Genomic DNA, 57,671 nt, shown 5'->3' on the forward strand with positions numbered 1-57,671 from the left:
ATGGCGAGTTTCTCCAAAGCAGTATATTTTCCTCTAGACATGAAAAAGCTCCCCTCACAGTAGCAGGCTTTTTATTATTTCACCTGTCTACCGTATGGGGAGCATATCATTAATCGGCTGCCGTCTCTTAGTATTATTGAGCTATCGTACCCGATAGCTCAATGAATACTGTTTTTATTGTCAGGTATAACCTACATTAAACTCATTTCGAATCTTTTTGAAGCCCCAACTCAAACAACGACTTTTGAATCTCGAGATCTACTTTACTTTTCGATGTTGCAAAATATAAGGTTGACAAAGAGTTTGGTATCTTCTGTATGATAAAGGAATCAAAATCAATCGAGGTTTTGTAGATTCGCAACAGCTGTAACGAAGGCAGTTGATCCAGACCAGTCAAGGAAATTAAACCTTTGCAATTTAAGACCGAGATTTCCTCTAATTCCTTTAAAGGCTCATTAAAGTTGATCTGATTCAGCTGGATTTGATCTTCAATGAGAAGTTTCCGAAGCTTCTGGAATTTCGTTATGTTTTGCATGTTGCTAAATCCTCTAACTCTTACGATCTCTAACGTCTCGATTTCATTTTCTTCAATCTCCTCAACGCTTTCTCTTCCCCCTAGAATGAACTTAAGGGTTTTCAACTTCCCCAGCTTGTTAATAAAATGCACGGGCGTTTTGCTAATCGAATTTAAGGAGAGAAACTCGAGTTTGGCTAAATGTCCGATAGCATCCAGGTTCTTGACCTTACCACCTGCGATCAAAGTATGTAAACGGGCATAGCCTTTTAGATGTGCCAAATTCACGGTCTTTTTCTCAGAGAAAATCGCAAGCATGCAAAGGTTTTGGAGAGGTTCGGCTCTCAGGATCTCTGAATCTTCCAACTCGAATACGTTCAAATTCAAATAATACAAATTCTCAAGCTGGGTCAGGGCTTCGGTATTGTGCGCATGGACTAGACAATCAACATACAAAGTTTTGACGTTCGGAATCTGTAGAATAGTTTTGCAATCAAAAGATAAAGAGTAATGCCCATAAAAGCGTACTCCCAAGTTCTCGTCCCAACGGGCACATAATTCATCTAATTCGGGGAGCGTTGATCCGTAGAATGATGGATGAGAAAACTGTACGATGACATGTTTTCCTTGGCGCAATTCTTTCTCGATCTGATCACGGTCGAGTGTCGACGGATCATTGATTCGAATCTGTGTGTTCCAATTGACACCCAAAGCGGATTCCTCCTGATTTTATTGTAATTTATTATAGCATTACGAAATTAAAGGGAAAACAGCGATAAACCAGCTGTCTTTTCCTGATGTTTATTACGGTATCGTTACCGTTAGCTTAATGATTAATGCCGAGTCGCGACACCTTGATTAATCAAGCCAATGTATCTTTGCATTTGTAATTTCAAATAGCCGAGGTTCATCTCTTTCTTCTTCTTCTTCTTCTTCTTCATAATTCCATCCTGGCAATGCATCGTGAACATCTTTTACAAAGTCATATTCCTGACCGTCGATACCATTAGTAAATGTGATATTGTAGTGCCGAACTTTCCCCAAAACAATGGCAATTTGATATGTTGTAAATGTATTGGTTATCCCTCCGCCTCCAATAATCTCTTCTTCTAACTCATTAATAGAATTAAATTGTTTAATGAACATATCTTCATTGTGACCACAATAATCAAAAATCAAATAATCTCCTGTAATCATTTCATGTCCAGTTAACGGAATTTCTCTATCTCTAAAAATAAATACGGTTTCGTCAAGATTTAAAGGGTTTCGCAACTCTCTATTATAACTGCCAACTATATCCATTTTCTTATATAAATATGCAAGGGTCTGCTTCATATGTTTATCTGATTGTTTTTTTCCTTTTAGAAATGAGTGAATCGCAATTTGTATCGCAATATTACTCAATATATATTGATTCATTAATTATTATCCTTTCATGGGAGTTTCGTACAACGTCTTTTTATAATTTCATTCCTTTATCATCCCAAAGAACTGCTTCATTGTTTAGTGGAAAGATTTCCATTTTACTAAAGATACAAAGAGGGGAGGATCCGAGGGAGTTAAATTCCCCTGGTATCCTCCCGCTGCTTTAGTGTACATGTGTATCCTTTAACTTTCCATGAAACCGTTCCACTTCCTCACGGAGCCAGATCGTTCGCTCCCAGGAGTCGATGATGGCAAGCGCTTGTTGTGTGAGCCGCAGGGCTTCGGCATGATTGCCTTTGCGATGCAGCAATTGTGCCATTCCATATTGATAATAAATAAGCTCAATCTGATTGGCCTGCGGTTTGCTGTAAAATAATTGATCAAATGCGGCTTCCGCCTTTTCGTACTCACCGCGTTGAACGTAAGCTACCCCCAAATGGAAGTAGGCTTCTATCGTCTTTTCACCGCCGTATGATCTACTGATCTCGTTTGCCTGTTCATAACAAAGGATGGCATCGCTAAACTTACCGTTTAACAAATAAAGATCGCCCTGTATCAGCCATATGCGGTGTTTGATCAAGGGTGAGCAATTTGCATCGCGCGTTCCCTCGATAATTTCCGCAGCCTTCTCCAGTTGGCCTGTTTTTAAGTGAATTTTCGCTTTGAAGGTGAGTGCCAGCATTTTTAAATCTTGAACCTCCGGATCGGAGGGATCAAGGCTCTCCAGTATCTGCTTGCCGGCCTCGATTCGGCGCATTCCTTCATCCGGTAATCCGATTTCGATTAAAGCCCAGCCAACCGTATCGATTAAAAACAATGCGCTGAGCTTGCCGTTATTTAAGGATGAGGCAGCGCTTGCGGCTTTGAGCCCGTACGCAATCCGCATCGGGAGATTTACCCGGCTTAGAAAATGGCTTAGCCGCAGCATGATTTGAATCAGAAGCTCAGGCTGCCCGCCGTCGCTTACCCACTCCATAAGCTTGGCTATATTCGGCCATTCCCGTTTAACGCTTTCAAGATCGCGTCCCAGAAGGCAATTCCAATAAGGCGCCTCCGGCTTATCCCGTTTTAGATAAGTGTCTAAATAATTAATGTAGTATTGGCTCCACCGCTGTCTGGCTTCCGATTCAAACGCTTTGTTCTCGGACAAATATTGCTCTCCCCAAGCGAGTACGGTCCGATGAGCCCGATAATGCAAATGCCCGTCTGCTCTTTCCGTCTCGATCAGGGCACGGCCCCGCAATTGTTCCACAGCCAAAAAAAACCGCCGTCCATCGAAACCTGCCGCTGATCCCCAGCTCTCCTCCGAGGCCGGCCTGCCGAAGAAGCAGAGCACCTGCCACAAACGTTGGGCATCCTCGCTGCAGCGGTCCCAAGTGCGTCCGAACAAATATTCAAATAATGCCGTTAACGAATGGCCGGCATTACCCAGGTCCGCTATAAGCTGTCCGACTGGGATATCATCTTCCGCCATATGAGCGGTGCTAAGCGCGATTGCTTTCGGATTCCCGGCGGTCGCGTCAATGAGCTGCAGCCGGACTTCAGCAGAATCGGTCAACAGCCGTTCCAGCTGATCCTTCCGCCCAGGCCATTTACTTAACCGGATATGATGCTGCACCTCCGAAGCCATATATTCCAAAGCCTCCGTATGCAGCAGACCGCCTAATTGGATCGTAAAGATCTCTTTCCCTGCGAGCGCCTCGATTTGCTGCTGATTTTCCCTGGCTGTCAATAAAGCTTTGACGCCTTGCGGGAGATTGGCGATGAATTCACTTATTTCATATTCTGCTGTATCAATGCTGTCGATGACCAGAAGTACAGGCAGCTTGTCCGAGTACGAGGATAGAGCGTTTCGAACGACAAACCATTTCTCGTTGAGCGATTTGTCCAGAAGCTCTGCCCGCCCGAGTTGGTAAGCGATGGTATCGAGGAAATCGCCAAAACTTAACCTTTTTAAGTCTGCGCTTATCCAAATCACGCAAGCAACGGGCGGCCACTCCATGTCCTCCGAAGCCGCTTCGCCACGCGGCTCGCCCGCACACGCGTAGGCCGATTCAAGCGCAATCGTCGTTTTGCCCATACCGCCCCAGCCTGAGATTAAACATACGGGTGACGGTAAAGTCAGCCACTGCATAATATCTGCTAATTCATGCTTGCGGCCAACGAAGGAATCTGACCAACGCGTAGGTAAGTTGTGCAATACAGCAGGCTTCCGGGGAGGGGATATTCCACCGAACAGTCTGGCTATAACCGAATCAATCTCCTGATCCGATGGTGCTCCGAATTCATCATTTCTGAGTAGTTTCGCTTTCGATAGGCAGGACGCGACCCATACCGGCAGAGGGGGATCAATAACCGGAATCGAAGTCGTCCGAAGCAGCCCGGTGAACCAGCCGGTATCCATTTCGCTTTTCTCGACAATGAGCCAAACGATGCCGAACAGCTTGCCGTCCTCGATCCGGCTCGGTATATATTTCACGCCCATCTGACCCATCCAGCTCTTAACGGTGTTGGAGGAAATGCCAAGCTGATTGGCGATTTTATCGATATATGATTCTGAAGAGAATTGTCCTGAGGGGAGCGTTTCCCGTTTTTTTCTTTTTGTTTTATAGTCGGGATGCTGCTTCAATGCGGTAATACCGAGCGCCAATCGTTCTGCGAATCTTTCTTTATCCTCAAGCTCTGCCACTATTGTCGCACCTCCTGCTTAGGCATATCACTCTATTTTAGTGCAGCAATCGCTTCTCTGTATATAACCTGTAGTTGTACAGTACCGCTGTATGATTATACAGTTCAAATAGATAGATATCAAAAGTGGTCACTGCTTATAATTTGAGTAAGAAAAACCGATAGAATCAAAATGAATCCCCTTACATTATCCATTTAGGAGGTAAAGTGATCCGGCGAATAACCATAGTAAATTTTTATGAAAAGGAATGAACCAAGCAATGTTGAACCACAATTTAGCCGAAAAGGCGGGTGCTTCACATCACCAGAGCGAGGAGAGCGCTAACGAAAAGCTAAGTGTTTGGGAAAAAGCCGCTTATGGCAGCGGTGATCTGGCGATAAACTTTTATTGGTCAACCGTTATGACCTACATGCTCTTTTTCTATACGGATGTCGTCAAAATTCCAGCTGCTATTGTCGGCACAATGTTTTTAATTGTTCGTATTTTGGATGGCTTCGTAGATCTAAGTATGGGTGTCATTATCGATCGTACACAAACCCGTTGGGGCAAGCTTCGTCCGTTTATTTTGTTCGGCGCCCTTCCGATGGCTGTCGTTGGTGTCTTGTGTTTCTCTTCACCGGATTTCGGTATGACGGGTAAAGTTATTTATGCCTACTTTACTTATATCGCCATAATGGTCATGATGTCCTTTATCGGAACGCCTTACGGCGCGTTGACATCTGCCATGACGCAAAATCCGTTGGAGCGCGTTAACTTGTCTTCCTATCGAATCGTGGGTTCAATGATCGGCGGCATTATCGTATCCGTCATGACACCCCTTATCATTCAGCAATTTTGGCCTAATGATATGTCAGTAGGATACCGAAATACGATGATCATTTATTCCATATTCGCTCTCGTTTTTTATATGATCTGCTTTGCCGGAACGAAAGAACGCGTCGCTGCGCAAGAAGCGGTCAAGCTTCCTTTAAGACAGTCCCTGAAGATCATATTCACGAACAAACCTTTGATGCTGATTACTTTTATCTATTTGGTTTTTCAAGCGGCCTATGGGATCAAGGCTTCCGTATCGATTTATTATGTTAATTACAACATGAACAAAACCGAGTTCTTATCAATTTATATGCTGCTCATATTCGGGAGTAATTTGTTAGGTACATTAATAGCTCCGAAATTTTCAAAATGGTTTGAGAAAAAATATGCCATTATTATTGGATTGGCAGGAACCGTAATAAGCGGAATCGCTTTATATCTCACGGATTACTCCAACGTCCCAATGATCCTCCTTTGGACGGTCGTCGGCGGCCTGATCGGCGGAATTCCCGCAGCGGTAATATGGGGCGCGCTGCCGGACACTGTAGAATATTCGGAGTGGAAAAACGGGTACCGGACAGAAGGTCTCATTTATGGCATATTCAGCTTTGGACAAAAGTTGTCAATTGCCATATCGGGCGCCTTGTCGGGTTATATATTGCAAGTATCCGGTTATGTTCCGGATGCCATACAATCATCATCCGCTTTGAACGGCATAGCGCTGCTGCTTTGCTTATTGCCGGCCGGGCTTTGTGCAATGGGAATAATAGCTTCCTTGTTTTACAATCTTGATTCAAAAAGGTTTTCGACTATTGTTATGGAATTAAAAGGGCAACAACATCTGCAAAGAAGCAAGAGAATTAATAACATTAAATTAGTGAAGAGGGGACTTGATCAAGATGTCGATTAATCAACTGCCACAAACGATGAAAGCAGCAGTCATGCACAATACGCGGGAAATAACAATTGAACAATACCCCGTTCCGCAAATCGGTCCGGACGAGGTTTTGATAAAAGTGATGGCAGTCGGGATTTGCGGATCCGATTTGCATTATTATTCCCATGGACGAATCGGCAAGTACGTGGTCGACAAACCGTTTATTCTAGGTCATGAATGCGCCGGGGACATTGCGGCGATCGGTTCGAATGTGCAGCGTTTTCAAGTAGGCGACCGCGTAGCGGTGGAACCGGGCGTAACCTGCGGACGCTGCGACGCGTGCAAGGAAGGCCGGTATAATCTTTGTCCGGATGTTGAGTTTTTGGCGACGCCTCCGTTTGACGGCGCTTTTGTGCAGTACATTAAAATCCGTGAAGACTTCGTATTCGCCATTCCTGATGAGCTTTCCTATGAAGCAGCTGTATTAGTTGAGCCTTTCTCGGTTGGGATACATGCGGCTAACCGTACCGGTCTGCAGCCTGGATCCACCGTTGCCATAATGGGGATGGGGCCTGTCGGATTGATGGCTGTAGCAGCGGCTAAAGCTTACGGGGCGGCGGCTATTATCGTGACGGATCTCGAGCCGCTGCGGCTTGAGGCGGCCAAGCAGATGGGCGCCACTCACATTATTAACATCCGTGAACAGGACCCGCTGGAGGAAATTAAAAGGATTACAAGCGGCAAAGGCGTGGATGTCGCATGGGAAACAGCCGGCAATCCGAAGGCGCTGCAAGCTGCGCTTGGATCACTGCGTCGCGGCGGCAAGCTCGCGGTCGTAGGGCTGCCAGCCCAAGACGAAATTCCGTTGAATGTGCCTTTTATTGCAGATAACGAAGTCGATATTTACGGGATTTTCCGTTACGCCAATACGTATCCGAAAGGCATCAACTTCCTGTCTTCCGGCATAGTAGACGCAAACAAGCTGATCACCGACAAATTTGCGCTTGAACAAACGCAGGAAGCGATGGAGCGTGCGCTTAACCAGAAGAGCGAATGCTTGAAAATCATCGTTTATCCTAACGGCTTGCTTTAATCTGCTCGATTATCGAAGAAGGGTAGAGAGGAAAACATAATGAGTTTATTAGGTGCAATTGAAGGCGGAGGCACAAAATTTGTATGCGGAATAGGAACGCCGGACGGTCAAATCCTTGAGCGTACCTCCTTTCCGACAACGACGCCGGAAGAGACAATGGGAAGAGCGATAGCATTTTTCGAAAGTAAAGAAATTCATGCAATTGGGATCGGAACCTTTGGTCCAATTGATGTAAACCTGAAAAGCGAAAGCTATGGTTGTATAACGAATACACCTAAACCCTATTGGAGCGGCTTTAATGTCGTTAATTATTTGAAGCGGCACTTTGAGGTACCGGTCGGATTTGATACAGACGTCAATGCCGCGGCTTTAGGGGAAGCGATATGGGGAGCGGCAAAAGGTCTGAACAGCTGCCTGTACATGACTGTCGGAACCGGCATCGGTGCAGGTGCATTCATTGAAGGGCAGCTTGTACATGGCCTAACCCATCCGGAAATGGGACATATTATTGTCCGCCGTCATCCAGACGATACTTACGAGGGCGGCTGTCCGTTTCACAAAGACTGTCTGGAAGGGCTGGCCTCGGGGCCGGCGATCGAAAACCGGTGGAAAATGAAAGCCTTCGACCTGAAAGCAGCTCATTTCGCTTGGGAGCTCGAAGCCTTCTATCTGGCCCAAGCGCTGCTCAATTTCATTCTCATTCTTTCACCGGAGAAGATTATTATCGGCGGCGGCGTGATGAAGCAGACACAGCTATTTCCGCTTATCCAGCGGCAGCTGGACTCATTATTGAATGGATATATTCAACATCCAGCTTTAACCAAAGGTAATGCCAACTACATTGTACAGCCGTCACTTGGTGATAATGCCGGGCTTACCGGCGCGTTAGCCTTGGCTGACAGAGCTTTACAAGGCTAAGAAAATTTCTGTATTCCCGAATGGGTCTTTCTTGCTTATTTCTCAAACGGTCTTCATAATGAAGGAAACCTATACAACCGTTAAAAGAGGAATTCCGATGAAAGTAACGATTTACGATGTAGCCCGGGAGGCTGGCGTTTCGATCGCCGCGGTTTCCCAGGTTATCAACGGCAAGGGGAAAATCAGCGAGGAGCGCAGGAATGAAATTATGGAGGTCATGGCAAGGCTGAACTATCAGCCCAGCGTGATCGCCTCTGCGCTAACAGGCAAGAAGACGTACACGATCGGCCTGCTCGTACCTGATATCTCAAATCCGTTTTTTGCAGAAATTGCGCGCGCCGTGGAGGACCAAAGCCATCATCTCGGCTACAGCCTGTTCATATGCAGCACGGACAACAAGAAGGAGCGCGCGGAGCGTTATCTGGCTTTGATGCAGCAGAAGCGGGTAGATGGCATGATCATCGGGACAGGGATGGCGGACAAAAGCGCTTTGGCGCATTTGATGAAGAGGTCGGTGCCTATCGTGGCGATTGCCAGGGAGGCGAATCTCGGAACGAACACCGTCATCATCGACGATTATATCGGAGGCGGCATGGCGGCGAGTCATTTGCTGGAGAGGGATCATACCCGGGTCGGTCTGTTGACGGAAAATGATGAGGTCAGCAGCAGCCGGGAACGAGTCCGCGGATTCCGCGATGTGTGGTCGCAAGCCGGACTGGCCCTTGAAGAAAACATGATTCGTGCGTGCGGCAATGATCTGGTCCGGGACGGAAAGCTTCAAGCGGGAGAGCTGCTACGCCAGCCTCATTCCCCGTCGGCTTTATTTTGCTGCAATGATCTGCTCGCTATCGGCGCGCTGCAGGCCGTGAAAGAACGGGGCCTGCGGGTGCCCCAGGACGTATCGGTCATCGGCTTCGACAATACGATTTTGGCCGAGGTGACCGATCCGCCGCTCACTACGGTCGCACAGCCGACGGAAATGATGGGCAAGCTGGCAGTTGATTCATTGGTCCGAAGGCTTGAAGGGGAGCAAACGGATGACGAACGGGTCGTGCTGCGGCCGGAGCTCGTCATTCGTCAGTCTACTGCTAGAAACGGTTAGACGATTATGCGCAGATGTGCAGAAAAAAAGGGTTGGACAGAGACGATAAGTTCTCTGACCGGCTCTTTTTTTGTATTTGGATGAGATTTTTTGGGATGCGCTTTCAAGTAGAACCGAAGTGTGAAATAAAAAGATTGCCGGTTATTTGTTTATGGTGTATATTGATGTTAATTAAGCGCTTTACCTTGCTAGGTTAAGCGCTATACTAACTAATGGGAGGGCAACAAATGGATAAGATACGGCTAACGATGGCACAGGCGCTGCTGCGGTTTCTGGACAATCAATATGTATCCGTTGATGGCGTGGAAACCAAATTCGTGCAGGGCTTGATGGGCATTTTCGGCCACGGCAACGTAACGGGGATCGGCGAGGCGCTGGAGAGAAGCCCGGGAAGCCTGACGTTCATTCAAGGTAAGAACGAGCAAGGGATGGTCCATGCTGCAACCGCTTTCGCCAAGCAGAAAAACCGCCTTCAAATCTATGCTTGCACGTCCTCCATCGGGCCAGGCGCTTTAAATATGATAACGGCTGCGGCTACCGCCACAGTCAACCGGATTCCGGTTTTGCTGCTTCCCGGAGATAATTTTGCTACGAGGCAGCCGGATCCCGTGCTGCAGCAGCTCGAAGTCGTCTCCGATTATACGATATCGGCTGTCGATGCGTTCAAGCCTGTGAGTAAATACTGGGACCGGATTGTACGACCGGAACAGCTGATGCAGGCGGCCATTCAGGCGATGCGGGTATTGACCGATCCGGCGGAGACCGGCGCGGTCACGCTTGCGCTGCCGCAGGATGTTCAGGCGGAAGCATTTGATTATCCCGTTTCCTTTTTTGAGAAAAAGGTGCATTTCATCGACCGCCGTCAACCGGCTCCGGAATCGCTGCAGCGGGCGGTCGAATTAATCAAGAAGAAACGCAGACCGCTTATTGTTGCGGGAGGCGGCGTGCTCTACTCCAGCGCGATGAAGGAGCTGGCTGCATTCGCCGAAGCATTCGGTATTCCAGTCGCTGAGACGCAGGCGGGAAAAAGCTCGCTTCCTTGGAATCATCCGTTAAACGCAGGCGCAATCGGCGTCACGGGCACGCTCGCTGCCAACCGACTCGCCGCTGATGCCGATCTGATTATTGGTGTCGGGACCCGGTATTCCGATTTTACGACCTCTTCCAAATCCGCTTTCCGCAACGAGGAGGTCCAGTTCGTTAACTTAAACGTCAGCACCTTTGATTCGGCGAAGCTGGACGCCTTTGCCGTCACTTGCGACGCGAAAGCCGGCTTACAGGCGCTTCAACAATCGCTTAATGCCGCTAATTATCGCGCTGGTTATGAGCCTGCTGAAATCGCCGGATTAAAGGAGCAATGGGATGCGGAAGTTGACCGTTTGTACGCAGCCGAGCATAAAGACGGGCTGGCGCAGACGAGAGCGCTCGGCGTTATCAATGAAACGCTTGGTGAATCCGACATCATCCTTTGTGCTGCGGGAAGCCTGCCGGGCGACCTGCACCGGGTCTGGCGGTCTGTAGAGCCGAAAACCTACCATATGGAATACGGGTTTTCGTGCATGGGCTATGAGGTTAGCGGAGCGTTCGGAGCGGCGCTTGCGGAGCCGGATAAGAACGTCTATGCCATTCTAGGCGACGGCAGCTATTTGATGCTTCATTCGGAATTGATTACGAGCATTCAAGAGGGCCGCAAAATTACGGTGCTTCTGCTCGACAATCATGGCTATCAGTGCATTCATAACCTGCAGCGGGGACACGGCAGCGACGGCTTCGGCAATGAGTTCCGGTTCCGCTCCGAGACGACCGGCCGGCTCTCGGGCGGCTATATACCGATCGATTTCTCGGCGCACGCGCGCAGCATGGGCGCAGCTGCCTACAAAGCAAGCACGGCGGAAGAACTGAGAGATGCGCTGCGAAAGGCCAGGAACGAGACGGGCACGACGTTAATCGAAATTCCGGTCGTTCCGGGTACAAACACGGGAGGTTACGAATCCTGGTGGAACGTAGGCGTCCCTGAAGTTTCAGTCAGCGGGAAGGTAGTCGCGGCGCATAAGGACATGAAGCGGAATATCGACGCGGTACAACTCATCTAAACGCCAAAAAAGAAGGAGAAATCATCGATGATTAGATTCCCTTTCAAGCTCGGCATTCACCCGATCAACTGGGTGGGCGAGGACGTGAAAGAGCACGGCGAGAACACAACGTTCGAGCAAATCGTGAATGAAATTGAGGCGCTCGGGCTGACCGGAACCGAGATGGGGCGCAAGTATCCGGAGAGTCAAGCGGTGCTGAAGCAAGAGCTGTCGAAGCGTGGAATCAACCTCGTCTCGCAATGGAAGACGGTATTGTTCTCCGACCCCGTCTACCGGGACGCGGAGCTCGAAGCATACCGCGAGCATGCGCGCTTTCTGAAGGAGATGGGCAGCACCGTTATCAGCACATGCGAGGGCGGGGGCTCGCTGCACTTCGATGCGCGGCGCACGCCGAATGAGAAGGAGGTGCTGCGGTTGGATGAAGCAGGCTGGAATAGTCTGGCCGAGGGACTGAACGCAGCCGGCGCGATTGCGAAGGAATACGGCCTGAAGCTGACGTATCATCATCATGGCGGAACGGTCATCGAAAGCGCTGAGGAAATTGACCGCCTAATGGAGCTGACGGACCCTGCGCTTGTCTATCTGCTGTTCGATACGGGGCATGCCTATTACGGCGGGGCTGATCCGCTTAACGTCCTGCGCAAGCATTACGATAGAATCGCCTATGTTCATCTGAAGGATATCCGCCAAGAAGTGCTGGACCGGTCGCGTGCCGAACGGGCTGATTTCGTTACCTGCATCCGCAATGGGGTGTTTACCGTTCCCGGTGACGGAAACATCGATTTTAAGCCGGTGATCGATGAGCTGTTAAAACGGGGATACGACGGATGGGCGATGCTCGAGGGGGAGCAGGATCCAGCTGAGCATCCCGCCTACGAATACGCCAAGCAATCATTAACCTATTTAAATTCTCTCATTACATCGTGAAGGAGGCATTAACATGAAACATGTGACTTTTCCGGCTCATAAACCGATCGACTTTGTTGCGATCGGTCGCCTGTGCATTGATTTGAACGCCAATGAAATAAATCGTCCGATGGAAGAGACGATGACCTTTACCAAATATGTAGGCGGCTCGCCGGCGAATATCGCTATCGGGATGTCGCGCCTCGGATTGAAGACAGCTTTTATCGGCAAAATCGCTAACGATCAGATGGGACGCTTTATCGAAGGCTATCTGCAGCGCGAAGGCATCGATACGTCAAGCGTCGCGGTCGACGGCACGGGCGCGGTAACGGGGCTTGCTTTTACCGAAATTAAGAGTCCTTCGGACTGCAGCATTCTTATGTACCGCGATAACGTCGCGGATCTGCTGCTGAGGCCGGAAGAGGTGAGCGAGGAGATTGTCGCACAGGCAAAGCTGCTGCTCATATCCGGCACGGCGCTGGCGCAAAGCCCGTCGAGGGAAGCGGTATTCCAAGCGCTCGACTTTGCGAAGAAGCACGGGACAATCATCGCATTTGATCTTGATTACCGTCCGTATACGTGGAAATCGGCTGAAGAGACAGCCGTTAATTACAACCTGGCTGCCGAGAAGTGCGACATTCTGATTGGAACGCGGGAAGAGTTTAATCAGATGGAAATTTTTGATGGCAATGCAGAGCATGACGACCGGGTCACTGCTTCCAAGTGGTTTAATTACGGGGCTAAGATTGCCATTATCAAGCACGGCAAGGAAGGCTCGATCGCTTATGCGAAGGACGGGTCGGAGCACCGTGCGAAGAGCTACCCGGCGAAGGTCATTAAGACGTTCGGAGCGGGAGATTCCTATGCGGCAGGGTTTCTGTACGGCATTATGCAGGGCTGGACATTAGAGAAAAGTATGGAATTCGGCAGCGCCGCAGCGTGCGTAGTTATCTCGAGTCACAGCTGCTCCGACGCCATGCCGACGACAAAGCAAGTATACGACTATATCGAACGCTGCGAACGCGGTGAAATCACAGTCTGATAAGCCGAAAGGGGAACGACAGGATGGCTAAAATATTAAAAAATTGGATCGGCGGCGAATGGGTGGATGCTTCAACCTCTGTAACGGAGCCGGTTGTTAATCCGGCGACGGAAGAGACGCTCGCGCATGTTCCTTTATCTACGCAAGAGGATGTTGACAAGGCTGCCCGGGCAGCAAAGGCAGCTTTCCAAAGCTGGAGCCGGACGCCGGTTCCGAAGCGCGCGCGCGTGCTGTTTAAATATCAGCAGCTGCTGGTCGAGCATTGGGAGGAGCTGGCACAGCTTATTACGAAGGAGAACGGCAAGAGCTATAGCGAGGCATACGGCGAGGTGCTTCGCGGCATCGAGTGCGTGGAGTTCGCGGCAGGCGCCCCTAATTTGATGATGGGCAAGCAGCTTCCGGACATTGCTTCCCATATAGAGTCGGGCATGTACCGGTATCCGATCGGCGTCATCGCCGGCATTACCCCGTTTAATTTTCCGATGATGGTTCCGTGCTGGATGTTCCCGCTTGCAATTGCATGCGGCAACACCTTCGTATTGAAGCCGTCGGAGCGCACGCCGCTGCTGGCGGAGCGGCTTGCCGAGCTGTTCGCGGAAGCGGGCTTGCCGGCTGGCGTACTGAACATCGTGCACGGAGCCCGCGACGTTGTTAACGGCATTTTGGAGCACAAAGATATTCAAGCGGTCTCGTTCGTCGGCTCGCAGCCGGTTGCCGAATACGTGTACAAGACGGCATCTGCGAACGGCAAACGCGTGCAGGCGCTGGCTGGAGCCAAAAACCACTCCATCGTTCTGCCGGATGCTGATCTGGATTTGACGGTCAAAGAGATTATCAATGCTTCCTTCGGCTCGGCCGGAGAGCGCTGTATGGCTTGCTCCGTCGTTGTGGCGGTTGGAGAAGTCGGCGATACGCTCGTGAACAAACTGACGGATGCGGCGAACCGGATTACGATCGGCAACGGCATGGAGGAGAATATTTTCCTCGGTCCGGTTATACGCGGCGCACATAAGGACAGAACGCTGCATTACATCGAGACGGGAGAAAACGAAGGCGCCTTGCTCGTCCGCGACGGACGCAAAGATGCGGCAATCGATGGAAAAGGCTACTTCGTGGGTCCAACTATCTTCGATAATGTCGAGTGCGGCATGAAAATTTGGGAGGATGAGATTTTCGCTCCGGTTCTGGCTATCGTGCGAGTTGCGACATTGGAGGATGCGATCGAACTGGCTAACCGTTCTGAATTCGCTAACGGAGCTTGCCTCTTCACGAAGAACGGCAGCAGCGTCCGGCAATTCCGCGAGACGATCGATGCCGGTATGCTCGGCATTAATCTCGGGGTACCCGCGCCGATGGCTTTCTTCCCGTTCTCGGGCTGGAAAAAATCGTTCTACGGCGATCTTCATGCAAACGGAACCGATGGAGTCGAGTTCTATACGCGTAAAAAAATGGTGACTGCCCGGTGGTAACACTCGGTTCAACGAAGGAGAAAGCGGGAGGGATAAGGCAATGGCTAACAAAATAACGATCGGAATTATTGGGGCGGGCAGAATCGGCAAGATCCACGCCGACAATCTGCTCAGACTGCCGCAGGTGGAAATTTCTGCGGTCAGCGATCTGTTCGCGGGACCGGAGCTGGAGGAGTGGGCGGCCAAGCGGGGAATCGCCAAAGTAACGAAGGACAGCTCTGAAATTATAAATGATCCGGCGATAGACGCTGTCTTCATCTGTTCGTCGACCGATACGCATGTTCCGCTCATCAAGCAGGCTGCCAAGGCAGGCAAGCATGTGTTTTGCGAGAAGCCGCTCAGCATGGATATCAACCGGACGGAAGAAGCGGTAGCAGCTGCTGCGGAAGCGGGCATTAAGCTGCAGATCGGTTTCAACCGCAGGTTCGATCATAACTTTAAACGGGTGCGCGAGCATGTGCTGACGGGTACGGTCGGTAATCCGCACATTGTGAAGATTACCTCCCGTGATCCGAATCCGCCGCATGAGGATTACATTCGGGTGTCCGGCGGCATTTTTATGGATATGATGATCCATGATTTCGACTTGGCCCGTTTCCTGACAGGGAGCGAGGTAACGGAGGTGTACGCGCAAGGCGGCGTACTCATCGATCCCGTCTTCAGCAAGTACGGGGATGTGGATACCGCGATTGTCACCCTGCGCTTCGAGAACGGAGCAATAGGCGTCATCGACAACAGCCGGCAAGCGGCTTACGGCTATGATCAGCGGGTGGAAGTGTTCGGCTCCAAGGGCAGCGTGGCAGTTAGCAACGACCATCCAAATACAGCAGAGGTCAGTACGGCGGAAGGGATCCTGAGGGACAAACCGCTTCACTTCTTCCTTGAACGGTACAATGGGGCTTATATAGAGGAAACGGCGCAATTCATCGATTGCATCGCGAATGGACTGCCGCTGCCAGTCACCGGCGATGATGGCGTGAAGGCGGAGCGGATCGCTTTGGCAGCGAAGCTTTCCAGCCGGCTAGGGCAGCCGGTTAAGATCAGCGAAGCGGCAGAGCTGCAGCGGCAGACGGAAGGGACGGGAAGTCATGTCTAAGTTGATCGTTAAGCCTGAGATGAGCCCGGATCAAGACGGGATCGTACTGTCCGTCACACCGGAATCCGCGGGCTGGAAATACGTTGGCTTCGAGGTCGCTAAGCTTGAGGCGGGACAGACGTTTAAGCGCGATACCGGGAATCTCGAATATTGTCTGGTGCTGCTCTCCGGCATTGCGGATGTATCGACGCAGCAAGCGGAGTGGACGAATGTCGGCGGGCGGATGAGCGTATTCGAGAAGAAGCCTCCCTATTCGGTCTACGTACCGAACGAAGATCACTTTGAAGTGAAAGCATTAACCGAAGTCGAGCTGGCGATTTGCAGCGCTCCCGGCAGCGGGAGCTTTAAGGCCCGGCTAATCGCGCCTACGGAAGCCGCCATGGAAACTCGCGGCTACGGAAATCTGGAGAGACAGATTTACAACATTCTCCCGGAGAGCGAGCCTGCGGACAGTCTGCTGGTCGTCGAGGTGTATACGCCGGAGGGCCACTGGTCGAGCTATCCGCCTCATAAGCATGACCGGGACGCCATGCCCGAGGAGTCGCTGCTGGAGGAGACGTATTACTACAAAATCCAACCGGAGCAGGGTTTTGCCGTGCAGCGGGTCTATACGGACGACCGCACGCTCGATGAGACCGTTGTCGTAAAGAACGGCGAGACTGTGCTCGTGCCGAAAGGTTATCATCCGGTGTCCGCGCCGCCTGGCTACGAAGTGTATTATTTGAATGTGATGGCCGGACCAACCCGTGCCTGGAAGTTCGTCAACGACGCGGAGCATGCCTGGATCATGACGAAACCAAGCGAGAGAGTCTAGCGCTTGAACCGTAACAGGACTCAAGACCGTGAATAACGATAGAAAGCGGTGAATGGGATGGGGGCTCGCGCCTCCACCCATGATCCATCGAACGATAGATAAAAAGCCTGTGTACTGCAAGTACTGAACGTCTGTTTTCGGCAGCCAATGACCGGAACGGTTATTCATTCGCTGGAGCTCCTCACTATCCTCCCTCTCCACCATCGCCTCTGCCCGTACACCCGTTTTTCTCATTTTCCTCTTTTGAGACCGATTCTGTTGAATTTCCAAACCATGATTGTGCAAAAAATACAAAAGAAAGGTCGCAATTTCCATTGTAATCCACCGAACGGTATTGATAAAATAAGCAGGCGTATGACAAAATAACGCGTAAGCGCTTTCAGTTATGGCGGACAGCAATTTTCGTTTGAATTGGAGATGAAAAAATGAGTAAGACTTGGTATTACCGTCTGCTGTTTTCTTATATGCCAGTTTTCTTTCTAATGATTTCATTTTTGTTTTTCATCTTTTTTCAAATTTTAACGGAGCGTGCCCAGCAGGATACGTCTCATATTTATACGAGCGTGAACAATCAAATATTGCAAAGCGTCGAGCAGCCGCTAAAGTCAATTGATCATATGATGGTGACGATACAGACTCGTAACAGCAATTCTGCCGATTTCAATATGCTGGATTTCTTCGATCAGGAAGGCCGGCCGTCAGCCTATTTTACGTATCAAATGAGGAAAGAATTTAACAACATGAAGCAGCTTAACCAAATTATCCATTCCGTCTATTTAGTGCGGGATCGTGACGGCTATGTGCTTAGCTCCAACACGGTATCGCCGCTCGAACAGTTTGCGGACCGCTCCTTTATCGAGGGGCTCATGCAGGACAACTATTCTTACCACTGGACGAACGAGCGTCTATTCAAGGAATTTCATGCCTCCAGGGAAGAACCTGTTGTATCGCTTGCCCGTAAATATATAACGAGCCGCGGCGAAAGCGGACTTATCGTTGTTAATGTGTGGGTAAGCGCGCTTGATGAGCTGGTATCGCAAAAAATCGATCAAACGTCGAGCTATGTTACGATTGCCGGAAAGGACGATAAGCCTATCTTTGCAGCGGAAAACAACGATTCCGCAAGCAGAACGGCGATTTCAACGATTCTTTCGGATTACACGGGCTGGACGTACGAGAGCGGTTTGCAGAACGGCAGCAGCTTTACGATTTTGCAGACCTTTTCAAATTTGTGGATCGTGCTTGCGGTCATCGTCGCTATTTTGGGGCTGCTCGCAATCGTCTATATGACGCACCGGAACTATAAGCCTCTCCGCGCGCTGATCACGAAGCTGGACAGAATATCGCAAACAGCGGGTGAGCAGGGCAGCGCTCAGCGTAATGAGTTTCATTACATTGAATCGACGGTTGATTCGCTTGTGCAGCGCTTCAATCTGTTCAAATCCCAGTCCGATATGAACATTGGATACCGCAAAAAATCGATATTCCTTGAGGTAATGAGCGGCTCAAGATCGCTTGCGAGCGGGGAATGGAACACGGAAATGGAGCACCATGGCTTCAAGGGGGGCTTCCGGAAGGCTGCCGTCATCGTGATCTCTATCGATAAATATTCAGATGTGCTGTCGCGGTATAGGGAGCAGGACATGATTTTATTCCGCTTTATCATTCAGAATATGTATGTGGAGCTTGTGCAGAAATACGGACTCCGCAGCTGGAGCGAATGGATGAACGATAAGGAAATGTGCGGCTTTATCTACGTGCAGGAAGAAAACCAGAACATGCTGATGGATAACATCCTCAAGCTGTCTGATAATGCGCTTCAATGGATAAGAGCTAATTTATCGTTCACGGTTACCTTCGGAATCGGGCAGCCAACCGATTCCGTCCCGATGCTGAAAGCTTCTTATAAGTCTGCTATTGAAGCGGTAAACTACAGGGTTGTATTAGGCAACAACCGGACGATCGGATATTGGGAGACGGAAACAGGCGCATCGTTCGAGCTGTATCATCATTTGGAGCAAATACGAAGCCTCATATACGCTTTCCGCTTGATGGAGCCGGAATGGAGGTCTAAGTATGGCGCGTTATTTGAACAATTTAAGCAAAATAAGCTGAAGCGGGACGATATTGTTAATCTGCTCAATTATTTCACCTTTTATTTATTCGAGCATGTGCATGGCACGATTCTGAACGATGAGATTACCGAGACAAACAAAGAGATAATGAAGGACGTTATCGACCAATTCGAGACGCTTGAGGACGTGCAGGAAGAAATTTTAGGAATCATGGAGAAGCTGGAATATGTGATCGCGGAGAAAGCGGGTAAAGGAGGCGCGGCCGAGATTGCCTACAAAATGAAGCAATACATCGATGAGAATGTTTTTAATCCCGACCTTTCGCTTATCCATCTCAGCCAGCAGTTCGATATTCCATCGAAAAATGTAAGCTCCTTATTCAAAGAGCAATTCGATATTAAATTTATCGATTTCCTCATTCATAGGAGGGTCGAGCTGGCGAAGCAGCTGCTGCAGGAGAAGGATGACAGCGTTCAGGAAATCGGGCGCTCGGTTGGCTATTTGAATCCGGTCTCGTTCAATCGCGTTTTTAAGCGGATCGTAGGGATGACGCCGGGCGATTACCGCAAAGAGAAGCTCGGTTAATCAAGGAAAAAGGTATATTATACAGTCGGATCGTGCCGTCAGGGCGCGATCCGATTTTTGTATATCGGCGGAATCTTGTAAATTGCCGGGCTATTCGTCTGTGGGGTATAGTTGCCCCAACAAACAAATCAATAGTCACAAGGAGGCGTTGCGAGATGTCCAATATGACTCATGTACCAGCCGCTGGCGGCCTGCAGGCGGAGCCGATCAGACGGACGATCCGGAGCGAAGCGCTGCGCAGGATGCGCAGGCACTGGCAGCTTTACATTCTTATTTTGCTGCCGCTGCTTTATTTCATTTTATTCAAATATGTACCGATTTTGGGCGTTCAGATCGCCTTCAAGGATCTAAGCCCGAAGCTGGGGATTTGGGGCAGCCCGTGGGTAGGCTTTAAGCATTTTGAAGCGTTTTTCAATCATCCGAGCTTCTGGATTCTGATCAAGAACACGCTCTTCCTTAGCTTGTACACGCTGGCGATCGGGTTTCCCGCACCGATTCTGCTCGCCCTTATGATGAATGAGCTGAAAAACGGCTTATTCAAACGTACGGTTCAAATGGTCACCTACGCGCCATACTTCATTTCGACCGTCGTCATGGTATCGATGATTCTGCTTTTTCTGGCACCGCGGATTGGCGTTATCGATCATATCCGGACAGCGCTGGGGTTTGAGTCCGTCAACTACATCGGCGATGCATCTATGTTCAAGACGATCTTCGTGTTATCTGACGTATGGCAATACATGGGGTACAGCGCCATCATTTATATCGCCGCGCTTGCAGGGGTTAATCCGCAGCTGTACGAAGCATCCAAGCTGGACGGCGCCAGCCGGCTGCAGAAAATCATTCACATCGATCTGCCGAGCATCATGCCGATTATGGTGCTGCTGCTAGTCTTGAATATGGGGCAATTGTTGAACATCGGCTTCGAGAAGGTATATTTGCTGCAAAATCCGTTGAACACCAGCTCTTCCGAGATTATCTCCACTTATGTGTATAAGGTAGGCCTGGTTCAAGCGAACTACAGCTTCTCGGCTGCTGTCGGGCTATTTAATTCATTGATTAACTTGATGTTGATACTGCTTGCCAACTTCGGGGCAAGACGCGCAACAGGATCGGGGTTGTTCTAATGATGGCGAAATCCAACGTAATCAAAGAACCGTTGTCGGACAAAATTTTGCTTACTTTCATTTACGTCATATTGTTCGCCATAATGATCGTTGTGCTTTACCCGCTTATTTATATCGTCAGCTCGTCATTCAGCTCTCCGCAGGCGGTCGTAGCCGGACGGGTATGGCTGTTCCCTGTAGAGCTTTCGCTTAAAGGATATACGGCAGTACTGAGCAACCCGCGTATTTGGTCAGGCTATTACAACTCGATCTTCTATATGTGCGCCGGTACGTTGATCAGCGTTTTTCTAACGTTTGCGCTCGCTTATCCATTATCGAAGCGCACCTTCTATGGCAGATCGCTCATTATGTATCTCATTATCGTGACGATGATCTTCAGCGGCGGTCTCATTCCGTACTACTTAACGGTTAAAAGCCTGGGAATGATCGATACGCGCTGGGCTTTGCTGCTGCCGCAGGCGATTGCGGTATGGCAGGTATTCATCGCCAAAACGTTCTTTCAGGAGACGATACCGGAGGAATTGAACGAAGCGGCGGATATCGACGGCTGCAGCGATCTCCGGTTCCTGTGGTCGATTGTGCTCCCGCTCTCGAAGCCGGTTGTCGCCGTGCTTGCGCTCATGTACGCCGTGACAGCCTGGAACGCTTATTTCGATGCGTTAATTTTTCTCAAGAACGTGAATTTGTATCCGCTCCAGCTGATTCTGCGTGAAATTCTGATCCAGAATTCCGTGGATAACTCGATGATGGTTGACGTTCGGACAATGGAAGCCAGACAAGGAATGAAGGATTTGCTAAAGTTCTCGCTGATCGTCGTTTCCAGTCTGCCGGTCCTTATCATATATCCATTTGTTCAGAAGCATTTCGTAAAGGGGGTCATGATCGGTTCTCTTAAAGGTTAAAATAGACAGATTATAATTGGAGAAATACCCAAGTAGTATCCATAACGATTCTGAAGGGGTGTCCGAATGAGAAGATCATGGAAATTAATGGCGGGTGTTGTTTTGGCTGCGGCGCTAATTGTGAGCGCTTGCTCGAAAAACGATAATTCGGCTGGACAAGGAACGAATGGAAGCGCTGAAGGCGGAGAGGCGCATGCACCGGTCCAATTGACCGCGTTCATCAATCAAACGCCTAACCTCGCGAGCTTGGACAACCCATTTACGAAACAGGTGGAACAGAAGGCGAATGTCAAGCTGGCATTTACAGTCGGGCCGCCAAACGATAACAATGATAAGCGCAATGTGCTCATGGCGAGCGGCGATTATCCGGAAATTTTTCTTAGCGGAAACTTCACGCCTGCCGAGCAGATGAAATTCGGCAAGCAAGGCGTGTTCTTGCCGCTTAATGATCTTATCGATAAATACGCACCGAATATTAAGGAAATTTTTGAAGAGCGCCCGGATTTGAAAACAGCGGTAACGTCCTCGGACGGCAACATTTACGGCATGCCGCAGGTGAACGAATGCTATCACTGCTGGTATGCGCAGAAGCTGTGGATCAACCAGAAGTGGCTCGACAAGCTCGGACTGGAAATGCCGGCAACAACGGAGGAATACGCCAATGTACTGCGCGCGTTCAAAACGAAGGATCCGAACGGAAACGGCATAGCGGACGAGGTTCCGCTCAGCGGCGCGCTTTACACTTGGCACGGTGACATTACAGGCTTTCTGATGAATCCGTTCATTTATAACAACGGTGACGGCCAATCGTATTCGTATCTCCGCGTCAAGGATGGACAAGTACAGCTTTCCGCTAACCAGCCCGAATGGAAAGACGGTCTTCGCTATCTGGCGTCGTTATACAAGGAGGGCTTAATTGATCCTCAGGCCTTCACGCAAAATCAGGAAGGACTGCAGCAGCTTGGCAACAACGCCGGCGATACGATTCTGGGTTCATTCGCGATTGGCCACGTCCAAATGGCGGTAGCCGCAACGGATGAACGCAACCTTGATTATGTCGCTGTTCCGCCGCTTAAAGGGCCTAACGGGGTACAGCTTTCCGGCTATTACAAATCGGTCGGCAACCAGGGCCGTTTTGTAATCACAGACAAAGCGGATGAAGAGCAGCAAATTGCGGCGATTAAGATGCTGGATTACCTTTGGACCGAGGAAGGGACTTGGGGACAAGTATTCTCGGTCGAAGGACATTCGTGGAGCAAAGCAAGCGCCGGTCAGCTTAATGTGAACGGCAAGCCTGCCAGCTATCAGGTTGACCCGTCTTACAGAAGCGAAACGGTTCATTCGGACGGCTGGGATCAAGCCGGTCCTGATTTTAGGCCGCGTGACCGCTTCGAATCGGAAGCCGTCTCCCAGGACATGCTGTCGCCTGAAGGGTACGAGCTGCGTCTGGTGACGGAGACGAAGAAATACGACGGCTTCGAGCCGAAAGAAAATGAAATGTTCCCGGTCGATATTTTCATCAGCGCCGAGGACGGGGAGAAATCCGCTCAATTCAAAGCGACGATTGAAGATTACGTGAAATCGAATATGCTGCAGTTCATTACCGGACACAAGGATATCGAGAAAGACTGGGACAGCTATGTGCAAGGCTTCGGCGGTCTGAAGCTGAATGATTATTTGAAAATTTTGCAAAGCGCATATGACGCCAACTTGAACAAAATGAAATAACGGGCATTACAGTGTGTAAAAGGCGGCCTGCGGCATTGCGCTGCAGGCCGTCATCTCAAAAGACGATCAGAATGAAGGAAGTGAGACAATGAGGAGCCAGGAGCGCTTGCGCATTCAAAATCCGATTTTGCCGGGCTTTAACCCGGACCCGTCCATTGTAAGAGTTGGCGATGATTATTATGTAGCGACTTCAACCTTTCAATGGTTTCCAGGCGTACAAATCCATCACTCGCGCGATCTTATTCATTGGCAGCTGCTTGCCCGTCCGTTGGACCGGTTAAGCCAGCTTAATATGGCCGGCAATCCGGATTCGGGGGGCGTATGGGCGCCATGCCTCACCTATAATGACGGCTTGTTTTATTTGGTCTACACGGATGTGAAAAGCCATGCAGGCGCTTATAAAGATACCCATAATTATGTCGTAACCGCTCCGGATATTAAGGGCCCATGGTCGGATCCCGTTTATTTAAACAGCAGCGGCTTCGATCCGTCGTTGTTCCATGATGACGACGGAAGGAAGTGGGTCGTCAATATGCAATGGGATTACCGCAAAGACCGGAATCCTTTCAACGGAATCTACTTGCGGGAATATTCCATAGAGAAGCGGCGGCTAATAGGTCCTTCCTATTTCATCTATCAAGGCTCTGAGCTGGGGCTAACGGAAGGGCCTCATTTATACAAGAAAGACGGTTATTATTATTTGATGGTTGCGGAAGGCGGAACAAGCTATGAGCACGCGGTAACGCTGGCGCGTTCCAAGACGCTTACCGGTCCGTATGAAACGGATCCCGGTGCGCCGATGCTTACCTCTCACCATAAGCCGGACTTGCTGCTGCAAAAAGCCGGGCATGCCAGCCTGGTGCATACCCAAAGCGACGAGTGGTACATCGTCCATTTATGCGGCCGGCCGCTCAATACGGAAGATAGACGATGCAATCTCGGCAGGGAAACGGCTATCCAGCGCTGCGTCTGGTCGGAGGATGGATGGCTGCGCCTCGCCGAGGGCGGAAACGACCCTCAGCATTCGGTGCAAGCCCCTGCGCTGCCGGAGCATCCGTTCCCGCAGCAAGCGGAAAGGGAAGATTTTGACGGAAACGAGCTCAGTATTCATTGGCAGTCCCTCCGCCAGCCTTTCTCGGAAGACTGGCTGTCGCTGACCGAGCGCCCCGGATATTTGCGCCTGAAAGGCATGGAGTCGCCGAATTCGCGCTTCCGGCACAGCCTGATCGGGCGGCGCCAGCAAGCGTTCCGGTGCGAGGCAGAGACGGCTGCCGAGTTCGAGCCGGAAACGTACCAGCAGATGGCCGGCTTAATCTACTATTACAATTCGCAAAACTATTATTATTTGCGCATCGGTTACGACGAAGAAGCAGGAACGAATCTTGCGGTTGTTGCGAACGATCATGGTATCTATTGCGAGCATACAGAGCCGCATATCCCGGTTCCTGCGGGGAAACGCGTTTATTTGCGTTTGCAATTAAACGACTGCGATTTGCAATTCTATTATTCATTGGATGGCAGAGAGTGGAGTGCGATAGGACCGGTTCTGGATGCGAGCAAAATATCCGACGAATACGCTACGCATTTGGTTGACGGTTATTTCACCGATTGGGGTTTCACGGGCGCCTTCATCGGATTATGCGCCCATGATTTGTCCGGCGGCCGCAAGCCGGCGGATTTCGACTACTTCCGCTATCAGGAAAAAGAGTGATTACGGGTGACTCCTATAGGCCCAAATTGCCCATCTTCATCCGGGTTATTTCAACCGGGTATTCAAGCAGGCCTACGGGATGTCGCCGGTGCAAATGCTGAAGATGCTAAGGCTTCGCAAGGCTGTTCAGCTTTTGGAGGAGCAGGGCAATACGCTGGAGTCGATCTCCGCTGTATGCGGTTTTGGAGATGCCGCTTATTTCAGCAAGGTGTTCAAGGAGAGTGTAGGTAAAACGCCGGGCGAATACCGAAAAAGCATCAGCACGGCAAAAGAAGGCTCCGTTTCGATGATTTCTAATCTTTGATCAAATTTTCGTTCGTCCCAAAGCGTCCATATTACAAACGAGGAGTGTGGAAAATGAAGCAGCGCATTTATATCGTAGGCGCCGGAGCCATTGCCGGATACCATGCCGAGGCCATCGCCCATTTATCGGAATCTGAAGCTGACCGTCCTTCGCTTTTTGTAACGGACGTGAATCATACGGCTTTAGCGGAGTTTGTCAAACGGTTCCCTTGGGCAACCCCGTTTGAGGATTTGATGTCGGTGCTGAGCGAGCCGGCTCAGGAGGACGATGTCGTCATTGTGGCGACACCGCCTTTGACGCATGCGGATATTTCATGCCGCGCGCTCCGTTCAGGCCGGCATGTTCTGTGCGAGAAGCCGCTTGCGATGAACAAGGAGGAGGCGGCGCTGATGCTCCAGGCGGCAGAGGAAGCGGGAAAACGGCTTGGCTGCTGCAGCTCCCGGTTCGCCGGCCTTCGGATCACCGAGGAGGTTAAAGCGATTCTCGGGCAAGGCGGGCTGGGGGAGGTTTATCAGGTTCAATGGGTTCAGCGGCGTAAAAGAGCCCGGACCGGCATCGAATACCAGCCGTCGAGCCGCTGGTTTCTGAACCGGTCGGTAAGCGGAGGCGGCACCTTGATGGATTGGGGACCTTACGACATCGCAAGCTTGACCGAAGTGCTCCAGCCCGTCAAGGTGGAGGTTCTTCATGCTTGGATGACAGATCCTAAGACGGAGCACCCGCTCGCCGCCGGGGTCTTGTCCGATGTGGAGCAGCATGTCGGAGCGACGATGAAGTTTCATTTGCCGGGCGGGAGCGTTGTGCCGGTTCATTACGAGCGCGCGGCTTGCTGCCACGGTGAAGAAAGAAGCGTGACGGAAATCGAGGGGACGGCGGGCGCACTGGAGTGGGATTGGCTTTGTCTGGATGGCGAAGGCGACCTGATTCGTCATTATGACGTTAACGGGGAGCCGGCTGTCAGCCGCGTCCGCGTGGCAAACGCACCGCTAGGGATGATGGATAAGCCGATCGTCTATTTCCTGCAAGCGGTTGCCGGACAAGCTTCCCCCGCAATCGTTAACGAGCAGGCCGTTTTCAACTTCAGCATTCTCTCCTCCATTTATGACTGCATCCGGACCGGAGAAGTACAAGCTGTCGCGTTGGAGGGGAGCCGGTGAAAAACGTTTATGCGATGGATACGTTTTTTTATCATAGTCTGGGCAATTATCCGTTCGATGTTCGATGCCAAATGCTGCGCGGGCTCGGCTATGACGCCGCATATTTAACCTTATGGGACGAGCAGGCCTGGAAGGATCTCGACCGGCTGCCGTTCGTGAAAGACGAGTATGGATTGGAGGTCGAGGCCGTCTATGCGGTGCTCGACCTCACGCAAGCGAAGGATCATCCGGAAGCGGCAAAAATCGCAGCGATGCTTGAGCGGCTGCAAGGCTGCAGCCGGCTTGAGCTTGCGCTTACGATGGGAGATTCCGGGTATGAGCCGTCGGACCCGGAAGGAGACCGTTTGGCGCTCGAATGGTTGACGTATTTACTGCCGATCGCACAGCGGAATAACATCCGAATCTCGCTCTACCACCATGTCTTCTTCTGGCTGGAGCGGTGGGAGGATGCGCTTAGGCTGGTTAAACAGCTTAATCATCCGCTGCTCGGGATGACTTTCAGCTCGTTCCATTGGTTCGCAATCGACGGAAAGCGCCTGAACGAGGCATTTTCCGCTTGCGCGCCGTATCTTCACGCGGTGAATATTTGCGGAAGCCGCAAGCAAGCGCCGACAGCAGGCCTGCCGGCTTCCATCGAATGCATTGACCAGGGCGAGCTGGACGTTTTTAGCTTCCTGGGCGCGTTGAAGAAGCATGGCTACGACGGAGCGATCGGATTTCAAGGCTACGGCATGGGGGGAGACGTGTACGGCAATCTGGAACGGAACAAGAAAACGTACGGTCTGATGAAGCAGCGGCTCGATAAGCATCCGGCCTGGAGCTCGCTATGAGCATTGGCCAAAGCTGCCGGCGGGAGAAGGGTATTATGCCTTGATCCTGTGTATTTTGTTTTACGACATGCTTTAAGATAAATTGCATTCCGCCATCCGCCATAGAGCGAATAGATGAAAAAAACAGCAGCCTACAGGAGACGCTTGTTCCTGAAAGCTGCTGTTTGTCGATGACAGGGAGGCTCATGATTTGCGCATGCCGCTCCAAGACAGGCGGCGTATATCGGAAGCGGTCCGGCCGGTCACCTGCTTTACCATGCGGGCAAAGTGATGCGATGTCTTGAAGCCGCAGCGATGGGCGATTTCGGTCACGTTCAGCCCGGTGCTGGTGAGCAGCTCCACCGCCCGGGAAATCCGGTAGTTCCATAGATAGGCGATTGGAGTTGACTGCTCATATTGTTTGAACAACCGCACCAGATGCTCGGGAGACAGCCCTGCCCGGTCCGCCAGCTCCGCAAGCGACAGATCCTCCATGTAATGCTCGAAAATAAAGGATAACACGGAATAGACGGCAGGGTGCTTCTCCTTTTGAAGGAGCACTCTCTTGGATTCGGTGGGATATAGATGGAGGGCGGCTAATCCGAGACTAACGACAGCCGGGTCCTCGAAAGGGGCATACCGCTGTACATTCAGCATGAGATCGAGCAGCCGGTTCATCTCCTCTGTGAGCGGCAGACACTCCGGAAGCTGTTCCAACGCAAGCCGTGTATGATCGGATATATGGTTCAAATGGACAGTGATCCAGCGGTGCCAGGTCTCTTCGGTTCTGGAGAAGGTGAAGGATTCCTCGCAGCCGGGCTTAAGCATAATGACGTGACCGGGACTAACGCTAATCATTCTTCCATCGACAGTGACATTCATCTCGCCGGTATAGAGCATGACGAGCTGAATATCCTGCTGGACGCGGGGACCAAAACGGCCTCCGGGCGGATATACGATGGAGCCGGCTGCAGCATGGGCTATATCTTCTTGGATCGAGAGAGTCAGCGGACTAATAGACAAAGGTTTCGCCCCCGGGAATCGAGTTGGCAATTAGGGTACACCATATCAATTAGGTATACAAAATTGCAATTTACAGCTATAGCTTCGGCAGTGTACGCTAAGTATGCCTGGATGAGGAATCGAGATCAATAATCGAAGGTAAATGTAACATGAATGCCTATTATAAGCAACATCAGGAGCGTGCCGTTTGATTGGTTCGATGCCGTTAACGGACACATTTATGACATCCGAAGCAGAGCTTCGATACGATGCTTCGATACGAAGGAGAGACTATCCGATGACTACCTATGACAGCTTCCAAAGCTATAGTTCTCCGACATACGGTACGATCTTCGCCGGCCATTTCAATGAGAACGATCAGTATGCGACCAGCCGCCCGGCGGGGATGTCCGACTGGCTGCTTACTTATACAGTTGAGGGAAACGGTTATTTCCGCACGCCCGCAGGCGAGAAAAGCTGCTCTGCGGGCGACGTCGCCTTATTGCGAAAAGGCGTTCCCCACCAATATGGAACGGCAGCGGGCGGCCGGTGGAATTTCATTTGGGCGCATTTTCCAGACTTGACCGAAACGAATTATTTGCCTGAGGAAGAGCTCCTCATTCAGCCTTTGGGAAACGCCCATTTGCAAAATCGAGTCTATTATGCGCTTAGGAATGTGCTTCAGGACTCCAGAGAACAACGCTCCTTCTGGCTGCCGCTATGCGAAAATGAAATTAGAGGGATATTGCTGCTAATGGCGGAACGCGGACGCAGGAAGGTTGATCCGCGGGTGGAGGAGTCTCTGCATTATTTATCCAGACATATGAAGGAAGCGATAAAAATCGCGGATATCGCGAAATCCGTAGGCCTTTCAAGCTCAAGACTGTCTCATTTGTTCAAAGCAGAGACGGGCACCACGCTAGTAGAGACGCTTAAAGTGATGCGGATTCGGCAGGCTGCCCTGCTTATCAAGCATTCAGGCCGGACGGCAGCCGAAGCAGCATTCGATGTCGGCTTTCAAAATTATAATCACTTCGCTTCGCTGTTCCGCGAGCAGATGGGGGCGAGCCCGAGGGAGTACCGCCGGATGGCGGAAGCGGGTGAAGGGAACTAAATCCAATAGATTGAGTTCCAGACAGGTTAACGTTTATAATAATACGAGAATATTCCAAAAGAAAAGGTGTCATTCATGAGTATATTAAACGTAGAACGACTAAGTCACGGCTTTGGAGACCGCGCGATCTTCAACGACGTATCCTTCCGCCTGCTTAAAGGCGAGCACATTGGACTCATCGGCGCTAACGGCGAGGGCAAGTCCACCTTCATGAACATCATTACGGGCAAGCTTCAGCCGGATGACGGCAAGGTTGAATGGTCCAAGCGGATGCGCGTCGGCTATCTCGATCAGCATGCGGTGCTCAGCAAAGGGCTGACCATGCGCGATGTCCTGAAGGGAGCCTTTCAATACTTGTTCGATATGGAACAAGAAATGAATGATATGTACGGAAGGATGGGCGATGTAACGCCGGAGGAACTCGAGCAGATGCTTGAGGATGTCGGTACGATTCAGGATACGCTGACGAGCCAGGATTTTTATCTGATCGATGCGAAGATCGAAGAAACCGCCCGCGGTCTGGGGCTTACCGATATTGGACTGGATAAGGACGTTAACGACCTTAGCGGTGGTCAGCGGACGAAGGTATTGCTGGCGAAGCTGCTGCTCGAAAAGCCGGACATTCTGCTCCTCGACGAGCCTACGAACTACCTCGATGAGCAGCATATCGAGTGGCTGAAGCGCTACCTGCAGGAGTATGAGAATGCGTTCATTCTCATTTCACACGATATCCCGTTCCTTAACAGCGTAATTAACCTGATCTATCATATGGAGAATCAAGAGTTAAACCGCTACGTTGGAGATTACGAGCATTTCCAGCAGGTTCACGAAATGAAAAAACAGCAGCTTGAATCCGCCTTTAAGCGGCAACAGCAGGAAATTGCGGATCTGAAAGATTTTGTAGCCCGGAATAAGGCGAGCGTTGCGACGCGGAATATGGCGATGTCCAGACAAAAGAAGCTCGATAAGATGGAAGTGATCGAGCTGGCTAAGGAGAAGCCGAAGCCGCAGTTCAACTTTAAGGACGGAAGAACTTCCGGCAAGCTGATATTCGAGACGAAGGAGCTCGTTATCGGTTATGACAGCCCCTTATCCAGACCGCTTGACCTCCGCATGGAACGCGGACAGAAGATTGCGCTTGTCGGCGCGAACGGAATCGGTAAAACGACGCTGCTGCGGAGCATTTTAGGCGAGATTCAGGCGTTGTCCGGCACTGTTCAGCGGGGAGAGCATCTGCAAATCGGCTATTTCCAACAAGAAATGAAGGAAACGAATTACAATACCTGCATCGAGGAAGTGTGGAAGGAATTCCCTTCTTTCACGCAGTTCGAGGTGCGCGCGGCACTGGCCAAGTGCGGGCTCACGACCAAGCATATCGAGAGCAAAATTGCCGTGCTCAGCGGCGGTGAGAAAGCTAAGGTTCGCCTTTGCAAGCTGATTAACAGCGAAACGAACCTGCTCGTGCTGGATGAGCCGACTAACCACTTGGATGTGGATGCTAAGGATGAGCTAAAGCGCGCCCTTAAGGCGTACAAAGGCAGCATCCTGCTTATTTCCCACGAACCGGAATTTTATCGCGATGTCGTTACGGATACATGGAATTGCGAATCATGGACGACGAAAGTATTTTAGACGGTAATCGGTAATGCTTTCAAAAGGGGTTGCCCTCAAGTGGTTTTTGCTACTTATGGGGCAGCCCTCTTTTCTTATTGGGAATCTCGGGAAAGGAGAAAGTCCAGAGATGCTAAAAATCGGTGATTTTTCAAAGTTGAGCCGCGTTTCTGTCAAAACGTTACGATTTTATGATGCTCTGGGACTGTTGAGACCGGTTGTCGTGGACGCGAACAACGGTTACCGCTACTATTCGGAAGAACAGCTTTTGACAATAAAGCGAATAGCCGCATTTAAAGATCAAGGTTTCACATTGGAGCAGATCATTCCCTTTATTGGGGAAAATATATCGCTAGAAGCAGTGAAAAACAAGCTGGCAGATAAACAAACAGAGCTCCACCGCACCATAGAAGAGGCAAAAAATCAGCTGAATGAAATCCAAGGAAGGCTTCAACGCGTCGAAGAATCCAATGCTTTTTATGCAGCGGCTCATTCCGTCACCATTCGCAGAGTAGATTCGCAGCTGGCAGCCTCTTTACGTTCATTAGTCCCTCTTGCACAACTCTGTCTGCTGCTTGACGAGGTCACGCAGTACGTCCGCTCATACGGCGAGGATCACGGAAGCTCATTGATAATATTAAGGCATGATCAGGATACAGAAACGAATCTGGTCGATATCGAGGTGGCCTTACCCATTCCGAACCCTATTCCCGGCAGCAACAGAGTGAAGGTCGGCTTTTTGCCCGGGTTTAAGACAGCGGCCTCCCTTGTGCATCATTGCGATCCCTATCGTACTTCTTGTTCTGCTTCTGCCGAGTTGGAGGCATGGATTTCATTTAACGGTTACGCACGGGACAATACTGCCCCAATCCGGGAAACCTATTTAACGTCAGATAAAGATATTTATGGAAAAATGCGTCTGGCAGAATTACTCATACCGGTTGAGCTTGTAAAATAGCAAGTATTTATAACATGTGCCATTCTGCTTACAGCAGCCCGGTACATGTTTTTTTCTGTGTAAAAAGTCAACTCGCTTGACTCTCCCCTATACAGGAGGGTGTAAAGTGAGGCTAAGTATAAATAAGGAGTGAAGAGACATGAAGAGACTGAATGGAAAAGCGGCATTAGTAACAGGTGGCAGCAGAGGAATCGGGGAAGGGATAGCGTTAAGGCTTGCGGAAGAGGGTGCGCTTGTAGCTGTACACTACGGCAATAACCAAGAAGCAGCGGCGAATGTTGTAAGGTCCATTGAAGAGAAAGGTGGTAAAGCTTTTGCAGTCGGCGCAAGGCTTGAATCCGTTGCTGGCGTGAAACAATTGATCCAATCTATAGAGGAGGAACTCACTCGAATTACCGGAGACAGCAGGTTCGATATTCTTATTAATAATGCCGGGATAGGGACCTCGAAGACATTGGAAGAGACGACAGAGGAAGCATTCGATGAAGTGTTTGCAGTTAACGTAAAAGCGCCTTTTTTTCTCGTTCAGCAAGCGCTGCCCCTGCTGCGTAACGAAGGGCGCATCATTAACATCTCATCCGGTGTGACTCGAATCGCATACCCGCATATCATGGCCTATAATCTTACCAAAGGAGCTATAAATACATTTACACTGCATCTTGCGCAATGGCTTGGACCTCGCGGAATCACGGTGAACGCCGTTCTTCCCGGAATTGTAGATACAGATGTGAATGCCTCTTGGCTGCATACGCCGGAAGGACAAAAGCTGGCGTCCGAAATGTCCGCCCTCGGAAGAGTTGGACAGCCTTCCGACATTGCGGATATTGTCGCTTTTTTATCCTCAACAGAAAGCCGCTGGGTAACCGGGCAATTAATCGACGCAACAGGCGGATCGCATTTATAAGATTATAATGGACACAGGCATACACCCCTTAGAATGATAAAAGCTGTTCCATTTGCGCTTTAGTTCCGGATTTGGCTAGCGGCGTATTGATGAGAAAGAGTGTAGACAACTAAGCATACAGATGCTAGGTTTAAGGCAGCTGGTTTAACCACAAGCTATTTAATGAGGCTTGTCTGATTGTTTGAATTTAATGACGAAAAGTAGGTTTTAAAGGATGACCCATACGAATAACGAGCCGCATATTTACCGTTTTAGCGAGGCGCCCATTTGGGAGCTGCAGCGTGAATATTTTGAAGAGCAGGGCATTAAGGCTTGGCAGAGCGGGGAAGTGCCGCATTATATTACGAATAATCCAGTCATTGCAGGAGCCTATGCGGAAATGATATTTGGATTTCTTCAGGATAGAGCGAGGCTGGGCCATAGCGCGGAACCGGTTACGATTCTTGAGCTTGGAGCGGGCCCGGGCCGATTAGCGCATCATGTGCTTAAGGAGCTGGGCGGACTGAATGATTATGCAGGTATGGCGCTTCCGCCATTTCGCTATGTAATGAGTGATTTGCCTGTCAAAAATATTACCTATTGGCAGCAGCATCCGAGCTTGCAGCCCTTCATCCTGCAGGGGGTATTGGATTTTGCCCAGTTCGATGCGGCGCAGGATACGGAACTGCATTTGACGCAGTCGGGCATCACAATACGGCCTGCCGACCTGAAGCAGCCGCTGCTCGTTATCGCGAATTACTTCTTTGACAGCATCCCGCAGGAATTGCTTTATGTGGATGAAGGGAAAATTTATGAGAGCAGGGTGTCCCTGCAGTTTCCGGATGAGGCTGATGCGCTTACCGCATCGGAAATGCTGGGGAAGGCCGTCCCCGAATATCACTATCGCAGAGCAGTCGAATACGAGCAGGAGTCGTATCCTTACCGTGACGTTATTGAGCTGTATAAGAATAAGCTTGAGGATTCGCATATTCTGTTTCCGGCGATTGGGCTGGACTGCTTAGAACGGCTCGGCTGGTTATCGCAGGAGGGTTTTGTCCTGCTCACGGCGGATAAAGGCGACCACCGGATAGAAAATTGGGAGTTCGCAGAACCGCCTAAGCTGATTCATCACGGAAGCTTTTCTTTAACGGCAAACTACCATGCGATTCAGCATGTTTTTGGGCAAAAGGGCGCATTGTCCTGCTTCACCGCGCATCACTATAAAAACTTGAATGTGGGCTGCATGCTTATGCTGCAAAGCCCGGCGGGCTACGTCAATACGCGCTTAGCCTACCGCCGGTTTGTCGAACGTTTTGGACCGGATGATTTTTTTAGCATGAAACTATGGTTTGACGAGCATTTGGAGGAAATGGCACTGTCCCAAATCCTTGCCTTTTGGCGGTTGAGCCGCTATGATGCGCAATTGTTCATTCAAAGCTCCAAGCACATTATGCTGCTGCTTGAAGATAGCGGCGAGGAGGAAATCGATGATCTCCGCCAAGGCATACATGCGATGTGGACAGGCTATTACAAGGTGGACGAGAAGTATGACATAGCACGCGACTGCGGTGTACTGCTTTTTCAGCTGGAGCAGTACGAAGATGCGCAGATTTTCTTCGAACGGTCGCTTTCGGCGTACGAGGCGACTGCCGATCTGCTGTATCAACTGGCGATCTGCTGCTGTGAGACGGGTAGTGAAGCGGCTGCGTCGGATTATGCGAATCGCGTGTTGGCGCTTGATCCTGAGCATGAGGGAGCGCTGGCGCTTATCACGCTTTTATAAAGTAAACGGGTTTCGATCCGGAGTTTTGCAGCTCGATCCATGCTCGACCTATATGTTGTTCCAAACGATCATCGCGCGAACAAGGACGTCTGATGGCAGGCACAGGCGGCCCATACCAGACATTGGCCAAGCTGTTCGGGGGCCAGGGTACGATCAACGTCAATTCCTGGTCGCCTGCAAGCGGGTATACGCGCCTGATTCGATTATGTAAAAAAGTGATATAGTTTCATTTCATAAAACTAAATCGCGCTCGGTGTGGGAGAACGGCGGATTAGTTCTATTTTGCAAACGTAATCGGTCCTTTTTAGAAGCTGCTCTCCCAATACGCTGTTTAATTGATCAAAATCAAACTAAATGGGCGCTATCGGATAACTAACTTCAAATAGATTCAACAAATCGAATTAAACTGTATTCGGCTCGATTTTCTATCCCGTTGAATTTCTAGTTAAATTTTGTGCTAGCAGCCAGTATTATCGGCTGCCTTTTCCCTGCTAACGGGCAGGATAACGTAAAAAAGGTGCGACATTTGCCTGTTTTTTTAAATATAGATAATGGGAGGTGTTGGTTTCTGTTTAAAAAAATTTCGTAGTCTTTGGCAGATTTGTATAATAGCAATCGAAAAGAAATCTAGCTGCCGATTCATGTTAAAATAGGTGTAGGTAAATTATGTATCTTAGCCACCAAGGAGGTTGTGTAATGGGAACAGACAATCCGGTAACGATAACAGTGGAAACGATCGTTCATTCTCCCATCGAAAGCGTGTGGGAATATTGGACAGATCCGAAGCATATCACGCAATGGAATAAGGCTTCCGATGACTGGCACACGCCATACGCCGAGAATGATCTGAAGGTCGGCGGTAAATTTCTCTCGAGAATGGAAGCCAAAGACGGCAGCTTTGGATTTGATTTCAGCGGAGTATACGACGAGGTGAGCATTAACGAGAGCATCTCTTATACGATCGCCGACGGTAGAAAAGTGAAGAATGTTTTTACACGCCAAGACAACGACACGAAAATCATCACATCGTTCGAAGCAGAAGAGACCAACACCGTCGAGATGCAACAAGCCGGGTGGCAGGCGATTTTAGACAATTTCAAAAAATATGTGAAAACGGCTAAAGAGGAATAAGAAACTTTCGCAGCCTTAGAAGCGCATGCCGACATCGGCATGCGCTTTGCTATGTACGCCCGGCATGAGTGTCATCTCTACGGTAAAAGTTGCGATGGGGTGCTTTCAAACGCCTGCCATGAATCCGGAGCAAGTGTCTTGTATTGTTCTGCTCGGTCGTATGCCGCCGGGGCGGAGCAGGCTAAGGAAATCGCCGCTAAGACGCATAATAGCGCACTTAGACGGCGATTTTTTATACCTTTCTGAGCACATACAGCAAGCGATAAATCAGTTCGGCGCACTCAGCCCGCGTCGACTTCTTATCCGTATTGATCGGGAACTCGTCATTCTCTTTGATGATTCCCTCTCGCAGCAAATGGTCTACCGCTTGCTCGGACCAAGCATCGTAGCCCCTTGGCAAGCCGAACTTGAGCAGCGTTCCTGTGCTTGACGGCTTGTAGCCGCCATACAGCAGCGCTTGATTGAAAATTTCAAGCGTCTCCTGCTGCGTAATCGTCTGATTCGGGCGGAACATTCCGTCCGTACATCGTATTAGAGTTAATGAACAGCAGCTCATTCGTATCGGATGCCGTTGCATACAGATCTCGGAGCCCGTATCGAGTTTAACCTCCGACACAACCGGCTTGTAGACCCATGCTGCGCTTACTGACGGAAGATTGGCTGGACTCAGGTTCAACAGCATCATCGCGATACCGCAAAGCAGCACGCACTTTCGTACAAATCGTTTACTCATAACGAACAAAAACTCCTTCTCTCAAAGCCAAATAGACATTCAACTATTATAAGCCGAAAGAAAGAGCTGGTCGCGGAAATGCGAGCTTCCAATTTATTCAAATCACTGAACTCGTAAACAGTGAAAAAAGTAGTACCGATTACTCTATAAATGTCTACATAACAACAATAAAATATTTAATAGCAGTAATTTTTTATTGTAAAACGATAAACTTCGTGTTAAATTCAAATTGAAAATAAATAAATGAGGCGCTATTTATGAAACGAGGAACAACACTCTTTTTAAAGGTAGCTGTTATTCTAATTGGAATCCCAGTTCTTGCTTTGTGCATATTTTTGGTGCCTGAGATAGCGATTTTTGAAGCAGGATTGTATCCGGACATTACTTATGAAATATCTTGTTTTAATCGATTTGTATGCATCGGCGATACCTTATTACTTTGCTCTGTATCAAGCTTTTAAACTTTTAAGCTATATTGACAAGAACAATTACCACAAAAGCTCTAAAGATATTGTCGAAATAAGTATGTCGAAAATAATAAAAATGATCATTGAAAATGACACGAAGCCGAATAACAAACTACAAGGGAAATCGCGGATATGTCGCAATTCCATAGCAAGTGCTCCGAATAATGGAGTGCTAATGGGGGCTGTTTCCGATTTTTTCTTCCGTATATTTTGTCGATAAATATTTTTCAGTTACACCAGCTTATGACAGGCTTCGTAACGATCGTCTGGTACTATTTTTTGAGTTACTCTTTTTGGCTTAGGAGCAAACTACATCAATAGAGGAGATGGTCCGTATTACACAGAAGAAATGTATTGCTATGTTACTTGCAGGTGGGGAAGGAAAACGGCTTGCTCCGCTAACCCAGAAGCTCGCTAAGCCGGCGGTGCCATTCGGTGGTCAATATCGCATTATTGATTTTCCGCTCAGCAATTGTTTGAATTCAGGAATCGACACGATTGGGGTATTGACCCAGTACAAGGCGGAGACCTTGCATACGCATATTAAAGACGGCGGATTATGGTTGAATGACAAAGAAACCGAAATTACGCTTCTTGATGCCAGTCGTCAGGCTAATGGCCTCTATACGGGAACGGCTGATGCTATCTACAAAAATTTGGAATACATAAAGCAACATAATCCGGAGCACGTGCTATTGCTCTCTGGGGATCATATTTATAAGATGGATTATAACGCCATGATTCAGTTCCATGAGGAAAGCGGAGCAGAAGCCACGATCTCGGTAAAGCAGGTTCCGTGGAAAGACGCACATCAATTCGGCATTATGAACGTAGACGATTCGTATAAAGTAACTGATTTTCTCGAAAAGCCATCCAAGCCTGAGAGTAATCTTGCTTCAATGGGCATTTACATATTCCGTTGGTCGTTCCTAAAGCGTTATTTGCTCCAGGATGCTGAGAATGAGCTTTCTTCTCATGACTTCGGAAAGGACCTCATCCCTCAGATGCTGGCGGCCGGGTCGAATGTGTATGCTTATCCTTTCCAGGGATATTGGCGTGATGTGGGCACGGTGGAGAGCCTTTGGGAGGCACATATGGAGGTGCTCGGCGGTGAGATCGTTCTTGATGACGGACAATGGCCGATGTACACAAATAAGCGTCTTCAGCCATCGACAACGAATCTCTGCCCGACTGCTGAATCTCATAAATCGATGATTCATCCCGATAGCATAATTGAAGGAGAGTTAGTGCGATCCGTCGTATTTAGCGGCGTACATATCGGCCCAGGATGCGAAATCCGGGAAAGCATCATTATGCCGGACGTCAAAATCGGAAGCAATGTCCAAATCTATAAAGCTATTATTGGCGAGGGAAGTGTGATCGAAGACGGGGCAGTTATAGGGAAACCGAATGGAGAAATTACCGCGATCGGTAAGGACGAGTTCATTTCAGCCGACTCTTCACCTGTTCTTGACATCATTATTGCTTAAATAGTTTGTGAAAAAAGCTTATCCGCCTAAAAAAGCTGGAACATGAGATAATTATGTTCCAACTCAGGCTGTCGAGAAACCTCGACAGCTATTTTTACGTCCATTGTTACGCCTGGCAATGTATATGATGCATAGCCCCCACCTTTTGAATAGATGAGGGCTATTTGAAGAATGAAAAGGCTAAAGCTACCCGGCGAGGAGATAACATCATTGAAACCAATAATACAACTACTGCATTTTGGCTATCATCAGGCGATGAGCTGCATATTTCCTATTGCGATCTTTGGGACTTTAGCTCTTTCTAGCGTAATAGAGGTGCCTTTCATTTACCGTTATGATGCCATTCTTCTTATACTGCTTACAGTGCAGTACCTCATGTACCGCAGTGGATTAGAGACGCGCGATGAAATTAAAGTTATCTGTATATTTCACTGTATTGGTTTGTTGCTGGAAATATACAAGGTAAGGATGGGATCATGGTCATACCCTGAGCCCGGGCTTACAAAGCTGTTCGGTGTACCGCTCTATAGCGGATTTATGTATGCAAGTGTCGCAAGCTTTATGTGTCAGGTATGGCGTAGACTGAAGATGGACATGACCGGCTGGCCGGGGCTTACTTCTGCGGGATTACTAGGAGGAGCCATCTATCTGAACTTTTTCACACATCATTTCATTCCTGATTTTCGTTGGTGGCTGACGGCGCTTGTGCTCATTGTCTTTTGGAGAACATGGATCATATATCGGGTACGGACCATTACTTATCGAATGCCCTTGACATTGGCTTTTTTCATAGTAGGTTTTTTCATCTGGTTAGCCGAAAATATAGCTACATTTTTTCATGCTTGGAAATATCCTGACCAGTACCAAGCCTGGCAATTGGTTAGTTTCAGTAAGATCAGTTCGTGGTTCCTTCTGGTAATCATTAGCGTCATTATTGTTGCCCAGCTTAAACATGTTAAAGCTAGCCGGAAAACGAAAGATTCATGGTCCAGCTAAGGTGGTGATAATTTTGCACATAGTAAGATACTTAATTTTATGGATTTCTTTTATCATTTTGTTCAGCGTTGCTGCAGTGGGCTTGGAACTAATAGAAGGATATAAAATCACCACAAGCGAATATTATGGTCTTCGTAATATAGGTTTTATTTTTATGACGATGATGTTTCTTATTGCATCTGTCTTCTATCCTGTTATTTTAATACCGTTATCTATCGTTATTAGCAAAATCGTGACGGTTGCGCTTGGTCGGGTGCTGCTGTACTCCATGCTGGGTGGAATAGGAGGAATCTTCATATTCCATAAGTTTTACAGTGACCACTTTATTCAGGAATACAATCTGAATATTAGCAGCTCCATTTTAATCTTCGGAACTGTTGGTTTCATGTATGCCCTGATCGATAATTATCTCCAACGTGGGCAGTCTCCATTACGCTAGCGGGACACGATAGTTGAATAACACATTGATGAGCAGGCGCTGCGGTGACCTGCTCATTTTATATTAAACGGAGTTTATTTTTGTTACTATTAGCTTTCGAATTCCTCAGCCGGATTCACATGAGCATGATCCTCTTCATTGTCCCGAATCGTTTTCTGAAGAACAAGGCAAGCCACGATTAGAAATGCACCGGCGATAGAATAGTAGCCTTTCACATATAAAGGCTCTTCAAGTGTGAAGATGCCGATATATTGTGCGAGAATTGCGATAATAAAGCCGGCCCATGCCATGAACGTGAAAGCAGAGGTGTTGCGACTTCTGTGTCCTGGATTGTAGTCCTTAAGATATTGGTCTTCGTCATTATCACGTGCTATCTTCTGGAGAAGGAAGGAGGTGATGATCAAGAGCACGCCGGTTACCGCATAATAGCCCTGTACGGACATTGGCTGCTTGAGTGTATAGATGCCGATAAACTCGAAGCTGCAGGCGATGATAAATGCAGCCCATGCCATGAAGGTATAGGTCGGTGTATTGCGACGACGATAAAAGTTAGCTGGCTTGCGAAGGTGCAGTATATCCATTTTTTCCATTTGAGTTGCCTCCCGAATCGAGTTAAATGATCGTTCTTGATGTCTTAAATTTACAGCTGATTGCAATTGTGAAATAGTACCAACTTTCTATAGTACCAGGTACTAGGTTAGGTCGTATTAATATTTACAATATGAAACATGTAATATGATCTAGTAATATAGGCTAGGAAGTAGGGGGATAAAGGAGAGGAATCTATATTAAAAGCGGCGTTCATTTAATCATTAAGCTCCGAAGAACGAGCCCGAAAGATGTCTTCATTCTTATGATAGATGTATAGACATCTTTATTTTGGAACAGACTCTTCAGATGTCGGGCTAACCGTATTTTGGTTATCTTGCTGCTCCCAGAGGTGAGCGGCAGCCTCCCGTTCTCATTCCTAATTGATTGTAATATTCTTTTATATTCACAATAGTCTGACCGTGTGTGGCCTGAGCAATCATCTGAGCGATTTCTTCAACATTTACGGTTCTGTTCTCTAGAAGAGCATCAAATGTGTGCTTGATTTCTTTAGGAAACACATTTCCAGCTTTACTGGACAAGCCGTTACATCCACCTATTACAATATAGGATACTAGGTTTACATCACCTGCTGCGAACCGAACAAACGATTCAGGTAACAGCGTGTCTCTATGACGATGTTACTATTCCATGGTGATGAAATCCTGCGGATGAGTGAGTATATGTGAGATAAACCCTTAAAACCGAGGGACGGGTACGATAGCTCAATAAGCACGAAGAGACGGCAGCTGGTGAATTGGCTGCCGTTTTCTCAACTAACGGGCAGATTAACGCAACATTCGGTATATTTTTAGCGTTTGATTTTTGAGTTTATTTGTTAAAGAAGGCGAGTATTCTGAAATGGAGCAACTCAGAAGCCATCATTTTAGTTGAAACTTTAGAAATTTAGGATGTAGGGAGTGGTATAATTGACGAATTCATCTCGGGTGGTCTTTATAGGGGCATTGTTGATATTGATCTTATCTGCCTGTACGAATCAAAGAACCGTTGACATGGCATCGAGTAACTATGGTAACACTGAGGGAAAAATTAATACAGTGACCTCATCTGGAACAGAACAAAACATAGTACCAAAAGAGAAAACCACCCCCTCGAGCCAAGAGAATACAGACACTAATAAAATGAAAGCGATAAAAGATGCCCAGGAGCTCCTAGAACTTATTAAGGAAAAAGATTCAGATAAATTATTAGGATTACTTAATAAGTCTGCCCTTTCTCGACTAGATATTGAAGGAGTAAATATAATAATTGAAGGCTTCGATGTAAATTTTGACCTGAAATCCCTATCAGTACAAATCAATAATGATGGACCTGCAATGTATCCTGAAGGTGGTCAGTATGAATTCGTTTTGGTGGATAAGAATTTTAAGGGAAATCATGTAGAGAATTCGTTAGTTATTCAATATCAAGAAGATGGCGGTATTGTCTACCACAACCCTTATATAACGTATTTTCCTTATGCTAAGAAAATGGTTGTTAAATATTTAGACCTTATTGATGAGGGGAACACAACCGAATTGGCTGGGTTTTTAAACCCCGACGATGTTGACGTTCCTGATTGGGTTGCTGATGACATAATACGCAATTATAAGAATTTTTTAAATTCCGAGAGCATGTCAGTCCGTTATAAAAATCGGTTTACTTTCGTGATAGAGGACAGCAATGGTAAAGAACACGAAATTGAAGTGATTTACGATGTTGGCTTGATGAATATAAAAGATGAATTTATACCCAATTTTTAATTTGACTAACGGATACTATAGCGTAACGATCATCAGGACGAGGCTGCCGGTATGGGACGGCAGCCTCGTTGAGCTCCCATGGAAGAACGCAATTACTTCGATAATCTGTGGTATCGCGTAAGCGGCATGGATGGACGGGTACGATAGTTCAATGATGGCAGCGGGAACCAGTCCTTTGAGGGGGCGGTTTTTTTCAATACATAAGATAAGTTATTTACTGAAAACGCCGTTACGTAACTGGTAAATTACAGCAACAAAAGGCAGGATATCGCAAAGTTCGCAAATGTGAAATCTACAAATCCTAAGGGGCCTACTGTGGAAACAATAAAAGGACTATGTGCTTACTATTACCTTGGATTAGTTATTGGTTATTTCAGAAAACAAGAAATTATCGAGTGGACTGATCAGGTAATAGAGAAACATCGTGATTTTCCTAATGAGATAATTGAAGTATCTTTGTCGGGCAAAAAAACAATTGAAGATATAGGAGGTATTCGGTTTAGTTGGAGCAGCGGACGACGGAGTTAATTTAATCGTCATTAAGCTCCCATGAAAATTAACTCCATTTTCATCATCTGTGGTGCGGCGCTTTCGCTGCATGTGTGGCTAATGGGAACGATAGCATTCCAATCAAGCTGCGATTACGAAAACCAGATTCCCTTATAGAGTAAAGGGGTCGGTTTTTTCATGCAATGAATTGCTTAGCGTACGATTATTTCCGTTTCGTGAGGTGGCCCCTTATTGACTAATATCCATGACCGAGATCATTTCCAGCCATGTCATTGGCTTTATTGCGGTATAGAAAGTTCCGTGTTGAAGTCCAAACTGTGGATCGGTGAAACTCTCCTGCACCTTGTTTGGGCGCCGGATTAATTTTTGCTGCTGCGGTAAAAGGAAGGGGCGGTACCTTCGACCGTTTTAAAGAACCGGCTGAATGCATGGATATTCGGAAAACCCATCTTTTCCGCAATGATCGTCAGCGGGTCTGTCGTGAACTGGATCAAATGCCGGGCGGCATGAACGCGCATGAGCTGGTGGTATTGGATCGGACTCATGCCAAAAGCTTTCTGGAAGAGACGGGCCAGATAATGCTTGCTGATCCCCGACATCTTCGCGATCTCATCCAGACTCACCTTCCGGCTCGTATTGTGCATCAGGTATTGTTTGATATGCATTAATGCGTGCATGTTCGTTTCAAGATGAGGGTTGAGGTGCCAATAATTTTCCCGCAGCAATTGAATCCACAGTTGAATGAACAATCCTTTAACCTTGAACTCGTAAAAGGGCATTTTCGTTTCATATTCGTAGATAATGTCCATTAGCATTTTCTCGATCAGAATCGGGTTTTTCAGCCGCAAATGGCTGGATAACGGGACCGGCATTTCGTCGATGATGTCTTCCCTGAACCAAGTATGTTCGTCGACGCTAATCTCTTCAAGCGGCCGAAAGGAAACCTTGACTTTATCGCTGTCCTCCGAATAAAAGAAATCAAAGTGGAGATGAGGCTGCCTAAGCCGCTGCCCTTCGACTTTGACGATTTTGTGCCGCTGTTTCGGACGGAACAGGAAAATATCCCCGCGAACTCCTTCATAGACGGCATCTTCAATGGTGACGATGACTTTACCCTCCATAATATACAACAGCTCATAATCGAACAGCACACGCTCCTGAATGACCCAAGGACGCTCAACGGTATTATCCATGGCAACGCGAATGTAAGGGGAAATTTGATGCAGGATCATACGACTACCGCCTTTTCATCGATTTTTGTAAGCGTAACATAAAAGCAATAAATGATAAATATAAAATAAGCTTTGCTAAATACAATCAGATTTTATGAGAGTATTATTGGCTTATACTTCGAGAGGCAGTGCAATATTTGCTATCTTGGGGGAATGTGAAAAAGGGGGACGTATGAGCAATGAATAAACGATTGTCGATTGTCCTGATCGTATGCTTCTTGATGCTCGGTTTGGCGGCATGCGGTAAAAGCGGAAATACCGCAGACCCTGCGCCAGTAAATGCCGGCGCCAATACCGGCCAGGGAGATACAGCATCCGATGCTGAGCAGGTAACACTGTCGATTGCCATGCATGTGGCCAACGTGAAGGAACAAGAGCCGTATATGTTTGGAATCATTCAGAAATTTCAAGAGAAATATCCAAAAATCAAGATAGAGCTTCAGGGTTCGGAAACGCAGGAACATGTGAAGAAAATGAAAATGATGGCGCAGGCGGGGAAGCTGCCGGACATATTCTGGATGCTGCCGGCTCCGGCCAAAGAAATGAATCAGGCTGGACTACTGCTCGATCTTAGCGATTTTTTGAAAATCAATCCTGAAACCGCTGCCAGTATCGATTCCAAAATGGTAAGCGCTTATCAGGATGGCGGCAAACAGTTCGGACTGCCGTATCAGGCCTTGGTCACCGGCTTATGGTATAACAAAGCGTTGTTTGATCAATACGGTGTCAAGGTTCCGGAAACCTATGATGAACTTCTCGCAGCCGTCAAAGTGTTCCAGGAGAACAATGTAGTGACGATCGCGAAGGGGGCGAAGGACACATTCAGCACGTGGGCGTTCCTCGGGATGCTGACCCGTTATGGCTTCTTTGAGAAGATCGATAACATTCAGGCGGGGAAAGACAAATTTGCTAATCCCGACTTTCTGAGCTTTTTCAATAAGATCGACGAGCTTCGCGTAAACGGCGCCTTCCCAGACAATGTCTCGACGCTTTCCTACTTTCAAGCGGTCGAAATGTTCACGGGAGGCAAAGCGGCGATGCTCGATGCCGGCGTATGGGAAACTAAGAAGATCGAAGGCAGCCCGATCGGCAAGACGGCCGGCTTTTCATGGGGACCGACCTTCTCGGACGGCATAGGCAATCAGAAGGTTGCCATGGCAGTAGCTGCAGCTCCTCTGGTCGCGAGCGCGGAAGTAAAAGACGACGCGGGAAAGTACGATGCGGTAACCAAATTTTTCGGATTCTTTTACAGTCAGGAGGGGGCAGCCGTAATGGCCGAAAATGAAGCGCCTCCAGTCGTGAAATACACGGGTAATGTGGACAAGGAGAAATACCCGGTCTATGCGGATGTGATAGGCAAGCTAAATGAAGAAGGATGGGAGCGTCCGGCAGCTCAACCCGACCTAGTTGTGTCCGAAGCAGTTGCCAATCAGTTGAACGACAGCATTTACGGCGTTATCAACGGAATCTACAAACCGGAAGAGGCGCTCAAGCTCATTGATGATAAGGTTTCCAAGTAGCAAAAAACGATTCTGCCGGTGTACGGCTCCGGCAGAATCGTTCCTACAATCCATACGATAGGGAGAGAGCGTGATGATCTGGCTTAGCAAACGAAGATATATCCTGTTTATGCTTCTTCCCACCTTGCTCGTGTATCTTGTTTATATCATTCTTCCGGTGATCGTATCGTTCTGCTATAGCCTGACAGAATATTCGGGCATTGGCGCAGCGAAATTCGTGGGCTTGCATAACTACGCCAGCTTGCTGGGCGATTCATTGTTTTGGAAATCGCTCAAGAATACGTTCATCGTCCTGCTTGTTGCGTTTGTCCTGCTTTTGCCGGGCGCGTTTCTGCTCGCTCTGCTGCTCAATGTGAAGATCAAGGGCGGAAATGCCGTCAAGGCCATGAACTTTGCCCCCAGCATCGTGGCCCCGATTCTGGTGGGATTGATTTGGGTATTCATCCTCGATCCGCAGATGGGATTAATCAATGTGATTCTTAAGAAAATCGGGCTGGATCAACTCGCTCTGCAATGGATCGGAGGAACGAAGCTGACGCCATATTCCGTAGGCGTCGTATTCACATGGCAGATGATCGGTTTCCTTGCTACGATTTTCCTGGCCGGCTTAAAGATGATACCGCGGGATGTTTATGAATCAAGCTCCATTGACGGGGCAAGCAAGCTTCAGCAGTTGTTTCGCATCACGGTTCCCATGCTGGGCGAGACCATTAAAATCAATGTCGTCCTGATCATTACGGGTGTATTTAAAATATTCGAGACCGTATTGCTGCTCACGAACGGTGGACCGAATCACTTATCGGAAGTGATGGTGACTTACATGTATGACGTGACCTTCACTTCAGGCGAGTATGGTTACGGAATGGCGATCGCCACCGTCACTTTCCTGCTGACTATGGTTTTCTCCCTGGTTTACATGGGGCTCAGCAAAAAGAACATCGAGGAATAGGAGGAGGGACAAAGGTGAATCATGCAGCAAGCACAAGCTCCAAGCCGATAACTCAAGTTGCCTTACGTAATCGATTGACGCGTTCTTCCGGGAGTACCGGTAAAGCCGTGCTGTCTTATCTCGTCACCCTGATCGTACTGCTTCCATTCCTTTGGATGATATTATTATCATTCAAATCGAACAGCGACATCCTGAACAACCCATTCAGTCTTCCTGGAACCATTAGCTTTGATAATTACAGTCGCGCCTTGCATACATTGAATTTGGGGTTGTTATATAAAAATACCTTTATCATTGCAATCGTGACAATCGTAATCGAAATCTTGATCACCTTCATGAGTTCTTATGCGTTGTCACGCATGATCTTCAGGTCGGAAAGGCTAAGACGCTCCATTGCCGCTCTCTTATTAATGGGGCTTGCCATACCGGCGTTCATCCTACTGTTTCCTGTCTATCGGCTGACCATATCGTTCGGATTGCTGGATACGTACGCATCGCTGATCATTCCCTATATCGCGACAGCCATTTCCTTCAACACCCTTTTGTTTACCGGCTTTTTACGGGGATTTCCGAAGGAAGTGGAGGAGGCGGCGATCATCGACGGATGCGGGCTGCTTACCTTAGGCAGATTAGTCGTGTTTCCGATCATCATGCCTGTAGTAGCTACGGTATTCATCTTTAATGCGCTGTATATTTGGAACGAGTTCCCTTTCGCCGTGACCTTGATCAGCGATGAGGCTATGACGACGATCTCGCTCGGTATTTCTCAATTTAAGGGCAGGTTCAACATCGACTACGGCGGCATCATCGCTGCCAGCATCCTCCTGATTATTCCGCAGTTAATCTTCTATGCTTTCTTCCAGCGATTCATTATTGAAGGCATGACGGCAGGCGCTGTGAAAGGCTGAGCAGACAGGCAACTTCCAAGTCGGCAACAACTATTTTCCATATAACAAAACTTATCAAAAGGAGAAATCATTTATGCAAAATCAATCGTTAAACCTGGAGAAATCATCCGTGCAAAGCCAATCGTTAAATTTGCTCAGTAAGCTCACTCAGATCAAGGAAGTCCGCACCGCCAGGGCATCCAGCTGGGATCAAGACGGACGTAATCAGGATTACTGGATGATTCCCGCCGGTGAATCGGTTGTTCTTGGCGACTTCGAAGGGCCGGGAAGCATTTCACATATTTGGATGACATCGTTCTGCCGCAGAACACACGGACCGAGCGTCATCAATCCGGAAGGCGGCGGCAATATCGCACCGGTGAATGAAATTCATAACGCACTTGGCGTGACGTGGGAGACGGCTGACCCGGCTTGGTACCGTAAAGTGCTGATCAAGATGACTTGGGACGATCAATCCCATCCGAGCGTGCTTGTCCCTTATGGAGATTTTTTCTGTATCGGCCATTCCATGCCGGGCAATTTTGCTTCGCTCCCTTTCACGGTTTCCGCTAAACCGGAGGAACAATTCAAGTTCGGCGGGGTTGCATCTGTAAACTGTTACTTGCCAATGCCCTTCAATAAGAGAGCCAGAATCGAAATCATCAATGAAAACGATGTGCCGTTCGGTCTATATTTCCATATCGACTATGAGCTCTACAAGCGGCCTTTCGGCGATGACACGGCTTATTTCCATGCGCAATGGCGCCGTGAGAACCCATGCGATGGCTGGGGGCCCGACCTTCAGGTCAATACGCCGGAGGTGAATCGGGTTGCAAATCTCGACGGAGCAGGTAACTACGTCATCCTGGAAGCGGAAGGGAAAGGCCATTATATCGGCTGCAATCTGTCCGTTACACACTTCCAGGGCAGCTGGTGGGGAGAAGGCGACGATATGTTCTTCATCGACGGCGAGAAGCTGCCAAGCATTGTCGGAACAGGCGCGGAAGATTATTTCAACCATGCTTGGGGCATGCAGAAGAACGCGTTTCCGTTTCACGGCTCTATCGTGCACGAGAGCGATGTTCCCGGTTATCAGGTTTCGTACCGCTTCCATATTACCGATCCGGTTCATTTCTCTGAGAGCATTAAAGTCACCATTGAACATGGGCATGCCAATCATCTATCCGACGACTGGTCATCCACGGCTTATTGGTACCAGACGCTTCCTTCGAAGCCGTTCGGCATTCTGCCGGTGGAAGAACGCATCCAACCGATGCCGCAATTCCCGAGCCCGGGTCCGCTGAAGAAGGTAGAATTGAATGATGAAATGAAGGAATCCTACGAGCTCGCTAAAGAGCGAATGAACGAGTATTCGGAAGGCCGGACGAATCAAGTTCAGAAGAAAGTAGACAGGCTATCCAGACACTCCCAAGGAAACATCGAACAGAGCAAAAACATCCGGAACTCGTTTAAGTAAGAGATTCCTATTGCTGTAGGACCTCATGGTCCTGCAGCAATAAACAGTAGGAGGAATATTCGTGGATTTGTCAACTAAAGGGAAGACCTCCCACCGGGAAGCTTTATTGAAAGCAGAGCATTCGATCGCTAAGATCAAAGACACCGTAAGCAGAGACCTAAGCCGGCAAAAATATCACTTTATGGCGCCGGCCTATTGGATCAACGATCCAAACGGGTTGATCTTCTACAAGGGGGAATATCACCTCTTCTATCAGCATTACCCGTACGGTTCCAGGTGGGGCGCGATGCACTGGGGACATGCAAAGAGCAAGGACCTAATACATTGGGAACATCTGCCCATCGCTCTCGCACCGAGCGAGCCCTATGATTTGCATGAGCGCGGAGGCTGCTTCTCCGGAAGTGCCGTGGATGACAACGGCGTCCTCACCCTGCTGTACACGGGAACCATTCTAAATGAGGACGGGCAGGTCATCCAGACCCAATGCCTGGCAACAAGTGAAGACGGCATCACATTCGAGAAATTTGAAGGCAACCCTGTTATTCCGGGCCCTCCGGAAGATGGCTCTGTTGATTTTCGCGATCCAAAAGTATGGAAACACGGTGAACTCTGGTATATGGTAGTTGGCTCTAGGAAAGACAATATCGGGAAGGCGCTGCTATACAAATCGCCTGATCTTCGTGCCTGGGAATATGTCGGGATACTTGCGGAAAGTGACGGTACAATGGGTTATATGTGGGAATGTCCGGATTTCTTCCCACTCGGCGGACGGCACGTCCTGATGTTTTCGCCCATGGGAATGGGTAATCGAACAACGATTTACCTCGTTGGAGATATGGATTATGAGACAGGGAAATTCACCTGGGATGCGATGGGAGATATCGACCATGGGTACGAATATTACGCGCCGCAATCGTTTCTCGACGGCAAAGGAAGAAGAGTGATCATTGCCTGGTTGAACGCCTGGGATTGGATGCCATGGTTCAAAGACTTCGGTCCAACGGAGAAGAATCACTGGTGCGGCGCAATGTCTGCGCCGAGAACCGTGGAGCTGGATACCGACGGCAGGTTGATATTTGCGCCTGTGGAGGAATTGAAGGTGCTTCGCCGAGAGCATGTTCGTCTGGAGAATACGACCATCTCCCCGGGGGCCGACGTGCTGCCCAAGTATGCCGCAAGCGATTGCGTGGAAATCATCGCGGAGTTTCAATTGGCCGGTTGTACAGCGGAGGAGATCGGATTCGTGCTTCGAGCCTCTGGTGACGGTACGCAGCGGACGATGCTCATCTACAATTTGACGACAAACGAGCTTCGTTTCGACCGAAATCAGTCCGATGGATGGAGCGAGGGCGTTCCGTCGGTTATTTTGGAACGATCGGGCGAAGAAGATTTGAAACTGCACATTTTCATCGACACCGCTGTGGTCGAAGTCTATACGGATCATTACCGTACCGTGATGACCAATAATATATATCCGGATCCGGGCAGCATCCATATGGAAGTTTTCTCAACCGGCGGTCTGGTCACGGTAAGTTCGATCGATATCTGGAAACTGTGTTCCGCTTGGTAAGAACATAGAATAGCCAGCCTCCCGGTCAGCCGAAATAGGGCGGACCGGGTTTTACTATTAAATAGTGGAGGAAAGAAACATACGTCCGGTACGTGACTAAGGCGGCCACTGCGGATCAGGAACTTGCTAGCTTTTTTCCTCTTGCATTTATAATTGATCCATACTTTTACAAGGTATTTCCTCCACTTGTTCCAGTCGAAAATTATTTGTAACAAAAACATCCTCTTGTGCAACGATGGCGGATGCGATCATTAGCGCATCCGGTGTTTCCATTCCGTATTTTCCTAGTAGAAAAGCGGCCCGTTCGGCAACCGCATTATCCACGGGTATAACAGAAAGATTTGGGAAGTGGGCGAAAAGCAGCTTGTACTGTTTCTCTAGAGCCAAGTTCCCATCTCGAATTGGTTTGACCAAGATCTCGGTCAATGAAATGGTCGAAGCAATAGCGGAATACGTTCCATCCTCAATTTGCTCGAGCAGCCGCTTTGCTTTCTCACCAAATTCATGATGCTGCTCAAACACATATATAAAAATGTTCCTGCTTTTGACGGGGCTGCGCCGGGAGGAGCTCGTCAATTTGAACTTCGATCAAGTGGAACCCCATGATCCTGCTCAACTGCGTGCTTCCCGAAGTGCTAAAATTGTCCGGATAAGGGGGAAAGGAAAGACGGAAGGAACCGAATATTTATCAGCCGATGCACGGGCTGCCCTGGCCGGTTATTTGGAAGAGGAGCGTCAGCTGGATGCTTCGGATGAAACGCTCGCTTTATTCTTGAGTGCGAAAGGAACTCCGGCTCGAAAAGCAGATAGCCGGCTATTCCCTCGTTCCATAAACCGCATCTTGGAACAAATCGGCAAATGGCACGATGCAGAGCTGAAAGATCCAGAGCGCTATATTTCACCGCTGCGCCCGCATGACTTGCGCCATACTTTTGCCAATGAATTAGCCAAACATCCTGATGTGACAGAGCAAGATTTTGAACGGCTGTTGCGGCACCGGAATAAACGATATTTAACGATTTATACGAGGCCGGCAGCCACGTCTGCGGGGTTTGTTGAAAAGTTATAGTACCCGATCCATGCGAATGGCGAATATTTCATAAGATTGTTTATAATTAAAACCATTTATAATTAATCCCGTTGACAGAAGAACGTATGTTAATATTAATGTCTGAAGACCACTAAATTAACATCGGGGAATCCCAGGTGATTTGAATGAGTTTAACACATGAGTTTTTTCTTGTTAGCAGCGACTTTGAGTTAAACGATCGATATGAATGGTACAACACTAATCGGTATACATGGGAAGAAAAAGTTGAAATATCAGATGATATTATCCAGTACATGATGGATTTCTTGAACTGGATGCCCTCGTATAACCCAGAAACAAAAGAAAGTGGTCGTGGATTGAATTACCATGGACTAACCGTTATTCATAAAACTGGAGCTGAGAAGCTAATAAGGGTATTAGACAAGTGGCTAAAATTAATCGATGAAGCACCAGACACATTTAGCTATAGAGGAGATATCATCTGGAAAGAAGAGGAGAACGGAGAAGGTTACTGGGAACAGACAAGGAATAGGATGAAGAGAGAAAGAATGCAATTTGAATTTAAACAATTGATTGGGTTAGCTGTCAAAGCCTCGGACTATAATCAATTAATAATTCATTATGGAATCTAAAAACAACTGACCTTACATTAAAGTAACGGGGAACGAAAATCCAACGAATCAAGGAGCAGTTTGCCAGAGGCAGGCTGCTCCTTGTTCAACGTTACTGAGCGGTTCTGTGAGGAGTTTTAACGACGAATGGATTTGAGGGACTTCTCTGAACGACATAATTTATATTTTAGGAGGGAACAACATGGAAGTTTTTGCAGAATATTTAGCACATATTGATAACCCGCAACATCGGGGCCGAACGGAAGAAGTTTTGACTTGGGTAACTAAGAAATTTCCAAATTTAATGCCAAAAATTGCGTGGAATCAGCCTATGTTTACCGATCACGGCACATTTATTATTGGCTTTAGCGTAGCCAAACATCATTTGGCTGTTGCCCCTGAAAGAGCAGGGATTAATCATTTTTCTGATGGCATTGTACAGGCAGGCTATGATCACAGCAAGGAGTTGGTACGTATCCAGTGGGATAGTCCGGTTGATTTCTCATTACTTGAGAAAATGATCGAGTTTAATATTTTGGATAAGGTAGACTGTTCGACTTTTTGGCGGAAATAGAAAAACTAGGATAGACCTTCGAGGCTCATATTTGCGTTTTAAGGCCTTTTGATGCCTTAACGATCGGTTACCATCAGGAGAAGGCAGCCACTATTATTGGCTGCTTTTTCTCCGCTTAAAGGCTGAATAGCGTGATAACGAAAACATTGAATTGAAGGGGTTAAGTATTTGTTTCACGAATAAAAAGTAAAATGGTTCTAAGAGGTGCCAATATGTACGTTCAATCGATGTGGATAGATAGATGGATTAGTAATGTAGATGCAGGGAAACGGATTAATCATCCTTCTTGGCATCATATTGAAAGCCATTTAATGAAATTAGACGGTAGCATACATACACTGATTACGCTTGATGGCAGTAATGATTCGCAAATGTTAATTGGAGGCGGAGAAAAAGGCAAATATATCGTGACAGCAACTTTGGATAACGAAACATTTTACACGCTAGTTAATGAATATGGATCTGAAGAGTTAGTGGAGTTAGTAGCTGGAGGACAATTAAGTGAATATCCAATGAATTTCTGCGTTGACCAACATTTAATGCTTTCTGCTGTCAGAGAATTTTTCACAAGTGGAAAGATTGATGATTCAGCGGATTGGCTGGGTGAATAGCTCGCTATCAGGGATCGATAGCTCCGTGACATATATTCTCATATTAAGCTCCCATGAAAATTAACTCCATTTTCATCATCTGTGGTGTGGCGCTTGCGCTGCATGCATGGCTAACGGGCAGTATAATAACATAGAGGTGATTGAATGATGGATAAAGAATTACGACAATGGGCTGTTAAAAATGATATTGAAAAAACAACCATTGCTGGTTTTTGGTTTTGCTTTAATAATTACATACAAGAAGACCCAGGGGAGTTTAGACAAGTATTTGGCGATGATTTTGATGCTGAGCTACTAACAGTAGAAATGAAAAGCGTAGCATTATTTATAGACACGTGGGATGAAACGAAAGTGTACGAAGGCTACTCATATGGTTTCGATTATGTCGTATCCTATATACCGATTGTCTATAAGAATAAAAAACTAGGTATTTATAAAATGCTTTATACATTAGAAGGTCAATCTTTTGACGACTTCTTTGTTCTTGATTAGACAGTTAAACTGTTAACGGGTACGATAGTGGAACCATACGCGACCGCAGCGATATGGGTGTCCATGCAGGGCTAAAATGGATGATTGATAAAGTTGGCGTTAATGAACATCTCTATTCTGTAGTAGTCGAAGCATTTTCAAACATTATAAATCAAGATGTTATTAATGAATGCACGAAGAAATTTGAAGAGAACTGGATTGATGTGTGGCTACGGATATTTGGGGACTAAACTCTTACCATTGCTTCCTGAAGGATCTATGTACACGGGTGTTGATGCTGGGAACAAATTAATTGATCATGCGGAAGAGGTGTTTGAAGACGCTCCGTTTAAAACCGAATTTGTCCTTGGTGATATTCAGGAGATGGATTTTGATCAAAAGTATGATATTGTAGTTTGCCATGCATTTTTATTGCATGTGGAAAATCCTAAGGAAATTCTTCAAAAAATGATAGATTGTTTGGTGGATCGAGGCAGAATTATTTGCTTTGAACCTCACTGGATCTCAGGCATGGCAAGCTATTATCTTGAAGGGTATCATTCATCGGATGTTGTCCAATTGGGATTTCTTCAGAAGTTATTTGAAAGAGATGCACAACGCAGCGGCAAGGATGGTAATGTCGGAATAAAGGTACCTGTTTATCTAAGCCAACTAGGGATTAGGCAAATCGAGTGCAGAGTCAGTGATAAGGTGAATTTCTTAGATCCCAATGCTGAAGTTGGGAAAAGGGATGCTCTTTACACCTCATTACAGGAAGATGGCTTTGGAGCGGATCCTGGAGAAGAAGAACCGTTTATTGCAAATTTAGTTAACCGCGGTTCTACTTATGAAGAGGCGCAGAATGAGTACAGACTGGAATCATTTTTGTCAAAAGCTTTTAAAAACAATGTGTTTTTGTCCTATGCTGCAAATATGAAGATTACAACTGGGGTTATCGAGCGATAAAACCGATCTGGTTTGATTCATAGGTGCGGACGGTAATGGTAGCTTCATTGCGCTAACGAGCAGCATAGTTCAATATCGTGTTAAGATTGTCTCGGTCAGTCAATTACGGTTTGTGAGGTTAATTAAATGATGAATTTTCTATACCATTATTTTGATGAATCAACAGGACCTTTTAAAAATTTATCTGATTTAGAACTAGAAGATGCGGAGAGAATACTTGACGATATTCGGGTTCAGAAGAAAGGATTCGCCAGTAAAAGATCCGCGGACTATCTAACGATTCGGCGAAGCCTCGAAGTAAAGGCAAGAGAACTGTTTATTCTAAAGGGCGGAAAGCCAATTCGAAACTATCCGCATTACATGACTGTTGGAGAATGTCCGTGGCTCCTGGATTGGTTTGAAAAAGGTAAGGAGCTTCACATACCTATTGAAGAATTCGATCCATATTCTATTAGCTTTACTTATGGAGATTTGTTTCCAACGATGAGATACCGGGACGGGAAGAAATATCGAGGTCAAATTTATACATTAAATGAGATTATTGAAGTAATAAAAGAATTTGGTTTACCCCAGGAGTGGAATTCCTTAGGGAATAATGGGCCAGAGAGGTACATAGAAGTACAAGTTTGGGAAGATAAGTCATTGACCCGTTGGTTGCTCAACTAACGAGGAACGAGTTCAATGCTGAAGGGCTGCCCTCAAAAATCATGCATAGAGTGTGGATTATTAATTTAATTGTAAACTCTGTGTTCATGGTAATAGCAGGTCTTTCTTCTGTTTCTATAGCATTAGTTCTATTTAAATTTATAGATGATGCTACAGTGAAAACGATCCTGCTGTTAGCCATGGCTGTTGGAATATATTTTTTCCTTAAGGTTTTATATTTTAGAACGAGCCGAGGAAGGTAACTTGATGAAATGGATTGAAACATTTTGGTGCCTCTATCATTAATTCACACTACATGTTCCGGAACATCATCCAGCTGCTCTTAATCAATGGCTTCATATATCCCAAAATTGATCAGCTCGAATTGAAGGATCTATTTCCCGTAGGGCTTTTATTATTTTTTTCATTGACGACCCGCTTGGAATATATTGGTCATCCCCACAAGCATTCGAAACTGTAGTTCTTCCCACGCCCCCTTGTTCTGCTACCTACTCCTGTTTTATCCCTTTACGATCTAACCACTGACTCCAAGGCTCACTTTGACGCATTGCTCCGGATATTGATTGCATTGCATCAGTTCGGAGTAGGGATAGAGTTCAACATCGTTGTCGGCCAGCCTATCGCAACTCATACAGAAGAGGAGAAGACTGCAATAAAAAACTTGCTGCAGCGCCGGCACGATCTGATTGTAAACGGGATTCGCAAAACCATCGTCATTCGTCAGTGTGAAATATCACCCGAAGGTGCGGCAGCGGGCCTACTAGCTCCGGGGATGGGAATAGTACGCCTGATCGATATTGGTAGCGGCAGCGTTAATTACGCGACTCTCAAAGACCGGCAATACATAAATAAGAGCAGCTTCACATTCACCGAAGGAATGGAGAGTAAGAGCAACCTGCAGGTTGCTGCATTTGCAAGGCAAATCGGCACGAATTCCGTTAATCGGAAGTGGGGGAAGTGAGATGCAGTCTATCTATGCGGGGGTGGGGCACCTGCGATCCTTCCTTACCTGCAGGAAGAATTCTTCCCGCATTGCCAATTACTTGAGCCAGATCCATTCTTCTCGAACGTTAAAGCCTTTTACATGATCGCGAGCAAGATCTATGGGTGAGCTCTTGTGATGTTCGATGTAGCCGAATACCATATTTCGCAAAGACCATTTGCGTAAAAGAAGAACAGTCGATTTCTATGGGTGGAGGATACTTTTTGAACTGCATGCCAACATAACGTTTGGCGTATTTAACGACTTTATTTGAAATACTCATGTTTAGACCAAATATTTCGTTAGAACACTATCTTTTTGTCCAGATACTTTATTTTGATTTCCTCTCATTAAACACATGCTACATTCGCCAGCCATATAGCCGGTAAATTTACCTGCAGGGTGTCTGTAGCCTTCTCGATGGAGCCATGCATGAGTTAGTGCGCCTGTAAGAACTAAATTACTATTACTATTAACCAATCCCTTTGGATTAACTTTAACAGTCAACGAATTTTTTTCCGGATCGGATGCATTCACACCTTTAATATAAAAATTGTCGGAAGCCTCAGGAACTTGATACATAATATAAGCTTTAGCGGCACGACCGAACCCATTAGCAGCAATTTGGGTTGTCAATCCATTCATCTGCACAGCAGCTGCCGCAGCGCCGTTTGAAAGCTTCTCTTCAAACCAAACGGGTGCTAAATTAAATCTTGCATACTTGTTGACGCAAAATTGGTATCCAGATCGACCAGATTCATCAACTTGATCAAAATGAGTTCTCCATTGTCCTAATGCCAGCACGATAAGGGATCTGATTCTGTTTGTTTGAGTTGTGTAAAAAACGCGTATCCACATAGAATTTCATTTTTGCAGGAAGCGGCTCATTAACAGGTGCGTCAGGCACTGTTATTGTAAGTGTTTTGTACGTAGCGGAAATTTTCACTTGCTTTTTCGTAGCCGAAGGCACACCTAAGCGCCGTATTTTCTTTTGCATATCTTTTCATCACCAGCCCTTTCCACATACCAGTGTATGTGGAAAATGAAGTTCCTGAACAAAAATAGGTGTTTTAATCCCCCGGTTCACCGTCCCTAAATCCCAAGCGACCCCGGAAATAGCATCCGGGTTCCATTGGGATTTTTAACGGGACTCGCAAGGAAGCAGAGACCTCTGGTTTATGCTCGAACATCATGGCTTGCTCCGCTTCCACTGGCGCTCCTGCCCATCAAGTTAAGAAATACCTACACCCCCAAAACGGAAAAATATGCTCATGAAATATGTCAAGGACTCTTTTTTTCTGTTTTAACGTGACAATGCGGAGAAGTTGATTCCCTTCCTCTTGGGAGAGGTCAAGTACAACTACACATGGTAATTCACCCCATTGAA

Annotated in this window: 53 protein-coding genes and 2 pseudogenes; 43 read left to right on the forward strand and 12 right to left on the reverse strand. The window is 47.9% G+C overall.

The window, feature by feature from the left end; all coding sequences use genetic code 11:
* Positions 1-202: 202 nt before the first annotated feature.
* The 3 genes from AC0YNZ_RS27485 to AC0YNZ_RS27495 all read right to left on the reverse strand — a co-directional run bounded on the left by AC0YNZ_RS27485 (position 203) and on the right by AC0YNZ_RS27495 (position 4,628).
* Entirely contained in the window at positions 203-1,225 is a 1,023-nt protein-coding gene (locus AC0YNZ_RS27485) for a hypothetical protein (RefSeq protein ID WP_475829632.1), read from the reverse strand.
* Between the two features lie 147 nt (positions 1,226-1,372).
* Positions 1,373-1,933: a hypothetical protein gene (locus AC0YNZ_RS27490; RefSeq protein WP_475829633.1), complete on the reverse strand. Its 561-nt coding sequence runs from the start codon at positions 1,931-1,933 to the stop codon at positions 1,373-1,375.
* 169 nt (positions 1,934-2,102) lie between these two features.
* Positions 2,103-4,628, reverse strand: coding sequence for a tetratricopeptide repeat protein (locus tag AC0YNZ_RS27495; protein WP_475829634.1), 2,526 nt, complete (start codon positions 4,626-4,628; stop codon positions 2,103-2,105).
* A 259-nt stretch (positions 4,629-4,887) separates the two neighbouring features.
* On the opposite strand from AC0YNZ_RS27495, the gene AC0YNZ_RS27500 reads away from it, so the two are divergent.
* The 18 genes from AC0YNZ_RS27500 to AC0YNZ_RS27585 all read left to right on the forward strand — a co-directional run bounded on the left by AC0YNZ_RS27500 (position 4,888) and on the right by AC0YNZ_RS27585 (position 27,270).
* Positions 4,888-6,351, forward strand: a complete 1,464-nt coding sequence (locus AC0YNZ_RS27500) for an MFS transporter (protein WP_475829635.1) — start codon at positions 4,888-4,890, stop codon at positions 6,349-6,351.
* Positions 6,341-7,411, forward strand: a complete 1,071-nt coding sequence (locus AC0YNZ_RS27505) for an NAD(P)-dependent alcohol dehydrogenase (protein WP_475829636.1) — start codon at positions 6,341-6,343, stop codon at positions 7,409-7,411. Before AC0YNZ_RS27500 ends, AC0YNZ_RS27505 begins: the two co-directional genes overlap by 11 nt.
* Before the next feature lie 39 nt (positions 7,412-7,450).
* Positions 7,451-8,329 (forward strand): ROK family protein, encoded by an 879-nt coding sequence (locus AC0YNZ_RS27510; protein ID WP_475829637.1) that lies wholly within the window; start codon positions 7,451-7,453, stop codon positions 8,327-8,329.
* A 97-nt stretch (positions 8,330-8,426) separates the two neighbouring features.
* Positions 8,427-9,431, forward strand: a complete 1,005-nt coding sequence (locus tag AC0YNZ_RS27515; RefSeq protein WP_475829638.1) for a LacI family DNA-binding transcriptional regulator — start codon at positions 8,427-8,429, stop codon at positions 9,429-9,431.
* A 227-nt stretch (positions 9,432-9,658) separates the two neighbouring features.
* On the forward strand, positions 9,659-11,524 hold the full coding sequence (gene iolD / locus AC0YNZ_RS27520) for a 3D-(3,5/4)-trihydroxycyclohexane-1,2-dione acylhydrolase (decyclizing) (RefSeq protein ID WP_475829639.1): 1,866 nt from the start codon (positions 9,659-9,661) through the stop codon (positions 11,522-11,524).
* A 27-nt stretch (positions 11,525-11,551) separates the two neighbouring features.
* Positions 11,552-12,451: a myo-inosose-2 dehydratase gene (iolE, locus tag AC0YNZ_RS27525; protein ID WP_475829640.1), complete on the forward strand. Its 900-nt coding sequence runs from the start codon at positions 11,552-11,554 to the stop codon at positions 12,449-12,451.
* A gap of 13 nt (positions 12,452-12,464) precedes the next feature.
* Positions 12,465-13,472 carry a 5-dehydro-2-deoxygluconokinase gene (iolC, locus tag AC0YNZ_RS27530; RefSeq protein WP_475829641.1) on the forward strand — a complete coding sequence of 336 codons (1,008 nt, stop codon included), beginning with the start codon at positions 12,465-12,467 and terminating at the stop codon, positions 13,470-13,472.
* Positions 13,473-13,495: 23 nt separating this feature from the next.
* On the forward strand, positions 13,496-14,941 hold the full coding sequence (locus AC0YNZ_RS27535) for a CoA-acylating methylmalonate-semialdehyde dehydrogenase (RefSeq protein ID WP_475829642.1): 1,446 nt from the start codon (positions 13,496-13,498) through the stop codon (positions 14,939-14,941).
* Positions 14,942-14,981: 40 nt separating this feature from the next.
* Entirely contained in the window at positions 14,982-16,037 is a 1,056-nt protein-coding gene (iolG, locus tag AC0YNZ_RS27540; RefSeq protein ID WP_475829643.1) for an inositol 2-dehydrogenase, read from the forward strand.
* Positions 16,030-16,851: a 5-deoxy-glucuronate isomerase gene (iolB, locus tag AC0YNZ_RS27545; protein ID WP_475829644.1), complete on the forward strand. Its 822-nt coding sequence runs from the start codon at positions 16,030-16,032 to the stop codon at positions 16,849-16,851. The genes iolG and iolB overlap by 8 nt, the downstream gene beginning before the upstream one ends.
* 425 nt (positions 16,852-17,276) lie before the next feature.
* The gene (locus AC0YNZ_RS27550) at positions 17,277-19,511 is read left to right on the forward strand and encodes an AraC family transcriptional regulator (protein WP_475829645.1); all 2,235 of its coding nucleotides are present in this window, start codon (positions 17,277-17,279) and stop codon (positions 19,509-19,511) included.
* Positions 19,512-19,666: 155 nt separating this feature from the next.
* Positions 19,667-20,638 carry an ABC transporter permease gene (locus AC0YNZ_RS27555; RefSeq protein ID WP_475829646.1) on the forward strand — a complete coding sequence of 324 codons (972 nt, stop codon included), beginning with the start codon at positions 19,667-19,669 and terminating at the stop codon, positions 20,636-20,638.
* Positions 20,639-20,640: 2 nt separating this feature from the next.
* Positions 20,641-21,540: a carbohydrate ABC transporter permease gene (locus tag AC0YNZ_RS27560; RefSeq protein ID WP_475829689.1), complete on the forward strand. Its 900-nt coding sequence runs from the start codon at positions 20,641-20,643 to the stop codon at positions 21,538-21,540.
* A gap of 66 nt (positions 21,541-21,606) precedes the next feature.
* Positions 21,607-23,268 carry an ABC transporter substrate-binding protein gene (locus AC0YNZ_RS27565; RefSeq protein WP_475829647.1) on the forward strand — a complete coding sequence of 554 codons (1,662 nt, stop codon included), beginning with the start codon at positions 21,607-21,609 and terminating at the stop codon, positions 23,266-23,268.
* 88 nt (positions 23,269-23,356) lie between these two features.
* Complete coding sequence (locus AC0YNZ_RS27570; protein WP_475829648.1) at positions 23,357-24,979, forward strand: glycoside hydrolase family 43 protein; 1,623 nt, start codon at positions 23,357-23,359, stop codon at positions 24,977-24,979.
* 25 nt (positions 24,980-25,004) lie between these two features.
* Positions 25,005-25,283, forward strand: coding sequence for a helix-turn-helix domain-containing protein (locus tag AC0YNZ_RS27575; protein ID WP_475829690.1), 279 nt, complete (start codon positions 25,005-25,007; stop codon positions 25,281-25,283).
* A gap of 53 nt (positions 25,284-25,336) precedes the next feature.
* Complete coding sequence (locus tag AC0YNZ_RS27580; RefSeq protein ID WP_475829649.1) at positions 25,337-26,440, forward strand: Gfo/Idh/MocA family protein; 1,104 nt, start codon at positions 25,337-25,339, stop codon at positions 26,438-26,440.
* Positions 26,437-27,270 (forward strand): sugar phosphate isomerase/epimerase family protein, encoded by an 834-nt coding sequence (locus AC0YNZ_RS27585; protein ID WP_475829650.1) that lies wholly within the window; start codon positions 26,437-26,439, stop codon positions 27,268-27,270. The genes AC0YNZ_RS27580 and AC0YNZ_RS27585 overlap by 4 nt, the downstream gene beginning before the upstream one ends.
* Positions 27,271-27,453: 183 nt before the next feature.
* Here AC0YNZ_RS27585 and AC0YNZ_RS27590 read toward each other — a convergent pair whose 3' ends face one another.
* Positions 27,454-28,272, reverse strand: coding sequence for a helix-turn-helix domain-containing protein (locus tag AC0YNZ_RS27590; RefSeq protein ID WP_475829651.1), 819 nt, complete (start codon positions 28,270-28,272; stop codon positions 27,454-27,456).
* 187 nt (positions 28,273-28,459) lie between these two features.
* On the opposite strand from AC0YNZ_RS27590, the gene AC0YNZ_RS27595 reads away from it, so the two are divergent.
* The 6 genes from AC0YNZ_RS27595 to AC0YNZ_RS27620 all read left to right on the forward strand — a co-directional run bounded on the left by AC0YNZ_RS27595 (position 28,460) and on the right by AC0YNZ_RS27620 (position 35,731).
* Positions 28,460-29,365, forward strand: a complete 906-nt coding sequence (locus tag AC0YNZ_RS27595; protein ID WP_475829652.1) for a helix-turn-helix domain-containing protein — start codon at positions 28,460-28,462, stop codon at positions 29,363-29,365.
* A 75-nt stretch (positions 29,366-29,440) separates the two neighbouring features.
* Complete coding sequence (locus AC0YNZ_RS27600) at positions 29,441-30,997, forward strand: ABC-F family ATP-binding cassette domain-containing protein (protein ID WP_110773548.1); 1,557 nt, start codon at positions 29,441-29,443, stop codon at positions 30,995-30,997.
* Between the two features lie 13 nt (positions 30,998-31,010).
* On the forward strand, positions 31,011-31,934 hold the full coding sequence (locus tag AC0YNZ_RS27605; RefSeq protein ID WP_475829653.1) for a MerR family transcriptional regulator: 924 nt from the start codon (positions 31,011-31,013) through the stop codon (positions 31,932-31,934).
* 139 nt (positions 31,935-32,073) lie between these two features.
* Positions 32,074-32,838, forward strand: a complete 765-nt coding sequence (locus AC0YNZ_RS27610) for an SDR family oxidoreductase (RefSeq protein ID WP_475829654.1) — start codon at positions 32,074-32,076, stop codon at positions 32,836-32,838.
* A gap of 214 nt (positions 32,839-33,052) precedes the next feature.
* Entirely contained in the window at positions 33,053-34,600 is a 1,548-nt protein-coding gene (locus AC0YNZ_RS27615; RefSeq protein WP_475829655.1) for a tetratricopeptide repeat protein, read from the forward strand.
* A gap of 696 nt (positions 34,601-35,296) precedes the next feature.
* A complete protein-coding gene (locus AC0YNZ_RS27620) occupies positions 35,297-35,731 on the forward strand; it encodes an SRPBCC family protein (RefSeq protein ID WP_475829656.1) in 435 nt (144 codons plus the stop codon).
* Positions 35,732-35,963: 232 nt separating this feature from the next.
* Here AC0YNZ_RS27620 and AC0YNZ_RS27625 read toward each other — a convergent pair whose 3' ends face one another.
* Positions 35,964-36,464 (reverse strand): hypothetical protein, encoded by a 501-nt coding sequence (locus AC0YNZ_RS27625; RefSeq protein ID WP_475829657.1) that lies wholly within the window; start codon positions 36,462-36,464, stop codon positions 35,964-35,966.
* 257 nt (positions 36,465-36,721) lie between these two features.
* Between AC0YNZ_RS27625 and AC0YNZ_RS27630 the strand changes: the two are divergent.
* From AC0YNZ_RS27630 to AC0YNZ_RS27645, 4 genes and pseudogenes are all read left to right on the forward strand, one after another.
* Positions 36,722-36,953, forward strand: a pseudogene (locus AC0YNZ_RS27630) (DUF2975 domain-containing protein); the annotation flags it as partial.
* Between the two features lie 304 nt (positions 36,954-37,257).
* Entirely contained in the window at positions 37,258-38,421 is a 1,164-nt protein-coding gene (locus tag AC0YNZ_RS27635) for a glucose-1-phosphate adenylyltransferase (protein ID WP_475829658.1), read from the forward strand.
* 171 nt (positions 38,422-38,592) lie between these two features.
* Positions 38,593-39,417 (forward strand): DUF817 domain-containing protein, encoded by an 825-nt coding sequence (locus tag AC0YNZ_RS27640; RefSeq protein ID WP_475829659.1) that lies wholly within the window; start codon positions 38,593-38,595, stop codon positions 39,415-39,417.
* A gap of 13 nt (positions 39,418-39,430) precedes the next feature.
* The gene (locus AC0YNZ_RS27645) at positions 39,431-39,856 is read left to right on the forward strand and encodes a hypothetical protein (RefSeq protein ID WP_475829660.1); all 426 of its coding nucleotides are present in this window, start codon (positions 39,431-39,433) and stop codon (positions 39,854-39,856) included.
* A gap of 89 nt (positions 39,857-39,945) precedes the next feature.
* Here AC0YNZ_RS27645 and AC0YNZ_RS27650 read toward each other — a convergent pair whose 3' ends face one another.
* From AC0YNZ_RS27650 to AC0YNZ_RS27660, 3 genes and pseudogenes are all read right to left on the reverse strand, one after another.
* Positions 39,946-40,146 carry a YiaA/YiaB family inner membrane protein gene (locus AC0YNZ_RS27650; protein WP_475829691.1) on the reverse strand — a complete coding sequence of 67 codons (201 nt, stop codon included), beginning with the start codon at positions 40,144-40,146 and terminating at the stop codon, positions 39,946-39,948.
* A gap of 60 nt (positions 40,147-40,206) precedes the next feature.
* Positions 40,207-40,437 (reverse strand): annotated as a pseudogene (locus AC0YNZ_RS27655) (YiaA/YiaB family inner membrane protein); the annotation flags it as partial.
* 339 nt (positions 40,438-40,776) lie between these two features.
* Positions 40,777-40,986 (reverse strand): hypothetical protein, encoded by a 210-nt coding sequence (locus AC0YNZ_RS27660; protein WP_475829661.1) that lies wholly within the window; start codon positions 40,984-40,986, stop codon positions 40,777-40,779.
* A gap of 387 nt (positions 40,987-41,373) precedes the next feature.
* On the opposite strand from AC0YNZ_RS27660, the gene AC0YNZ_RS27665 reads away from it, so the two are divergent.
* Both AC0YNZ_RS27665 and AC0YNZ_RS27670 read left to right on the forward strand, forming a co-directional pair.
* A complete protein-coding gene (locus AC0YNZ_RS27665) occupies positions 41,374-42,207 on the forward strand; it encodes a hypothetical protein (RefSeq protein WP_475829662.1) in 834 nt (277 codons plus the stop codon).
* 315 nt (positions 42,208-42,522) lie between these two features.
* Complete coding sequence (locus tag AC0YNZ_RS27670) at positions 42,523-42,735, forward strand: hypothetical protein (RefSeq protein WP_475829663.1); 213 nt, start codon at positions 42,523-42,525, stop codon at positions 42,733-42,735.
* A gap of 341 nt (positions 42,736-43,076) precedes the next feature.
* Here the strand turns inward: AC0YNZ_RS27670 and AC0YNZ_RS27675 are convergent, their stop codons facing one another.
* Positions 43,077-43,949 carry an AraC family transcriptional regulator gene (locus AC0YNZ_RS27675; RefSeq protein ID WP_475829664.1) on the reverse strand — a complete coding sequence of 291 codons (873 nt, stop codon included), beginning with the start codon at positions 43,947-43,949 and terminating at the stop codon, positions 43,077-43,079.
* Positions 43,950-44,128: 179 nt separating this feature from the next.
* Between AC0YNZ_RS27675 and AC0YNZ_RS27680 the strand changes: the two genes are divergently transcribed.
* From AC0YNZ_RS27680 to AC0YNZ_RS27700, 5 genes are all read left to right on the forward strand, one after another.
* Positions 44,129-45,469: an ABC transporter substrate-binding protein gene (locus AC0YNZ_RS27680; protein ID WP_475829665.1), complete on the forward strand. Its 1,341-nt coding sequence runs from the start codon at positions 44,129-44,131 to the stop codon at positions 45,467-45,469.
* A 73-nt stretch (positions 45,470-45,542) separates the two neighbouring features.
* Positions 45,543-46,418, forward strand: coding sequence for a carbohydrate ABC transporter permease (locus AC0YNZ_RS27685; RefSeq protein ID WP_475829666.1), 876 nt, complete (start codon positions 45,543-45,545; stop codon positions 46,416-46,418).
* A 14-nt stretch (positions 46,419-46,432) separates the two neighbouring features.
* Positions 46,433-47,326: a carbohydrate ABC transporter permease gene (locus AC0YNZ_RS27690; protein WP_475829667.1), complete on the forward strand. Its 894-nt coding sequence runs from the start codon at positions 46,433-46,435 to the stop codon at positions 47,324-47,326.
* A 73-nt stretch (positions 47,327-47,399) separates the two neighbouring features.
* Positions 47,400-48,782, forward strand: a complete 1,383-nt coding sequence (locus AC0YNZ_RS27695) for a glycoside hydrolase family 172 protein (protein ID WP_475829668.1) — start codon at positions 47,400-47,402, stop codon at positions 48,780-48,782.
* Positions 48,783-48,843: 61 nt separating this feature from the next.
* Positions 48,844-50,352 (forward strand): glycoside hydrolase family 32 protein, encoded by a 1,509-nt coding sequence (locus AC0YNZ_RS27700; protein WP_475829669.1) that lies wholly within the window; start codon positions 48,844-48,846, stop codon positions 50,350-50,352.
* A gap of 147 nt (positions 50,353-50,499) precedes the next feature.
* On the opposite strand, the gene AC0YNZ_RS27705 is transcribed toward AC0YNZ_RS27700, so the two are convergent.
* Entirely contained in the window at positions 50,500-50,928 is a 429-nt protein-coding gene (locus AC0YNZ_RS27705) for a type II toxin-antitoxin system VapC family toxin (protein WP_475829670.1), read from the reverse strand.
* On the opposite strand from AC0YNZ_RS27705, the gene AC0YNZ_RS27710 reads away from it, so the two are divergent.
* The 8 genes from AC0YNZ_RS27710 to AC0YNZ_RS27745 all read left to right on the forward strand — a co-directional run bounded on the left by AC0YNZ_RS27710 (position 50,885) and on the right by AC0YNZ_RS27745 (position 56,263).
* Positions 50,885-51,421, forward strand: coding sequence for a site-specific integrase (locus tag AC0YNZ_RS27710; RefSeq protein WP_475829671.1), 537 nt, complete (start codon positions 50,885-50,887; stop codon positions 51,419-51,421). The two genes, AC0YNZ_RS27705 and AC0YNZ_RS27710, sit on opposite strands and share 44 nt — an antisense overlap.
* 146 nt (positions 51,422-51,567) lie before the next feature.
* Entirely contained in the window at positions 51,568-52,035 is a 468-nt protein-coding gene (locus tag AC0YNZ_RS27715; protein WP_475829672.1) for a coagulation factor 5/8 type-like protein, read from the forward strand.
* A gap of 181 nt (positions 52,036-52,216) precedes the next feature.
* Positions 52,217-52,588: an iron chaperone gene (locus AC0YNZ_RS27720; protein ID WP_475829673.1), complete on the forward strand. Its 372-nt coding sequence runs from the start codon at positions 52,217-52,219 to the stop codon at positions 52,586-52,588.
* A 212-nt stretch (positions 52,589-52,800) separates the two neighbouring features.
* The gene (locus tag AC0YNZ_RS27725; RefSeq protein WP_475829674.1) at positions 52,801-53,199 is read left to right on the forward strand and encodes an Imm1 family immunity protein; all 399 of its coding nucleotides are present in this window, start codon (positions 52,801-52,803) and stop codon (positions 53,197-53,199) included.
* A 144-nt stretch (positions 53,200-53,343) separates the two neighbouring features.
* Positions 53,344-53,691, forward strand: a complete 348-nt coding sequence (locus tag AC0YNZ_RS27730; RefSeq protein ID WP_475829675.1) for a hypothetical protein — start codon at positions 53,344-53,346, stop codon at positions 53,689-53,691.
* Between the two features lie 165 nt (positions 53,692-53,856).
* Positions 53,857-54,636: a methyltransferase domain-containing protein gene (locus tag AC0YNZ_RS27735; protein WP_475829676.1), complete on the forward strand. Its 780-nt coding sequence runs from the start codon at positions 53,857-53,859 to the stop codon at positions 54,634-54,636.
* A 126-nt stretch (positions 54,637-54,762) separates the two neighbouring features.
* Positions 54,763-55,302, forward strand: a complete 540-nt coding sequence (locus AC0YNZ_RS27740; RefSeq protein WP_475829677.1) for a hypothetical protein — start codon at positions 54,763-54,765, stop codon at positions 55,300-55,302.
* A 481-nt stretch (positions 55,303-55,783) separates the two neighbouring features.
* Positions 55,784-56,263: a ParM/StbA family protein gene (locus AC0YNZ_RS27745; protein WP_475829692.1), complete on the forward strand. Its 480-nt coding sequence runs from the start codon at positions 55,784-55,786 to the stop codon at positions 56,261-56,263.
* A 109-nt stretch (positions 56,264-56,372) separates the two neighbouring features.
* Here the strand turns inward: AC0YNZ_RS27745 and AC0YNZ_RS27750 are convergent, their stop codons facing one another.
* Complete coding sequence (locus AC0YNZ_RS27750) at positions 56,373-56,567, reverse strand: NlpC/P60 family protein (protein WP_475829678.1); 195 nt, start codon at positions 56,565-56,567, stop codon at positions 56,373-56,375.
* A gap of 2 nt (positions 56,568-56,569) precedes the next feature.
* Positions 56,570-57,088: a hypothetical protein gene (locus tag AC0YNZ_RS27755; RefSeq protein ID WP_475829679.1), complete on the reverse strand. Its 519-nt coding sequence runs from the start codon at positions 57,086-57,088 to the stop codon at positions 56,570-56,572.
* Positions 57,089-57,671: the final 583 nt, after the last annotated feature.

Source organism: Paenibacillus sp. J2L1-98 (genome assembly GCF_056269405.1).

What these genes read in the sequence shown, in the direction of transcription:
- AC0YNZ_RS27605 (WP_475829653.1), top strand. Translation starts at nt 31,011, where the DNA reads ATGCTTTCAAAAGGGGTTGCCCTCAAGTGGTTTTTGCTACTTATGGGG.
- AC0YNZ_RS27710 (WP_475829671.1), top strand. Translation starts at nt 50,885, where the DNA reads ATGTTCCTGCTTTTGACGGGGCTGCGCCGGGAGGAGCTCGTCAATTTG.
- AC0YNZ_RS27550 (WP_475829645.1), top strand. Translation starts at nt 17,277, where the DNA reads ATGAGTAAGACTTGGTATTACCGTCTGCTGTTTTCTTATATGCCAGTT.
- AC0YNZ_RS27615 (WP_475829655.1), top strand. Translation starts at nt 33,053, where the DNA reads ATGACCCATACGAATAACGAGCCGCATATTTACCGTTTTAGCGAGGCG.
- AC0YNZ_RS27680 (WP_475829665.1), top strand. Translation starts at nt 44,129, where the DNA reads ATGAATAAACGATTGTCGATTGTCCTGATCGTATGCTTCTTGATGCTC.
- AC0YNZ_RS27695 (WP_475829668.1), top strand. Translation starts at nt 47,400, where the DNA reads ATGCAAAATCAATCGTTAAACCTGGAGAAATCATCCGTGCAAAGCCAA.
- iolB (WP_475829644.1), top strand. Translation starts at nt 16,030, where the DNA reads ATGTCTAAGTTGATCGTTAAGCCTGAGATGAGCCCGGATCAAGACGGG.
- iolD (WP_475829639.1), top strand. Translation starts at nt 9,659, where the DNA reads ATGGATAAGATACGGCTAACGATGGCACAGGCGCTGCTGCGGTTTCTG.
- AC0YNZ_RS27740 (WP_475829677.1), top strand. Translation starts at nt 54,763, where the DNA reads ATGATGAATTTTCTATACCATTATTTTGATGAATCAACAGGACCTTTT.
- AC0YNZ_RS27490 (WP_475829633.1), bottom strand. Translation starts at nt 1,933, where the DNA reads ATGAATCAATATATATTGAGTAATATTGCGATACAAATTGCGATTCAC.
- AC0YNZ_RS27640 (WP_475829659.1), top strand. Translation starts at nt 38,593, where the DNA reads ATGAAAAGGCTAAAGCTACCCGGCGAGGAGATAACATCATTGAAACCA.
- iolC (WP_475829641.1), top strand. Translation starts at nt 12,465, where the DNA reads ATGAAACATGTGACTTTTCCGGCTCATAAACCGATCGACTTTGTTGCG.
- AC0YNZ_RS27560 (WP_475829689.1), top strand. Translation starts at nt 20,641, where the DNA reads ATGGCGAAATCCAACGTAATCAAAGAACCGTTGTCGGACAAAATTTTG.
- AC0YNZ_RS27625 (WP_475829657.1), bottom strand. Translation starts at nt 36,464, where the DNA reads ATGAGTAAACGATTTGTACGAAAGTGCGTGCTGCTTTGCGGTATCGCG.
- AC0YNZ_RS27675 (WP_475829664.1), bottom strand. Translation starts at nt 43,949, where the DNA reads ATGATCCTGCATCAAATTTCCCCTTACATTCGCGTTGCCATGGATAAT.
- AC0YNZ_RS27580 (WP_475829649.1), top strand. Translation starts at nt 25,337, where the DNA reads ATGAAGCAGCGCATTTATATCGTAGGCGCCGGAGCCATTGCCGGATAC.
- AC0YNZ_RS27555 (WP_475829646.1), top strand. Translation starts at nt 19,667, where the DNA reads ATGTCCAATATGACTCATGTACCAGCCGCTGGCGGCCTGCAGGCGGAG.
- AC0YNZ_RS27635 (WP_475829658.1), top strand. Translation starts at nt 37,258, where the DNA reads ATGGTCCGTATTACACAGAAGAAATGTATTGCTATGTTACTTGCAGGT.
- AC0YNZ_RS27600 (WP_110773548.1), top strand. Translation starts at nt 29,441, where the DNA reads ATGAGTATATTAAACGTAGAACGACTAAGTCACGGCTTTGGAGACCGC.
- AC0YNZ_RS27565 (WP_475829647.1), top strand. Translation starts at nt 21,607, where the DNA reads ATGAGAAGATCATGGAAATTAATGGCGGGTGTTGTTTTGGCTGCGGCG.
- AC0YNZ_RS27610 (WP_475829654.1), top strand. Translation starts at nt 32,074, where the DNA reads ATGAAGAGACTGAATGGAAAAGCGGCATTAGTAACAGGTGGCAGCAGA.
- AC0YNZ_RS27515 (WP_475829638.1), top strand. Translation starts at nt 8,427, where the DNA reads ATGAAAGTAACGATTTACGATGTAGCCCGGGAGGCTGGCGTTTCGATC.
- AC0YNZ_RS27715 (WP_475829672.1), top strand. Translation starts at nt 51,568, where the DNA reads ATGAGTTTAACACATGAGTTTTTTCTTGTTAGCAGCGACTTTGAGTTA.
- AC0YNZ_RS27510 (WP_475829637.1), top strand. Translation starts at nt 7,451, where the DNA reads ATGAGTTTATTAGGTGCAATTGAAGGCGGAGGCACAAAATTTGTATGC.
- AC0YNZ_RS27685 (WP_475829666.1), top strand. Translation starts at nt 45,543, where the DNA reads ATGATCTGGCTTAGCAAACGAAGATATATCCTGTTTATGCTTCTTCCC.
- AC0YNZ_RS27650 (WP_475829691.1), bottom strand. Translation starts at nt 40,146, where the DNA reads ATGGCATGGGCCGGCTTTATTATCGCAATTCTCGCACAATATATCGGC.
- iolG (WP_475829643.1), top strand. Translation starts at nt 14,982, where the DNA reads ATGGCTAACAAAATAACGATCGGAATTATTGGGGCGGGCAGAATCGGC.
- AC0YNZ_RS27730 (WP_475829675.1), top strand. Translation starts at nt 53,344, where the DNA reads ATGATGGATAAAGAATTACGACAATGGGCTGTTAAAAATGATATTGAA.
- AC0YNZ_RS27725 (WP_475829674.1), top strand. Translation starts at nt 52,801, where the DNA reads ATGTACGTTCAATCGATGTGGATAGATAGATGGATTAGTAATGTAGAT.
- AC0YNZ_RS27620 (WP_475829656.1), top strand. Translation starts at nt 35,297, where the DNA reads ATGGGAACAGACAATCCGGTAACGATAACAGTGGAAACGATCGTTCAT.
- AC0YNZ_RS27535 (WP_475829642.1), top strand. Translation starts at nt 13,496, where the DNA reads ATGGCTAAAATATTAAAAAATTGGATCGGCGGCGAATGGGTGGATGCT.
- AC0YNZ_RS27505 (WP_475829636.1), top strand. Translation starts at nt 6,341, where the DNA reads ATGTCGATTAATCAACTGCCACAAACGATGAAAGCAGCAGTCATGCAC.
- AC0YNZ_RS27570 (WP_475829648.1), top strand. Translation starts at nt 23,357, where the DNA reads ATGAGGAGCCAGGAGCGCTTGCGCATTCAAAATCCGATTTTGCCGGGC.
- AC0YNZ_RS27750 (WP_475829678.1), bottom strand. Translation starts at nt 56,567, where the DNA reads ATGAGTATTTCAAATAAAGTCGTTAAATACGCCAAACGTTATGTTGGC.
- AC0YNZ_RS27735 (WP_475829676.1), top strand. Translation starts at nt 53,857, where the DNA reads ATGAATGCACGAAGAAATTTGAAGAGAACTGGATTGATGTGTGGCTAC.
- iolE (WP_475829640.1), top strand. Translation starts at nt 11,552, where the DNA reads ATGATTAGATTCCCTTTCAAGCTCGGCATTCACCCGATCAACTGGGTG.
- AC0YNZ_RS27500 (WP_475829635.1), top strand. Translation starts at nt 4,888, where the DNA reads ATGTTGAACCACAATTTAGCCGAAAAGGCGGGTGCTTCACATCACCAG.
- AC0YNZ_RS27720 (WP_475829673.1), top strand. Translation starts at nt 52,217, where the DNA reads ATGGAAGTTTTTGCAGAATATTTAGCACATATTGATAACCCGCAACAT.